Annotated in this window: 42 protein-coding genes, 1 tRNA gene and 1 pseudogene; 12 read left to right on the plus strand and 32 right to left on the minus strand. The window is 64.4% G+C overall.

Annotated elements, in window-relative coordinates:
* The first annotated feature begins 314 nt into the window (after positions 1–314).
* A tRNA-Leu gene (locus tag NDO48_RS27520) sits at positions 315–399 on the plus strand.
* Positions 400–670: 271 nt separating this feature from the next.
* Here NDO48_RS27520 and NDO48_RS27525 read toward each other — a convergent pair.
* The 3 genes from NDO48_RS27525 to NDO48_RS27535 form a co-directional block, all read right to left on the minus strand.
* Positions 671–1,042, minus strand: a complete 372-nt coding sequence (locus NDO48_RS27525) for an SPW repeat domain-containing protein (protein ID WP_157632829.1) — start codon at positions 1,040–1,042, stop codon at positions 671–673.
* 227 nt (positions 1,043–1,269) lie between these two features.
* Positions 1,270–2,166, minus strand: a complete 897-nt coding sequence (locus tag NDO48_RS27530; protein ID WP_267322775.1) for a glycosyltransferase family 2 protein — start codon at positions 2,164–2,166, stop codon at positions 1,270–1,272.
* Between the two features lie 30 nt (positions 2,167–2,196).
* Positions 2,197–2,376: a hypothetical protein gene (locus tag NDO48_RS27535; RefSeq protein WP_018430602.1), complete on the minus strand. Its 180-nt coding sequence runs from the start codon at positions 2,374–2,376 to the stop codon at positions 2,197–2,199.
* Between the two features lie 314 nt (positions 2,377–2,690).
* On the opposite strand from NDO48_RS27535, the gene NDO48_RS27540 reads away from it, so the two are divergent.
* On the plus strand, positions 2,691–3,047 hold the full coding sequence (locus NDO48_RS27540) for a septal ring lytic transglycosylase RlpA family protein (protein ID WP_018430601.1): 357 nt from the start codon (positions 2,691–2,693) through the stop codon (positions 3,045–3,047).
* 33 nt (positions 3,048–3,080) lie between these two features.
* Here the strand turns inward: NDO48_RS27540 and NDO48_RS27545 are convergent, their stop codons facing one another.
* The 6 genes from NDO48_RS27545 to NDO48_RS27570 form a co-directional block, all read right to left on the minus strand.
* The gene (locus tag NDO48_RS27545) at positions 3,081–4,136 is read right to left on the minus strand and encodes a D-alanine:D-lactate ligase-like protein (RefSeq protein ID WP_267322776.1); all 1,056 of its coding nucleotides are present in this window, start codon (positions 4,134–4,136) and stop codon (positions 3,081–3,083) included.
* Positions 4,137–4,356: 220 nt separating this feature from the next.
* Entirely contained in the window at positions 4,357–5,229 is an 873-nt protein-coding gene (locus tag NDO48_RS27550; RefSeq protein ID WP_267322777.1) for an SMP-30/gluconolactonase/LRE family protein, read from the minus strand.
* Position 5,230: 1 nt separating this feature from the next.
* Positions 5,231–5,866 (minus strand): 2-dehydro-3-deoxy-6-phosphogalactonate aldolase, encoded by a 636-nt coding sequence (locus NDO48_RS27555; protein WP_018430598.1) that lies wholly within the window; start codon positions 5,864–5,866, stop codon positions 5,231–5,233.
* Between the two features lie 4 nt (positions 5,867–5,870).
* Complete coding sequence (locus NDO48_RS27560; protein ID WP_267322778.1) at positions 5,871–6,809, minus strand: 2-dehydro-3-deoxygalactonokinase; 939 nt, start codon at positions 6,807–6,809, stop codon at positions 5,871–5,873.
* Positions 6,806–7,573 carry an SDR family NAD(P)-dependent oxidoreductase gene (locus NDO48_RS27565; RefSeq protein ID WP_026227722.1) on the minus strand — a complete coding sequence of 256 codons (768 nt, stop codon included), beginning with the start codon at positions 7,571–7,573 and terminating at the stop codon, positions 6,806–6,808. The genes NDO48_RS27560 and NDO48_RS27565 overlap by 4 nt, the downstream gene beginning before the upstream one ends.
* Positions 7,574–7,789: 216 nt before the next feature.
* Entirely contained in the window at positions 7,790–9,133 is a 1,344-nt protein-coding gene (locus NDO48_RS27570) for a putative bifunctional diguanylate cyclase/phosphodiesterase (RefSeq protein ID WP_018430595.1), read from the minus strand.
* Between the two features lie 332 nt (positions 9,134–9,465).
* Here NDO48_RS27570 and gshB point away from each other — a divergent pair, with 332 nt between their 5' ends.
* The gene (gene gshB, locus NDO48_RS27575) at positions 9,466–10,407 is read left to right on the plus strand and encodes a glutathione synthase (protein WP_267322779.1); all 942 of its coding nucleotides are present in this window, start codon (positions 9,466–9,468) and stop codon (positions 10,405–10,407) included.
* Positions 10,408–10,564: 157 nt separating this feature from the next.
* Here gshB and cml read toward each other — a convergent pair whose 3' ends face one another.
* The gene (gene cml, locus NDO48_RS27580) at positions 10,565–11,749 is read right to left on the minus strand and encodes a CmlA/FloR family chloramphenicol efflux MFS transporter (RefSeq protein WP_267322780.1); all 1,185 of its coding nucleotides are present in this window, start codon (positions 11,747–11,749) and stop codon (positions 10,565–10,567) included.
* A gap of 228 nt (positions 11,750–11,977) precedes the next feature.
* The gene (locus NDO48_RS27585; protein WP_267322781.1) at positions 11,978–13,012 is read right to left on the minus strand and encodes a sensor domain-containing diguanylate cyclase; all 1,035 of its coding nucleotides are present in this window, start codon (positions 13,010–13,012) and stop codon (positions 11,978–11,980) included.
* A 774-nt stretch (positions 13,013–13,786) separates the two neighbouring features.
* Between NDO48_RS27585 and NDO48_RS27590 the strand changes: the two genes are divergently transcribed.
* Positions 13,787–15,319 carry a YifB family Mg chelatase-like AAA ATPase gene (locus NDO48_RS27590; RefSeq protein ID WP_267322782.1) on the plus strand — a complete coding sequence of 511 codons (1,533 nt, stop codon included), beginning with the start codon at positions 13,787–13,789 and terminating at the stop codon, positions 15,317–15,319.
* A gap of 179 nt (positions 15,320–15,498) precedes the next feature.
* Here the strand turns inward: NDO48_RS27590 and NDO48_RS27595 are convergent, their stop codons facing one another.
* Together NDO48_RS27595 and NDO48_RS27600 are read right to left on the minus strand one after the other, a co-directional pair.
* Complete coding sequence (locus NDO48_RS27595; protein ID WP_026227718.1) at positions 15,499–16,128, minus strand: transglutaminase-like cysteine peptidase; 630 nt, start codon at positions 16,126–16,128, stop codon at positions 15,499–15,501.
* 561 nt (positions 16,129–16,689) lie between these two features.
* Positions 16,690–17,967, minus strand: a complete 1,278-nt coding sequence (locus NDO48_RS27600) for a polyhydroxyalkanoate depolymerase (RefSeq protein ID WP_267322783.1) — start codon at positions 17,965–17,967, stop codon at positions 16,690–16,692.
* A 288-nt stretch (positions 17,968–18,255) separates the two neighbouring features.
* Between NDO48_RS27600 and NDO48_RS27605 the strand changes: the two genes are divergently transcribed.
* The gene (locus NDO48_RS27605) at positions 18,256–18,996 is read left to right on the plus strand and encodes a metallophosphoesterase family protein (protein ID WP_267322784.1); all 741 of its coding nucleotides are present in this window, start codon (positions 18,256–18,258) and stop codon (positions 18,994–18,996) included.
* A gap of 13 nt (positions 18,997–19,009) precedes the next feature.
* Here the strand turns inward: NDO48_RS27605 and NDO48_RS27610 are convergent, their stop codons facing one another.
* The 6 genes from NDO48_RS27610 to dnaK form a co-directional block, all read right to left on the minus strand.
* Entirely contained in the window at positions 19,010–19,297 is a 288-nt protein-coding gene (locus tag NDO48_RS27610; protein WP_018430586.1) for a DUF1330 domain-containing protein, read from the minus strand.
* A 21-nt stretch (positions 19,298–19,318) separates the two neighbouring features.
* Positions 19,319–20,017, minus strand: coding sequence for an orotidine-5'-phosphate decarboxylase (pyrF, locus tag NDO48_RS27615; RefSeq protein ID WP_267322785.1), 699 nt, complete (start codon positions 20,015–20,017; stop codon positions 19,319–19,321).
* Positions 20,014–20,610: an NADPH-dependent FMN reductase gene (locus NDO48_RS27620; RefSeq protein WP_267322786.1), complete on the minus strand. Its 597-nt coding sequence runs from the start codon at positions 20,608–20,610 to the stop codon at positions 20,014–20,016. The genes pyrF and NDO48_RS27620 overlap by 4 nt, the downstream gene beginning before the upstream one ends.
* A gap of 118 nt (positions 20,611–20,728) precedes the next feature.
* Positions 20,729–21,334, minus strand: a complete 606-nt coding sequence (gene pmtA / locus NDO48_RS27625) for a phospholipid N-methyltransferase PmtA (protein ID WP_267322787.1) — start codon at positions 21,332–21,334, stop codon at positions 20,729–20,731.
* Positions 21,335–21,434: 100 nt separating this feature from the next.
* A complete protein-coding gene (gene dnaJ / locus NDO48_RS27630) occupies positions 21,435–22,568 on the minus strand; it encodes a molecular chaperone DnaJ (protein WP_018430582.1) in 1,134 nt (377 codons plus the stop codon).
* Between the two features lie 199 nt (positions 22,569–22,767).
* Positions 22,768–24,684, minus strand: a complete 1,917-nt coding sequence (gene dnaK / locus NDO48_RS27635) for a molecular chaperone DnaK (protein WP_267322788.1) — start codon at positions 24,682–24,684, stop codon at positions 22,768–22,770.
* A 266-nt stretch (positions 24,685–24,950) separates the two neighbouring features.
* On the opposite strand from dnaK, the gene NDO48_RS27640 reads away from it, so the two are divergent.
* On the plus strand, positions 24,951–26,009 hold the full coding sequence (locus NDO48_RS27640; protein WP_267322789.1) for a zinc metalloprotease HtpX: 1,059 nt from the start codon (positions 24,951–24,953) through the stop codon (positions 26,007–26,009).
* 171 nt (positions 26,010–26,180) lie between these two features.
* Here NDO48_RS27640 and NDO48_RS27645 read toward each other — a convergent pair whose 3' ends face one another.
* From NDO48_RS27645 to infC, 12 genes are all read right to left on the minus strand, one after another.
* Entirely contained in the window at positions 26,181–26,921 is a 741-nt protein-coding gene (locus NDO48_RS27645) for a spermidine synthase (protein ID WP_267322790.1), read from the minus strand.
* A gap of 168 nt (positions 26,922–27,089) precedes the next feature.
* Positions 27,090–28,076 (minus strand): Gfo/Idh/MocA family protein, encoded by a 987-nt coding sequence (locus NDO48_RS27650; RefSeq protein WP_267322791.1) that lies wholly within the window; start codon positions 28,074–28,076, stop codon positions 27,090–27,092.
* 90 nt (positions 28,077–28,166) lie between these two features.
* Positions 28,167–28,745, minus strand: coding sequence for a YceI family protein (locus NDO48_RS27655; RefSeq protein ID WP_018430577.1), 579 nt, complete (start codon positions 28,743–28,745; stop codon positions 28,167–28,169).
* A gap of 67 nt (positions 28,746–28,812) precedes the next feature.
* Entirely contained in the window at positions 28,813–29,391 is a 579-nt protein-coding gene (locus NDO48_RS27660) for a cytochrome b (RefSeq protein WP_040457143.1), read from the minus strand.
* A gap of 56 nt (positions 29,392–29,447) precedes the next feature.
* Positions 29,448–30,047: a nucleotidyltransferase family protein gene (locus NDO48_RS27665; RefSeq protein ID WP_267322792.1), complete on the minus strand. Its 600-nt coding sequence runs from the start codon at positions 30,045–30,047 to the stop codon at positions 29,448–29,450.
* 18 nt (positions 30,048–30,065) lie between these two features.
* Entirely contained in the window at positions 30,066–32,471 is a 2,406-nt protein-coding gene (pheT, locus tag NDO48_RS27670) for a phenylalanine--tRNA ligase subunit beta (protein ID WP_267322793.1), read from the minus strand.
* Complete coding sequence (locus NDO48_RS27675; protein ID WP_018430573.1) at positions 32,468–32,899, minus strand: ASCH domain-containing protein; 432 nt, start codon at positions 32,897–32,899, stop codon at positions 32,468–32,470. The genes pheT and NDO48_RS27675 overlap by 4 nt, the downstream gene beginning before the upstream one ends.
* Complete coding sequence (gene pheS, locus NDO48_RS27680; protein WP_018430572.1) at positions 32,896–33,981, minus strand: phenylalanine--tRNA ligase subunit alpha; 1,086 nt, start codon at positions 33,979–33,981, stop codon at positions 32,896–32,898. The genes NDO48_RS27675 and pheS overlap by 4 nt, the downstream gene beginning before the upstream one ends.
* 114 nt (positions 33,982–34,095) lie before the next feature.
* Complete coding sequence (gene rplT / locus NDO48_RS27685) at positions 34,096–34,497, minus strand: 50S ribosomal protein L20 (protein WP_018430571.1); 402 nt, start codon at positions 34,495–34,497, stop codon at positions 34,096–34,098.
* A 35-nt stretch (positions 34,498–34,532) separates the two neighbouring features.
* Entirely contained in the window at positions 34,533–34,736 is a 204-nt protein-coding gene (gene rpmI / locus NDO48_RS27690; protein ID WP_018430570.1) for a 50S ribosomal protein L35, read from the minus strand.
* 208 nt (positions 34,737–34,944) lie between these two features.
* The gene (locus tag NDO48_RS27695) at positions 34,945–35,571 is read right to left on the minus strand and encodes a methyltransferase family protein (protein ID WP_267322794.1); all 627 of its coding nucleotides are present in this window, start codon (positions 35,569–35,571) and stop codon (positions 34,945–34,947) included.
* A 205-nt stretch (positions 35,572–35,776) separates the two neighbouring features.
* The gene (infC, locus tag NDO48_RS27700) at positions 35,777–36,313 is read right to left on the minus strand and encodes a translation initiation factor IF-3 (protein WP_040457142.1); all 537 of its coding nucleotides are present in this window, start codon (positions 36,311–36,313) and stop codon (positions 35,777–35,779) included.
* Between the two features lie 201 nt (positions 36,314–36,514).
* Between infC and NDO48_RS27705 the strand changes: the two genes are divergently transcribed.
* The 4 genes from NDO48_RS27705 to NDO48_RS27720 all read left to right on the plus strand — a co-directional run bounded on the left by NDO48_RS27705 (position 36,515) and on the right by NDO48_RS27720 (position 39,842).
* A complete protein-coding gene (locus NDO48_RS27705; RefSeq protein WP_267322795.1) occupies positions 36,515–37,288 on the plus strand; it encodes an alpha/beta hydrolase in 774 nt (257 codons plus the stop codon).
* 4 nt (positions 37,289–37,292) lie between these two features.
* Positions 37,293–38,435, plus strand: a complete 1,143-nt coding sequence (locus tag NDO48_RS27710) for a benzoate/H(+) symporter BenE family transporter (RefSeq protein ID WP_267322796.1) — start codon at positions 37,293–37,295, stop codon at positions 38,433–38,435.
* A gap of 120 nt (positions 38,436–38,555) precedes the next feature.
* Positions 38,556–38,996 (plus strand): DUF2852 domain-containing protein, encoded by a 441-nt coding sequence (locus tag NDO48_RS27715; protein ID WP_018430565.1) that lies wholly within the window; start codon positions 38,556–38,558, stop codon positions 38,994–38,996.
* A 93-nt stretch (positions 38,997–39,089) separates the two neighbouring features.
* Entirely contained in the window at positions 39,090–39,842 is a 753-nt protein-coding gene (locus tag NDO48_RS27720) for a M48 family metallopeptidase (RefSeq protein ID WP_018430564.1), read from the plus strand.
* A gap of 98 nt (positions 39,843–39,940) precedes the next feature.
* Here the strand turns inward: NDO48_RS27720 and NDO48_RS27725 are convergent, their stop codons facing one another.
* Entirely contained in the window at positions 39,941–40,843 is a 903-nt protein-coding gene (locus NDO48_RS27725; protein ID WP_267322797.1) for a LysR family transcriptional regulator, read from the minus strand.
* Between the two features lie 295 nt (positions 40,844–41,138).
* Between NDO48_RS27725 and NDO48_RS27730 the strand changes: the two genes are divergently transcribed.
* Together NDO48_RS27730 and NDO48_RS27735 are read left to right on the plus strand one after the other, a co-directional pair.
* A complete protein-coding gene (locus NDO48_RS27730; RefSeq protein WP_267322798.1) occupies positions 41,139–41,798 on the plus strand; it encodes a phosphoribosylanthranilate isomerase in 660 nt (219 codons plus the stop codon).
* A gap of 29 nt (positions 41,799–41,827) precedes the next feature.
* Positions 41,828–42,143 (plus strand): annotated as a pseudogene (locus NDO48_RS27735) (tryptophan synthase subunit beta); the annotation flags it as partial.

The following is a 42,143-nucleotide window of genomic DNA, read 5'->3' on the forward strand; positions in this document are numbered from 1 at the left end:
CCCCCCCCCCCCCCCCCCCCCCCCCCCCCCCCCCCCCCCCCCCCCCCCCCCCCCCCCCCCCCCCCCCCCCCCCCCCTCCAGTCTGCTGATTCTGCGCATTGTGCTTTCCGATAGCCGATTCCGGCTTCCGGGCCGATGCGATGGAGCCGCCCGTTTCGCCGGCGGCTCCGGCTGCTTTAAGCTCAAGGGCTTGCCGCCCCTACGTCATGCAGCGGGCGGCAATGCGACAAATCCGGCCCGTTGCGACATTCGTCGGCAAAAGCTGAAAAAGCGCGTTGACACAGTCGCTTCGCCCGCTTACATCACCGCCACCAGCCCAGATGGCGGAATTGGTAGACGCGCACGGTTCAGGTCCGTGTGCCGCGAGGCGTGGAGGTTCGAGTCCTCTTCTGGGCACCAATTCTCAGGTCGGACGACTTGTCGTCGGGACCTTACAAAAGCCCGGTTCGCCGGGCTTTTTTGTTGCCTGAAATTCCGCACGGGAAACCAACCGCCAATCAGAGAGAAGCGCCCAGACGGCTGACCCTGCACAACCTGCTTTCCGAAGGTCGATCCCGATTTTCCGGCCGATCCACCGTCAGCACGACCACTCTCGGCCACGCGCCGAGCAGGAAAGAAAGCCCCCGCCCCAATAAACTCCGGGGGCTAGGTTCACTCGCGCAATGAAGCGTCAGGCTTCAAGGCTGCGGTTGCGGTCCTGCCAGAGTTCCAGCACGGCCAGCACGGCCACGGCGATGCCGAGGCCGATATGCCAGCTGCGCAGCGTTCCGCCATACTGGAAGAAGAATGGCGAGATAATCATCCAGGCACCGCACAGCAGCGACAGGAACTCCTCCCAGCGCCGCAGGAAGACCTGCTCCAGCCCAGCGAGAACGACCACGACGGCACCGACGATGGCTGTCGTCGCCACCATCTTGGGCATGCCGGCATTGCCGTAGACCATCGGTGAAATGATAATCGCGACGCCGAGGATCATCGATGCGATGTCTTCCCAGCGACGGTGTTGCATGAGCCCAGAGGGCATACGATCAAGTGTTGCCATGACAACGATCCTCACAAGCTACGTTCGAGTAAAGCTCAAACGCCCGTGAGGACTTGGCGTGCCTTGCGAACTCCTCGACGGGCGTTCTTCGCACTGGGAATATTATCTCAGAAGACGGCAAAAGATTCAATGAATCCGGCGACGCCGCCAACGTCGCAGCCCCACCGCACCCTTGCTGGGCATTGTGCGCCCAGGGCGGGTCGCTGGCGGTGACGGCAGGCCCCGGCTCAGAGTTCCGGCCTGACGCCGGCCCGACCGGCCAGGGAGGCTGCCCTGACAAGGAGAGCCAGCCATTCCGCCGGCGCAGCCCTGTGCCTGGCACGACGGTAGCGGAAATAGGCACGGACCGCCTTGAACCACCGGCTGAGAGACTTGCCCTTGTCGGGCGACCAAAGCCGCCCATCGGCATGATAATAGCGCCACAGCCACGCCTCGGTCTGGCGCTCCGGCCCGATGATGTGATCGACGACGGCATCAGGCACCCAGCGCCCCTGGTGCCCCGCCGCCAGCGCGCCTCGGATCGACATGGTTTCTTCGCCGCCCCACATGGGGTCCTCCGGTCGGCGGCCGAGACGTGGATCGAAAGTGAAGGCGCGCTGCACGTCGCTGCGCATCGCGTAGTTGGCGCCGAAGGGAACATTGCTGCCGGGATCGCCGAACGTGGTCGGGGCCTCCGGGCGATGGGCCGCATAGGCATTCTCGACAACATGCAGGCCGTCCAGCAACCAGGCCGGCGGATTGCCTTCGAGGACCGGAAGGATGGTGCCGCCGAAGATGGCGCATGACGGCGAGGTCGTTATCGCCCGCTCATAGGCCGTCAGCAGGTCGGACCGGGCCATGGCATCGTCGTCGATCCAGACGATCCATCGACCCCTCACGAGACCGAGCAGCCGATTACGCGCCAGGGAAACGCCGGGGATCGGCTCTTCCTCAACGACGATCTGCAACCGCCCGGCAAACCCTTTGGCAACCTCCAGCGTGTCGTCGCTGCAGGCATTGGCGACAACGACGACCTCGAAAGGGTTCGCAGGCTTGTCGGCGCGTGCCAGCGCCTCCAGGCAGCGCCCAAGCAGTGCTGCCCGGTTGCGCGTGCAGATCGCGACCGTGATGCCGATTTCGGTCATTGCCCCTCGTCGTTGCGATCGTTTCCCATGCTAGCCGCGTCGACGCGCGAACCGCGCACATCCGATACAACCTGCAGCGGCAGTTGCAAGTCCGATCCACAACCATTTTGGGTCGCCGGTCATGAAGCTGCCGCCGAGCCAACCGGCGCCCTGCAATATCCAGATGAAGCCGATCGCCATGGCCAGTCCGGAGATGGTCAAGCCAAGCATTCTCATCTCTGCCTCCATCCTGTTTCGAACATCCCGAGCATCTTTTTCCGCTACCCAGAATCGCCTCGGCAGCGGAAGTATTTCCTAGGAATATTTTGATCGGCAAGAATCAACTGATCTCCCGATGATCTCTCCGCAGAATCGGAAAGTGTGAAAATATTCCTCAAGATGACCTTAGCGTAAGCTGACAGACTGTTACTCTGGGATTCGAAACGTGTGCGCCCGCCACGGAACCGCCCGAAGGTTGCCCCATTCGCTGCCACATTTCGTTGGAAACCGCTCCGTGTGTCCATCAACGGAGCATTAACCAGAAGATGAAGAACGCCAAGCCCGCGATCGCGGCGGCCGCAGCAGCCGCCAGCATGATGTTTCTCGCCTCCACCGGAACTGCCTCGGCCCAATGCGGCGGCGCTTCCTGGTACGCCCTGACCTCGAAGACAGCGTCAGGCGAACGCATGAATCCATCGGCTTTGACCGCAGCCCACCGTTCGCTCCCCTTCGGCACCAAGCTCAGGGTGACCAACCAGAAGAACGGCAAAAGCGTCGTCGTGCGCATCAACGACCGCGGCCCGTTCGTGAAGGGACGTGTGCTCGACCTTTCCAAGGCCGCAGCGCAGCAGATCGGTTTCGTCAGCTCAGGCCACACCTCGGTCTGCATGGCGCGCACCTGAAGCTAACCCGCGCCTCCGGGCGCGGGTTGCATGCTAATCGAAACGCCGTGCAGCCGTCTCGGCCATCGCCTCCGCCAGACTCATGCCCCATTGCATCCGGCAATAAGCGCGGAAGTCGAAGCAGGGCAGTCCAGGACAGACCTCGAATTCGATGAGATGGACCGTGTCGTCAGCCTCGACGCGCAGGTCCATGGAAAAGACGTCACGCAGACCGAGCCCTGCCATCAGCCGCGCGGCCATACCTTCGATTGTCTTGGCCGCACGCGGCTGCAGCGATGCCACCGGCACCAGCTCCGGCTCGCGGTAGCTGCCCTCGTCGCGCGCGGCCGCGCCCGTATCGCCATAGAGCGCCATGCTGTCGGCCATGGTTTGGAAGTCGCCGCCCGACTCGACAAAGCTGATGCCCAGCACATTCACCCCCGCATTCGGATCGACCGCCAGGAAGCTGGCGCGCACATTGCGCCCGGCCACGTAGGGCTGCACCACCACTTCGTCACGATAGGCATCGAAGACGCGACGGCCGAGCCCAAGCGCGTCGCCTGCTCTGCCAATGCGCGAATCCTCCCAGATGCCGATCTTGGCGCCGAGCCGGTTCGGCTTGACGAAATAGCCTGAGACCGAGACAGGCGGTTCGACCAGCCATTCGCCTCCCCGCACCAGCCCCGCCTGCGGCACCGGAAGTCCGAGAGCCGAAAGCACCGCACCCGAGCGGAACTTGTCCTGGCAGAGTGCAAACAGGCTGTCGTCGGCGCCTATCGTGCGCAGGCCGTTCAGCCGGGCAAGTGCGGGCACCGCCCCGCCGCGGAAATAGGCGACGCCGTCGGTCAGGGTCCAGACGAGGCTTCGGTCGCGGTCGGCTGTTTCAAGCACCCCAGCGGCATCGTCGAGTTCCACGGCGCGGAAATCGAGGCCACGTGCCGCGCAGGCAGTGCCGATCGCATCGAACTCGTGGGCAAGATCGGTCGACTGGGCGAGGTAGGAACAGATCTCGAATGCCGCCTGCCGGGCAAAGCCATCGGCCAGCAGAGCCTCGAAACAGGCACGCTCGGGCTCGTGGACCAGATAGAGCGTCGGTTTCCCTGCGGCCATGGATTTGTCCCCGTGCGGCGATTGCAAAGCAACATTCGCATCCGCGCCCACGCGGACGTGCCGGAAAACCGACCTGTGGCGAACACGCCAGCGACATCGGGCCGCCGGCAATGCCTGGAGTGTTTCCGCCTTTCTTCGAAACGCGGCCCCCTCCCTCACTTTGTTTTTGCGCAATTCCGGACAGAAAAACGCTGCGCACTTTTCCTGGAATTGCCTCAGGTCAGATCAGCACGTTGGGCTCGTGGCGGCCGTTGACCTCGATGTCGAGCAGGAAGGTCTTGCCGGCATGGGGGTCCGCAGCACGGGCTGCCGCATCCATGTGCTCCCACGCCGAAGTCACGACCATGCGGTCGGCATTGGCACCGACAAAGGCCGGGCACGAGGGCTGCGAGACAGGCACCGCGACACTGCGGACCAAGGTGCCATCGGGCGCATAGGCATCGACCCGTGCGCCGCCCCAGACAGCGTTCCACAAGGTGCCGTTCAGGTCGACCACGGAACCGTCGATGCCGCCGCCCCTCGCCCTGCCGTCGACGAACAGCTTCGGCTCGCCCGTCGGCAGGCCGGTGTCGGCGTCGCAGTCGACACGGTAGAGCAGGTTCTGGGCGGTGTCGGCGTAGTAGCCAACGCTGCCATCGGCGCTGAAGCAGATCGAATTGGGAATGGTGATCGCCGGATAAAGCAGCCTCACCTCACCACGGAAATACCAGTAGATCGCACCGGCGCCGGCCTCTGCCTTCTTGCCCATGGTGCTGAACCACAGCGCACCGCATGGATGTACGCGTGCGTCGTTGGAACGGGTGCCCGCATTCGACGCCTCGACCGACATGTGCGGCGACAGCTTGCCGGTCCTTGCATCGCGCATGTGCAGGCCGGTCTCGGTCACCAAGAGTTGGCGCTCGGCGTCGATGGTGGCGATGGCACTCGCCATCTCCTGGAACTGGTGGAGCACCGTCTCGCCGCCCGACAGCTTCCTGGCCAGCATACGGCTTTCGAGGATGTCGAACCAGTAAAGCGTGTCGGTGGCCGCGTCATAGGTCGGGCCTTCGCCCAGGATGCAGGTTTCGTCGGAAAGGATCACGCCGCCGCTCATCTCACGCTCCCTTGCCGATGGCGTCCCAGCCGGCCACCGCGGCGCTGGCACGTGCTCCCACCTCTTCAGCCGTCATGCCCGGCTTGTAGAGGCTCGAGCCCAGCCCGAACAGTTGCACGCCGACCTTGGCATAGGCGTCGAAGTCGACCTCCGACACGCCGCCGACGACACCCACTTGCGTTTCCTTGGGCAGCACGGCGCGGATGGCCGCAATGCCGCCAGGCCCGAGCACGCTCGCGGGGAAAAATTTCAGCGCCGAGGCGCCCAGCTTGAGCGCCAGGAAGGCATCGGTCGGGGTGAAGACGCCGGGCATCGTCACCATCTTGTGCATCATCGCCCGGCCCATCACCTCAGCGTCGATGTTGGGGCTGACCAGCAGCCGCCCACCGGCATCGTTCAGCCGGTCGACATCTTCGCCGCGCACCACCGTGCCGCCGCCCACCAGTGCTGCCGGCAGCGCCTTGGCCAGCAGTTCGATCGAGCGGAACGGATCGGGTGAGTTGAGCGGCACCTCGATCGCCTCTATGCCGGCGTCGAAGACGGCGCGGCCGACATCGAGCGCTTCTTCCGGCTTGAGGCCGCGCAGGATGGCGACGAGACCGCGCCCAAGTGCGGGAAATGGAGCGGTAACCGTCATGTCGTCATCCCTCAACAAGCATTCCATTGCGCCGCGCCGCGGCCACCAGCCCTGATAGCACCGCCTTGTCGGCATCGGCGATGCGCACCGAGAGCCCGCCGAGCCTCAGCGCCTCGGCATAAAGAGCGCCGAGCGGCCCAGAGCCCACCAGCACCACAGGCGTGTCGCGCCTGCCGAAGCGGCGCGTCGCCGAAGCGATTTCGGCGCCGATGAGCAGGCCCGACAACGCTGCAGCCGCCTCGGCCTGGCCGAGGCCGGACAGCAGGCCTGCGGCACGGATGCCGAACAGGCGCGCGCCGATGTCGCCATCGGTCAGCGCTTCGCGGCACCAGTCGCGGAACACTGCGCTGTCGGGCGCAACTGACGCAGGCTTTTCGCCCAGCGAGTGCCTGAGGATCGAATGGCCGGCGAACACCGAAAACATCTCGCCGGTCGGCCAGGTGCCGAAGCCGCTGACGTCGCCCTCATCGACGCTGACCCATTTGCAATGGGTACCGGGCATGCAGACGAGATGGCTGCCCGAGCCGATCTCGGCGGCGACGCCGGCCAGCTGGGTTTCCTCGCCGCGCATCACGTCGGGCGCGCCGGCCTTGCGCTGGGCAAGACCCGGCACGATGCGGACGTCGCGCGAAATACCCGGCACCGGCACCGCCGCGCCCAATATGTCGGCCAAGGAGGCCGGCACATCGACATAAGGCGCCTCGACCCAGCCTTGGCGGGCGCCGGCCATACCACAGACGATAACGGGCAAGTCGGCGGCAGCGCCCATGCTGGCGAGATGATTGTCGAGGATCGGCGCAAAACCCTTGTGCTGGGCGGTCAAAAGCCCCTCGTCGCCGCGGCGCTCGTCGAGCACAGCACCTTTGCCATCCAGCAGCCAGACGCGCAGCCTTGTCGTGCCCCAGTCGACGGCGGCAATCGCCGGCTTGGAATTCTGGTTCACAACAGTCCTCCATCGACGATCAGCGTCTGCGCCGTCAGCATCTTCGCGGCATCCGACGCCAGAAACAGCACCGGCCCGACCATGTCGCCGGGCAGCATCATGTCGGGGATGCACTGCCTGGAGATATGCTCTTTCAGGTTTTCCTCGTTCACCCACAACGTGCGCTGGCGCTCGGTGATGACCCAGCCCGGCGCCACCGCGTTGACGCGGATGCGATCGGGGCCATAGCGGCCGGCCATGCCCTTGGTCAGACCAACGATGGCGGCTTTGGCTGCGGTGTAAGCCGGCATGGTGCCAATGTTGAGCATGTAGGCGGTGGAGCTGAAATTGATGATCGAGCCGCCACCAGCGGCCGCCATGCCTGGCGCTACCGCCTGGATGGCGAAGAACTGCGGCCTGAGATTGACCGCCAGATTGGCGTCCCAGCTTTCGGGCGTTACGTCAGCCACCTCGTGGCGTGTGTCGTTGGCGGCGTTGTTGACCAGCACCGTTACCGGGCCATGCGCCTCGACGGCGGCAGCGGCTGCGCTGCGCAATTCGTCGATGTCGGTCAGGTCGGCGCGCAGATAGAGCGGGCGGTTGCCGGTCTCGGCGGCCAGCCGGTCACGCAGTTCATGGCTTGGCCCTTCGGCGATGTCGATAAAGGCTACTTTTGCGCCCTGAAGGACGAAACCCTCGGTCAGAGCCGCACCGATACCCGATCCGCCCCCGGTGATCAGCACCGAGCGCCCTGCGAGATCCGGAAACCGCGCCGATGGCATCATGACCTGCTCCTCCGCATGGCCGTGCCTTAAGAAGCAGGCCGCAAGCGCGCCTGTCTTAGCCCATGGGCCAGCAAAGCGGAAACGCTTTTCCGCAGCGGAAGCCGTCTTTTTCAAACGATTGAAGGCTGGCGAATCAGCGCGACATCGAGTGGCAAATGAAGCGCCCTGCCCGCCGATCAGCTGCCGCGGCAGACTATCGAAGCCGGATCCGGACGATCACAGCGCCCGGGCGTAGGCCGCGCCGCGATGGGCCTCGCGCAGATAGCCCAGCGTTGCGTCCGCATCGGCCGGCTTGCCAAACAGGTACCCCTGGCCACCGGCGCAGCCGAACTGGATCAACCTTTCGGCCTGCGCTTCCTGTTCGATGCCTTCTGCCACCACATCCATGCCCAAGCCCTCGCACATCGCCAGGATGGCGCGGATGATATGTTCGGACGGACGGTCGTCGAGGATCGAGGCGACAAAGGCGCGATCGATCTTGAGCTTGTCGAAGCGGAATTCGCGCAGGCGGCCGAGCGACGACTGGCCGGTGCCGAAATCGTCGAGCGAGACGCGGATGCCGACGCGGCGCAGGTCCTCGACGATTTTCTCAGCCGAGATCGGATCGGTCATCAGGCCGGTTTCGGTAATCTCGATCTCGAGGCGGCGCGGATCGAAGCCGGTGCGCTCGAGGATCGACAATATGTGCAGGCCGGTGTTCTGGTCGACCAGCTGCGACGGCGACAGGTTGAACGACAGGAACATCTCCTGCGGCCAGCTGCGCGCCGCTTCCGCCGCCTTTCGCAGCACCAGCTGCGACAGCGGCCCGATGATGCCGCGCTCTTCGGCGATGGGGATGAACACGGCCGGCGACACGAAGCCGAGGTCCCGGTCGGTCCAACGGGCCAGGGCCTCGAAGCCGACGGTGCGACGGGTGTTGAGGTCGACGATTGGTTGGAAATGCGGTGCCACCTCGCCGGCGGCAACCGCACGGCGCAACGCCTGCTCGATGCGGGTGACGCGCTTGGCCGCTTCTTCCATCTCGCGGGTGTAGACAACGACGCGGCCGCGACCCGAACGCTTGGCGTGATAGAGCGCGGTCTCCGCCTTGCGCATCAGCGTTTCGGTGTTGTCCTCCGTCGATTGGAACAGCGAGCAGCCGACCGAGGCCGACAGGCGCGCCGTGCGCTCGCCGACATCATAAGGCGCCGACAGGATTTCGATCAGCATGCGCGCCTTTTCGGCGGCGGCTTCCTCGCTGAACACAAGCGGATAGAGAAAGGCGAATTCGTCGGGGCCGATGCGTGCGACCGACGAATAGCCGTCAGCGGCGGCGCGCAGCCGCATCGCCACCTGCACCAGAATCTCGTCGCCGGCGCGATGGCCGAACAGGTCGTTGATGGGCTTGAAGCCGTCGAGATCGAGAATGCCCACGGTAAACGGTGCCGGGTCTTCGGCGCGATCATCGATCAGCCGCCCGACCTTGTCCTGGAACCGGCGCTGGTTGCCAAGCCCGGTCAGCGCGTCGGTAAACGCCAGGTCGCCGGTTTCCCTGTCCGAATGGCTGACGCCAAGTGGCATGCGCACGTCTCTATTCCAGTGCTTATTGCAATCGTGTGCGGACACTGGCAGCAAAGCGTTTAGGAATTGTATTCAATCCGCGCCCTCGTCCGCTTTTCGACATCGCGTCGAAACCGGTTTCAGATCGGATCCCAAAGCTCCGAAATTCCGAGCGGCCCGAAACGCCGCTGCTTTCCCGCAAGTTAAGATAGGCCCGGCTATCGCCGGCCGAAAACACTTGCCCGTCCCGCCATTGCATAAGGCCGGCAAATCGCTACATCCTCGTGACCCAGGCGCGCCGCCGGCCATCGGCTGCCGCTTCATCATATCGACCAGCCGCGCCGGAGACCTCCATGCCGCTCAAGATCGCCGTCCAGATGGACCACATCTCCACCGTCAACATCGCCGGCGACACGTCGTTCGCGCTGTCGCTGGAGGCGCAGCGCCGCGGCCACGAGCTCTACCACTACACACCCGACCGGCTGTCGCTGCGCGACGGCAAGGTCTTCGCCCGCATCGAGAAGCTCGAAGTGCGCGACATCAAGGGCGACCACTTCACCCTCGGCGAGCCTGCCCGCACCGACCTGTCGGAGATGGACGTGATCCTTTTGCGCCAGGATCCGCCCTTCGACATGAACTACATCACCACCACCCACATGCTCGAGCGCATCCACCCCAGGACTCTCGTCGTCAACGACCCGGCCTGGGTGCGCAACAGCCCGGAAAAGATTTTCGTCACCGAATTCGCCGACCTGATGCCGGAGACGCTGATCACCAAGGACCCGCAAGAGGTGGCCGCCTTCCGCAAAGAGTTCGGCGACATCATCGTCAAGCCGCTCTACGGCAATGGCGGCGCCGGCATCTTCCACCTGCACGAGGCCGACCGGAACCTGTCGTCGCTGCTCGAAATGTTCGGCCAACTGTTCCGCGAGCCCTACATCGTCCAGCGCTACCTCAAGGACGTGCGCAAGGGCGACAAGCGCATCATCCTGATCGACGGCGAACCCGCCGGCGCCATCAACCGCGTGCCGGCCGAGCACGACGCCCGCTCCAACATGCATGCCGGCGGCCGCGCCGAGAAGACCGAGCTCACTGCCCGCGAGCTTGAAATCTGTGCCCGCATCGGCCCGTCGCTGCGTGAACGCGGCTTCATCCTCGTCGGCATCGACGTCATCGGCGACTATATGACCGAGATCAACGTGACCTCGCCGACCGGTATCCGCGAGGTCAAGAAATTCGGCGGCGCCGACATCGCAGCCCTGTTCTGGGATGCGGTGGAGAAGAAGCGGGCCTGAGCGGCCTGCTATCGCCTGACCATCGGAGCCGCGCCAAGGCCTCGCCTACAGCGCTAGCGCAATTCCTGGACGAGCGCGGATAGGATTCCGCAAGCGAAGAGCCTGCCGGTGTCGGCGCGAAACGGGAACCGGTATCGCCCGACACCTGCCGAGTGCGCTAGTGTCTCCCGAGCCACCTCAACCCGCACAGCGTCACGGCCGCCATGACCGCGCAATAGGCAGCGAGCGGCCAGGCCGTGTCGCCTCCGAGCGCGACCACGACAAGCGTGCCGACAATGCCGACGATCAGGCTCTCGACACAGAAGTAGAGCGCCACCGCCGTGCCTGCGGCATCGCCGAACGCCTCTAGCGCGCCGTTCGCCGTCACCGCGCCGGCGAAGACGATGCCGACCGAGATCACCCACATCGGCACGACGAAGGTCAGGAACGACGGTTCGGCGAACGACTGCCCAAGCCCCAGCAGCGCTGAGCCGAGGAAAAGCATGGCCATGCCCCTGGCGAGACTGCCTGATATGCCCCAGCGCGCCACGAACAGTTTGGCGAAGCGCGTTGTGGCGATCATCGCAACCGCCGCAGTGGCGAAGGCCAGGCTGAAGCCGAGCTGCGAATAGCCGGCCCTGTCGATAAGAACGCGCGGCGCCGTCGAGAAGAACACGAAAAACGCTCCCATCGCCGCGCTGAAGCCGAGCGTGTAGACCCAGAAGGCAGGGCTTTTCAGGATCGTCGAGAAAGCCGGCCGTGACTGGGCCGTCTCGGGTCGCGTCTCGTGCCAGTGCGGCAGCGCGTTCAGCACGGCCGCCACAGCAAGGATGCCGAGCACGGCGAAGATCGCCTGCCAGCCAAGACTTTCGGCAATCAGCGCGCCTGCGATCGGACCGAGTGCCGGCACGCAGGCCAGCATGGCGCTGAACAGGCTGTAGATGACCGCGCCCTCCGGTCGCTCGGCATAAACGTCGCGCACGGTGGCGAAGGTGGCGACAAGCGCCGCCGATGCGCCCAAAGCCTGGACGACACGCAGGGCAACGAACAGCTGCGCCGACGTGGTGACGGCAAGCAACAACGAAGCAACGGCGAACAGGACTGCGCCCGATATCAGCACCGGGCGGCGGCCGATACGATCGGAGACCGGGCCGAAAACGACCTGGCCCAGCCCGAGCACGATCATGTAGAGGCTCAGCGTCAGCTGGACCACGTCAGGCGTCGTGCTGAGGATTGCGGGCATCGCCGGCACGACCGGCAGATAGATGTCCATAGCCAGCGAGGCCAGGATGTCGAAAGGCGCCATCAACAGTAGCGCCGCGGGTAGGGAATGACCCCAGGTGGAAAAATTTCGATTGGGCATGACAAAGCATCCGCTCAAATGAATTTCATATGGCGGCGATCTGCCACGTCGCATGTCTGGATGAGGGGGCAGGGCGCCGCAACAACGTATCGGGTGTTGTTGCGGCCTATCTGTCTGCGGACTTGGTGGTGCCCATGTCGATGTCGCGATTGCTCGCGTGCCCTGCAAATACTCTGATGGCGAACTAGCAGGCCAGCGGGTCCAGAACAAGCCTTGGCATGGTGCTGCTCACGCAGCGCGCGGATTGGGCAGGCTTGCGAGGCTATCGGGCTTGAAGATGCGGAAGGTGTTCCGGCCCGCTGCCTTGGCGGCATAAAGCGCGGTGTCGGCGCTGACCAGCAATTCGGGCAGCGTCGCGCCCTCGATCAGGGCGATGCCGACCGAAGCTCCAAGCTTCAGGGAATTGCCGCGATAGTCGAGGGGCTTGCCAAGCCTGTCGATGATCTGGCGGGCGAGCTCGGAGATCGAGGCCAGATCGAGATCCGGACCTGTCAGCACGGCAAACTCGTCGCCGCCGATCCGGGCAACAAGTTCCATGCCGGCGCAAGCATCTTCGAGACGCCGGGACACCTGCCTGAGGCATTCGTCGCCCACGGCATGGCCAAAGCTGTCATTAACCTGCTTGAAGCCATCGAGATCGACAAGCAGCAGCGCCGCCGGGGCAGGGCAGTCGGGCTGGCTGGCGGTCAGCCCGGCCAGCCTCGACTGGAACTGGCTTCGGTTGGCGAGGCCGGTCATGACGTCGAACTCGGCGAGATAGCGTGTCTGGTCGCCGAGGATTTTCTCCTCGGTGATGTCCTGCTTCATGCCGAAGATGCGCACGGCGACCCCATCTTCGCATTCGACGGTTGCGGTGATCCGTATCCAGCGGCGATTGCCCTTCACCGTAACGATCTCGGCATCGAGGCTGAAGCCGGTGCGTTCGGCGATGGCCCTGCTGCGCCGGGCGTGCAGCTCCGCCACGGACTCGGCAGTGTAGCATTGAAGTGTCTGTCTGCGATCGACCGCCGAGCCGCGCGGCAGGTCAAAGATGTCGTAAACGACATCGGTCCAGTGCAGGGCCTCGTCGGCAAGGTTGCATTGCCACACGCCGATGCGGGCGGCGGCTGACGAGCGGTCGAAGATCTTCTGCGAATGCGCCAACGAGACTGCCTGTTCGCGGATCAGCGCCGCCTGCGCCTCAAGCTTCGCCTCGAGTTCAGCGATGCGGTCGGCCGAGCGCCTGCGCGCGCTGCCCAATCGTCCGATCTGTCGCCTGACCAAGATCGCCCCCATGAAGATCTACTGTCTTCCATCGATATATTCGCGCACGAGCACTTAACATTTTCTATCAAGGCATGGCGCCGAGGCCAGCCGCGCCTCGCCCTGCATCGAGCTAGATCGAATGGTCTAAGCAGACGCCCCAGCGGCAGAACTCTGTGGAAATCTCTCCCCCAATACATATCAGGTGATATAGACCAAAGCATCTACACCAGATTGCCGAGTGCAACACGTCGCAACTTTTGGTTATTGCCTGACGTGGGGTTAACTGGGCGTAAATGAAATGTCTGTTCTGCCAACTGAAGCGCTGCCGAGGGTACGTCCGGCGGCAATAGCGTCCCTTGTGTTCACCTGCCTTTGGTGGGGCACACTCTTTATCGTCGCCGAGCGGCCGATCTGGCTCTGGTAGCCAAAAGTACGCCGCGCTCTCCCGCTGGCTGGGAAGCGCAAGAGCCGACGCACCCAGACAGGATCGGCCAATTGGTTTCAGCGTGTGTCGAGCTACAACCTTCGGGTCCAATAAGCGCTTCAATAGCCTCCTGACCCGCCTCGCGATCCCACTGCGGAAACTCGCGCTCGCGCCAGAGGCAATAGATCGGCCTTGGAGGCCTGCCCCGTCACCTGAAGTGACCACCCGGCGCGGTGTCGAGTAGCCACGACGGCGCAGATGTTCCCTAATTGTTCTTGCGCACCCCCGCAATCTATGCTTGTCTCCGGCAAGGTCGATGACGACCTGACCGTGCCGGCTAGGGATGATGACCGGCGCAAGGGGGCGGCATGGTTTCGCATGTGCGTACTGTTGCATTCCAGGGCATCGAGGCGGTTCCCGTCGATGTGCAGGTGATGGTGGCGCCGGGCAAGGTCGGTATCTCGATCGTCGGCCTGCCCGACAAGGCTGTCGCTGAAAGCCGCGAGCGGGTGCAGGCAGCGCTTCACGCCTCGGGCCTGGCGATGCCGGCCAAGAAAGTGACTGTCAATCTCGCCCCGGCCGACCTCCCCAAGGAGGGCAGCCATTATGATCTGCCGATTGCTCTCGGGCTGATGGCGGCGCTGGGTGCCGTGCCCGGCGACGCGCTCGCCGCCTATGTCGTGCTCGGCGAATTGTCGCTCGACGGCACCATTGCCTCAGTGGCCGGAGCCCTGCCAGCCGCGATCGGGGCAAATGCCGAGGGCATGGGGCTGATCTGTCCCGCCGGCTGCGGACCCGAGGCCGCCTGGGCCGGTGCCGACATCGATATTCTTGCGCCGCGCAGCCTTATTGCCATCGCCAATCATTTCCGGGGCACGCAGGTTTTGTCGCGGCCCGAACCCGGCATCCGCGCACCTGGTGCCGGCCTGCCCGACCTCGCCGACATTAAGGGCCAGGAGAGCGCCAAGCGGGCGCTCGAGGTGGCTGCGGCCGGCGGGCACAACCTTCTGTTCGTCGGCCCGCCCGGCGCCGGCAAGTCGATGCTGGCGGCGCGCCTGCCCTCGATCCTGCCGCCTCTCGCCCCCAAGGAGCTGCTCGAGGTCTCGATGATCGCCTCCATTGGCGGCGAGCTGGCCGAGGGCCGGCTGACCGACCGGCGGCCGTTCCGCGCGCCGCATCATTCGGCCTCGATGGCAGCGATGGTCGGCGGCGGGCTCAAGGCCCGGCCCGGCGAGGTCTCGCTCGCCCACCATGGCGTGCTGTTCCTCGACGAGCTTCCCGAGTTTTCACCGCAGGTGCTCGATTCATTGCGGCAGCCGCTGGAAACCGGCGAATGCATGATCGCGCGCGTCAACCACCGCGTCACCTATCCGGCCCGCATTCAGCTCGTCGCCGCCATGAATCCGTGCCGGTGCGGCATGGCCGGCGAACCCGGTTACCGCTGCCTGCGTGGCCCGCGCTGCCAGTCGGACTATCAGGCGCGTATTTCGGGGCCGCTGCTCGACCGCATCGACCTGCGCATCGAGGTGCCGGCGGTGTCGGCTGCGGATTTGATCCGCACCGGCAAGTCCGAAGCGAGCGCCGATGTCGCAGCACGCGTCGCCCGCGCCCGCAAGATCCAGCGCGAGCGGCTCGAAGGTCTGGGCATCGCTGGCGCCACGACCAACGCCCAATGTTCGGCCGGGATCGTCGAGGACATCGCCGTGCCCGACGCGGGCGGGCTCGCGCTGCTGCGGGACGCCAGCGAAAAGCTCGGCTTTTCCGCCCGCGCCTACCACCGCGTGCTCAAGGTCGCGCGCACCCTCGCCGACCTCGACGCCAGCGAAACCGTTGGCCGCATCCATCTCGCCGAGGCGATTTCCTACCGCATCTCGTCCGAGCGCATGGCCCAGGCGGCGTAGGCATCGGTGGGCGGCACGTGAGGCGCCACCGTCTGTCTGCATGACCGATCCGGTCTGCGGCTGTGGGGCGTAAGGTTGATCTTGGCGCGTTGGGCGCATCGTCGCTGACACGCCAAGTTCCGAGCTGCGCCAGCGCGCAAGCGTGCCTACCGAAATCGTTCCGGTCTTCGAGACGATCTCTAGCGGACGGAGCCGACCAGCGTGGTCTGGCCTTCGCGGATCGAGACCCAGCGGCCGGTGTTTTCAGTCGACTGGCGCTTGAGGTAGTTGTAGCCGGTCTCGTCCCAGGGGCGCACGGCGTCAGTCAGGTTATCGAGGATGAACTCGCCCTGCGAGGTTCTGACGGTCAGCACCGCATGGCCTTCGCCGTCGGGCTTGCGCACCACGGTAATCAGCAGATTGGCCAGCGACACGCCTTCGCGGTTCAGCATGCGCCGCTTTTCCAGCACATAGTCCTCGCAGTCGCCGACGCCCTTGTCGGGATAGGCCCAGACCTCGTCACGACCGTAGATGTCGATGTCGTTCATCGGCTTGACCGCCGCATTGACCGACACGTTGATGGCGACGATCTTGCGCCACAGGGCACCGCTCAGCTGCTCGGGGCCGGGATCGCGCTGCTTGATCGAGCACTCGCTGGGGTTGAGGCGGCAGAAATCGTAGTGGCCGATCGGCTGTGAGGTCAGCCCGCCGGTGACCATCGGCTGCGAACCGGCGAAAGCGGCACCCGAAGACAGGACGACGCCTGCCATCAGCCCCAGAACCACACCGGCTCGCCCCGCCGCGTACCGTACGCCTGCTGCGGAAATCATCTGCCCCGCCCGCCCCTTTACATCGTTAATAAAACGTTAAGATCGGGAGGCCTGTCGAGTCAATGAAAGCCGGCGAGAGACTGGAGTTATGGTTACCGCCAGGCGGCTCGCCGCGACTATTGTGCAACAGCACCGGACCGACAGGTCGGCCAACACTCACGATGGCCGTCCGGAAAATTATACATATTCAGCTAGTTAGCTGATCGCTTGCCCTACACCCGCCGCCTGGGACGCCAAGGTCGTCGCGGACTGCCACACCCGGACGGTTCGCCGGGAGCACCGACCTTGTGGAAAAACCCGCGCTCACGAAGTACCCCCCTGGATCGGCACCGCTTCCCGCGCCTGTCCTGAAAAAGGGCTGTGTCCGCCGTTGCCGGTGGACAGGCTGGCGACGCCGAGGAGAGAGGCTGCTCGGCAACGTGAGCGCCAAGCACGCGTTCCCTGGCCGGCCGGCGAATCCGCCCCAAAGACCAACGCTGAAACGAAAAAGGGCTGCACGCAAAAGTGCAACCCTTTGAAAGCACTTTGGGCGCAACAGCCCATCGGGCAAGCCCCGACGGCTCAGCCCTTGGCTGAGCGCACCAGCCGCGGCTTGGCACCCTTGCGCGAAGCAGTACCGTGGCTCGCCATGAAGTCGGCGATGCGCGGCACGATCTCGGCGCGGAAGCGCGAGCCGTTGAAGACGCCGTAATGGCCGACGGCCGGCTGCATGTAATGCGCCTTCATCTCTTGCGGGATGTTGGTGCAGAGGTCGTGCGCTGCCTGCGTCTGGCCGAGGCCGGAGATGTCGTCATTCTCGCCTTCGACCGTGAACAGCGCCACGTTGCGGATGGCGGTGAGATCGACCGGCTGGCCGCGGTGGGTCATCTCGCCCTTGGGCAGCGCATGGCGAATGAACACGGTGTCCACGGTCTGAAGGTAGAACTCGGCGGTCAGGTCCATCACCGCCAGATATTCGTCGTAGAAGTCGCGATGCTTCTCGGCGCCGTCGCCGTCGTTCTTCACCAGATGCATGAAGAAGTCCTTGTGGGCGATGATATGCCGGTCGAGGTTCATGCTCATGAAACCCGACAGCTGCAGGAAGCCCGGATAGACATCGCGGCCAAAGCCGGGCGCCGGCCACGGCACCTGCATGACGACATTGTCGCGGAACCAGTCGAGCGACTTCTGCTCGGCAAGCTGGTTGACGGCGGTGGGGTTGCGGCGCGTGTCGATCGGCCCGCCCATCAGCGTCATGCTTGCGGGTGCAAAGCGGTCGCCGCGCGCCTCCATGATGGCAACCGCCGCCAGCACCGGCACCGAAGGCTGGCACACGCCCATCACATGGGTGTCCGGCCCCAGCGCATGCAGCATGTCGATGACGTAGTCGATGTAGTCGTCGAGGTCGAACTTGCCCTCGGCCAGCGGCACCATGCGGGCGTCGGTCCAATCGGTGATGTAGACGTCGGCATGAGGCAGCATCGCCTCTACCGTGCCGCGCAGCAGCGTCGCATAGTGGCCCGACATCGGCGCCACGATCAAAAGCCGGGGGCTCGGGCGCCTGCCCTCGGGCATGGCGCGCTCGAAACGGATCAGGTTGCAGAAGGGGCGGGACCAGACAACACGCTCGGTCACCGCAACCTGCTTGAAGTCTACCACCGTCTTGTCGAGGCCGAAGGCGGGCTTGCCGTAACGCCTGGTCGTGCGCTCGAACAGCTCGGCCATGGCCGCCACGGAGCGGCCCAGCGGCATGTGCGAGAAGGGGTTCAGCGGGTTGGAATAGAACAACTTCACTGCATCGGCATAGGCTCGCGCCGGCTGGAGGGCCGCGTGGGTCGATTCATAGAGCTGGTAAAACATGCTGTCCCCTAGCGGGCCATTCGGGAGGCGAGCCGGCAGTGTGGCTCGTCATGCAATGCAACGAAGTTAACAAACATCTGCTGCGATGCAACATCTCATTCGGCGCGAAACAGGCTCATTCTTTGGTCCAAGCCGTTGAAAAAGCGTTTCCAACGTGTCCGCCGGCTTACAAATGCCATGCCTTGACATTGTGCAACGCCGAAATCTGGCGCACGAACAAGCAGGAGAGATGTTTGCGGCCGACGCAGGCTTGCACCAGCGTCTTGGCCAGCGCAACAGGGGGCTCCGATGCGGATTGCGGCAATCGCAGATGTTCATGGAAACGCGCTGGCGCTCGAAGCGGTGGTGGCCCACATCCGCGCTTCCGCCCCCGACCTCATCGTCAATCTCGGCGATCTCGTGTCAGGGCCTTTCGACCCGGCCCGCAGCGCGGACATGCAGATCGCGCTCGACTGCCCCACGATTGCTGGCAACCACGAGCGGCAATTGCTCGCAGGAGACACTGGCTTTTCGGATGCCTTCGCGAGGCCGCACCTGACCAGCGCGCACCTGGACTGGATCGCCAGCCTGCCGGGGACGCTGGAACTCGCCGGTGGAGAAGTGTTCGCCTGCCATGGCAGCCCGGCAGGCGGCGACCTCGAATATCTTCTCGAGGATGTCAGCTCCGGCCGCCCGACGCTGGACACGGCGGACGCCATCGGCACCCGGCTTGCGGGCATCGGCAAGGCGAGCCTGGTGCTGTGCGCCCACACCCACATTCCGCGCATTGCCACGTCAGGGGGCGTGCTGGTCGTCAATCCCGGCAGCGTCGGCATGCCGGGATATCGCGACACGACGCCCGTCGCGCATGTGATGGAGGCGGGCAGCCCGCACGCGCGTTACGCGATCATCGACAGGCTTGCCCGCGGATGGGCGGTGGGACTGCACGCCGTGCCCTACGACTTCGAGGCTGCCGCGCGTCAGGCCGAACAGGCGGGCCGTGATGCGGTCGCCTATTCCGTCCGCACCGGGCGGATGCCTCCAGCCTAGCGGCAGAGGCTCGTCAGACGCCCTCGACCAGTATGATCTCGCCATCGGCGAATTGCTGGCGGATCGACTTGGCGTGCTGGTATTCGGGCGAGAGGTAACAGTTGCGCGCATCTTCCATCGAGGCGAACTCGATAATGACATTGCGGGCCCGACCTGGCCCCTCCACCGCCTCATGGGCGCCGCCACGGGCGATGAATTTCGCGCCGAAGCGCTCGAAGGCAGGCTTCGCCGCGGCGACATAGCCCTTGTAGCCCTCGGGGTCGCGCACGTCGACGCGTGCGATCCAGTAAGCCTTGGTCATCAATTCCTCCCGAGATATGCGTCAGGCTTTCGCCATTTCTTCCAGGATAGCCTGGGCGGCAGCCCGCCTGTCAACCGCGCCGACGATCGGCCGGGCGACGACGAGGTGGCTGGAGCCATTGCGGATCGCGTCCGCTGGCGTCACCACGCGCTTCTGGTCGCCATGGTCGGCCCCTGCGGGGCGGATACCGGGGGTGACGACCGCCATGTTGGGTCCGACGATGCCGCGCACGGCAGACGCTTCGCTGGCCGAGCAGACGATGCCGCCCATGCCGGCATTGAGCGCCTGTTCGGCGCGGTGCAGCACCAGCGTGTGCGGGTCAAACTCGTAGCCGGCGTCGATCATGTCCTGCTCGTCCATCGAGGTCAGCACCGTGACTGCGAGCAGGCAGAGGTCGCTGCCCGCAGCCGCCTTCACCGCAGCCCGCATCGCCTTGGGATAAGCATGCAGCGTCAGCATGGTCATGCCCATCTTGGCGATGTTTTCGACGCCATTGGCCACCGTGTTGTCGATGTCCAGCAGCTTCATGTCGAGGAACACCTTCTTGCCGCCGCCGGCGAGCTCTCGGGCAAAGTCGAGGCCGCCGGCAAAGGCCAGCTGGTAGCCGATCTTGAAGAAGGTCGCGGTTCCCTCGAGGTCGCGCACCACCTGTTCGGCGTCCTTCACCGTGGGCACGTCGAGCCCGACGATCAGCCTGTCGCGCATTGCTTCGATGTTCATAGCTCGGTCCTCGTTGACAGCAGGATCGCCCGCTGGATCAGTTCGCGGCACAGCCGCTCCATGCCCTTGCGCAGGCGTTCTTCACGGAAATCGCCGTTCTCGTCGAAAGCGGCGCTCGCGTTCGGCACCGAAACCTGCGGCGAGATCACCTCCATCTGGATGTGCGACAGCACGGCGCGCAGATGATTGGCGCTGCGGATGCCGGCGAAATGGCCGTCCGACGACGAGCAGATCGCCACCAGCCGGCCGGGAAAAGCGTGCAGCGGCTTGCCGCCGTCGCTGCGGACACGGCTGATCCAGTCGATGGTGTTTTTCACCAGCGGCGGGATCGAGCCGTTGTATTCGGGCGTGGCGATCAGGATTGCGTCATGGGCGACGAACAGCCGGGCAAGCGCCAAAGCGTGCGCGGGAACGCCCTCATGCTGCTCGAGATCCTGGTTCATCAGCGGCATCGGATAGTCGGCCAGCGAGATGCGGGTCACGTCCGCACCCTGCAGCGCCAGCTCCTTGTGGGCGCAGTCGGCGGTCAGGCCGCTATAGGCGCCGGTCCTGATCGAACCGGCGAAAACAAGGATTTTCGGGATTATCGGCATCAACCATCCTGCTGCGCGCGGCTCGGCGCGCGCTCAGTCTCGTTGCTGCGGGTATAGAGCAATTCCAGGAAGGCTGTGAAGCGGTTTTCGGCCCGAAACCGCGCCGAAAAGCAGGGGATCAGTGCTTGCCGCGGCGATAGACCCAGAGCTGGGTCGGCGGAATGTTGCGGATGACGAAGTCGAAATGCTCGACCGTGTAGTTGCCCAGTCCTGGCGGGATCGGCGACTTCGGCCCGTAGGTCAGCTGGATCACCGGGCGGCCGGCGGGGATGCGCTTGAGCAGGCCCTCGAGATAGGCGACGCGGCTGGCGACGGGAAAGTTGAGCAGCGGCACGCCAGAGACGACGCTGTCGAAAACCAGCCTGGCCTTGTCGCCGAGCGTGGTGTCGAGCGCGAAGGCATCGCCCTCGATGACATTCACGCCGGGATAGTTGCGGCGCAGGTGCTGGACGAAATCGGCTGAATATTCAACCGTGTAGAGGTTCTCCGGCTTCACGCCACGCGCCAGGATCGCCTTGGTGATGACGCCGGTGCCGGGACCGACCTCAAGCACCGGCAGGCCCGATTTGGTGTCGATGACGGAGGCCATGCGCTTGGCGGTGATGGAACTCGTCGGCACGATCGAACCGACGGCCTTGGGCTTGTCGATCCAGCCTTTGAAGAATTTCAGTTCGTCGTCGAACTTGGCTGCAAGGGTCTTACGCAATCCGGAACCGCGTGACATCGATATCGTCTCCTACCCCTGCCGCCTCGGATCAATATCAAGAATGAGGTCCAAGGCAAGTCGAAAGCTGGCTCAACTTACCTTACGACATGTCGCAAGGTCATTTCTCCCCAAAGGATTCGAAAAAGTCCTTCATGCGCGAGAAGAAGCCGCTCGATTGCGGCGAATTCTCGGTCGAGGACAGCTTCTCGAATTCCTCCAGCAGCTCGCGCTGGCGGCGCGTCAGGTTCTGCGGCGTCTCCACGGCGGTCTGAATGTACAGGTCGCCGACCTGCGGCTGGCGCAGCACCGGCATGCCCTTGCCCTTGAGGCGGAACTGGCGGCCGTTCTGGGTGCCTTCGGGCACCTTCACGCGCGTCTGCGTGCCGTCGAGCGTCGCCACCTCGAAGGAGCCGCCGAGTGCGGCCGTGGTCATCGAGATCGGCACCTTGCAATAGAGGTCGGCGCCATCGCGCTGGAAGAACTCATGCGGCTTGACCGACAGGAAGATGTAGAGGTCGCCAGACGGGCCGCCGCGCGCGCCGGCCTCGCCCTCGTTGGCGAGACGGATGCGGGTGCCGTCCTCGATGCCTGAGGGAATGTTGACCGAAAGCGAGCGCTCCTCGACGGTGCGGCCCTGGCCGGCGCACTTGCCGCAAGGGTCCTTGATCGTCTGGCCGCGGCCCTGGCACTGCGGGCAGGTGCGCTCGATCGAGAAGAAGCCCTGGCTGGCGCGCACCTTGCCGTGGCCCTGGCACATCGAGCAGGTGACCGGCTGGGTGCCGGGCTTGGCGCCCGAACCGGAGCATTCGGTGCACGACACCGAGGTCGGCACGCGGATCTGCGCGGTCTTGCCGGCAAAGGCCTCCTCGAGGGTGATTTCCATGTTGTAGCGCAGGTCGGCGCCGCGCTCGCGGCCGTTCGAGGAGCGGCGCCTGCCGCCACCCATCATGTCGCCGAAGATGTCCTCGAAGATGTCGGCGAAACCGCCGGCGCCAAAGCCGCCACCGCCGCCATTGCCCATGCCGCCATTCTCGAAAGCAGCATGGCCGAAGCGGTCATAGGCGGCGCGCTTCTGGGGGTCCTTCAGAGTCTCGTAGGCTTCGTTGATTTCCTTGAACTTGTGCTCGCAGGCGTCATCGCCCGGATTGCGGTCCGGGTGGAACTGCATGGCGAGCTTGCGGAAAGCCGACTTCAGCTCCTTCTCGTCAGCGCCCTTCTGGACGCCCAGCGTTTCGTAGAAATCAGCTTTCATATCTTCCCGCTGCCGGATGCCCAATGTCTTGCGTGGCATTGGTTTGCCGGTTCATTGCCTGGCGACAGGCTTTCGATTTAGTGAGCCAGAGGCCGCGATGCCAGAGTTTGCGAGGCCTGCGCCGCATTTTTTCGGCTCAGGTTGCAAAAAAGCCCGGCCAAACCGCCGGGCTTTCTTGTCAGAGCCTCGAAATGGGCACTTAGGCCGACTTCTTCTTGTCGTCGTTGTCGTCGATTTCTTCGAAATCGGCGTCGACAACGTCGCTGTCCTTGGCCGCGTGAGCCGCGGCGTCGGATTCAGCCGCTTCCTTCTGCGAAGCCTCATACATCGCCTGGCCAAGCTTCATCGAAGCTTCGGCAAGCGCCTGCGACTTGGCATTGATGGCCTCGACGTCGTCGCCCTCGGTGGCGGTCTTCAGGGCCGCGATCGCATCCGAAATTGCGGTGCGGTCGGCTTCGGTGACCTTGTCGCCATACTCCTTCAGCGACTTCTCAGACGAGTTCAGCAGGCTTTCGGCCTGGTTGCGTGCCTCGACCAGCGCCTTGCGCTTCTTGTCGGCCTCGGCATTCACCTCGGCATCCTTGACCATCTTCTCGATGTCGGCGTCCGACAGACCGCCAGAAGCCTGGATGCGGATCTGGTGCTCCTTGCCGGTGCCCTTGTCCTTGGCCGAGACGTTGACGATGCCGTTGGCGTCGATGTCGAAGGTCACTTCGATCTGCGGCACGCCGCGCGGTGCAGGCGGAATGCCGACGAGGTCGAACTGGCCGAGCATCTTGTTGTCGGCAGCCATTTCACGCTCGCCCTGGAAGACGCGGATGGTCACTGCCGACTGAGAATCCTCAGCCGTCGAGAAGACCTGGCTCTTCTTGGTCGGGATCGTGGTGTTGCGCTCGATCAGGCGGGTGAACACGCCGCCCAGCGTCTCGATGCCCAGCGACAGCGGGGTCACATCGAGCAGCAGCACGTCCTTGACGTCGCCCTGCAGAACGCCAGCCTGGATGGCGGCACCGAGAGCAACCACCTCATCGGGGTTGACGCCCTTGTGCGGCTCCTTGCCGAAGAACTGTTTCACGATCTCCTGGATCTTGGGCATGCGGGTCATGCCGCCGACCAGGACCACTTCGTCGATCTCGCCAGCCTTCAGGCCGGCATCCTTGAGCGCTGCCTTGCACGGCTCGATCGTGCGCTGGACGAGATCGTCGACCAGCTGCTCGAACTTGGCGCGCGACAGCTTCAGCGTCAGGTGCTTGGGGCCGGTGGCGTCGGCCGTGATGAAGGGCAGGTTGATTTCGGTCTGGGTCGTCGACGACAGCTCGATCTTGGCCTTTTCCGCAGCTTCCTTGAGGCGCTGCAGGGCAAGCTTGTCGTTCTTCAGGTCGATGCCCTGTTCCTTCTTGAACTCGGCCGCCAGGTACTCGACCAGGCGCATGTCGAAGTCTTCGCCGCCGAGGAAGGTGTCGCCGTTGGTCGACTTCACCTCGAACACGCCGTCGCCGATCTCGAGCACCGAGATATCGAAGGTGCCGCCGCCAAGGTCATAGACGGCAATCGTCTTGCCTTCGGTCTTGTCGAGGCCGTAGGCGAGGGCCGCAGCCGTCGGCTCGTTGATGATGCGCAGCACTTCGAGGCCGGCGATCTTGCCGGCATCCTTGGTCGCCTGGCGCTGGGCGTCGTTGAAATAGGCCGGAACGGTGATGACCGCCTTCTCGACCTTCTCGCCGAGATAGGCTTCCGCCGTTTCCTTCATCTTCTGCAGGATCATCGCCGAGATCTGGCTGGGCGACTGCTTCTTGCCGCCGGCATCCACCCAGGCGTCGCCGTTATCACCCTTCACGATGTGATAGGGGACCAGCTTCTTGTCCTTTTCGGTGACCGGATCGTCATAGCGGCGGCCGATCAGGCGCTTGACCGCGAAGACGGTGTTTTCAGGATTGGTGACCGCCTGGCGCTTGGCCGGTTGGCCGACGAGGCGCTCGCCGTCGCCGCTGAACGCGACGATGGAAGGGGTCGTGCGCGCGCCTTCCGCATTCTCGATAACCTTCGCGTCCTTGCCGTCCATGACGGCTACGCAGGAATTGGTCGTTCCCAGGTCGATGCCGATAACTTTTGCCATTTTGCTACTTCTCTCCGCTTAGCAGGCTCTCTGGACCCATTGAGGCGTTCCGTCGAGAGCCCCTTGTCACAAGAAATTCCGCTCCGGATGCCGGATTTCCGGGCCGAAGCGGTGTTGCGGCGTATATAAGAACAGGCTTCAGACAGCGCAAGCGTCCCGAAACTTTCCAATTGCCAGGACTCGGCAAAAGCCTGTCGAACCCACATATTCTGCCTATGAGCGAGCTGCGTTCAATCAACTTATTCGAGCATCGCCGCAACCGGGCGGTGAATACGCTGCAAACCTGGCTTCTCGGCGCCGGCAGCCTGCTCCTGCTCGGCATCACCGCCTGGGCCTTCGCCGGCAGCACCGGAATCCTCTATGCCCTTGTCTTTGGTGCGCTTTCCATGTGGGCGGTGCGGCGGATCAGTCCGCAGATGGTGCTGTCCATGTACAAGGCCCGGCAGGTCAGCGCGGCCGATTTTCCGGCCGGTTTCCGCATCGTCGAGGAACTCGCCCGCCGCGCCGAGCTGCCGGCCGTGCCGAAACTCTACGTCATCCCCTCCAAGATGATGAACGCCTTTGCCGTCGGACGGCGCGAAAACGCGGCCATCGCCGTCACCGACGCGCTCGCCCGCAGCCTCACCCCGCGCGAACTGGCCGGCGTTCTCGCCCATGAAATCAGCCACATCGCCCATGAGGACGTGAAGGTGATGGCCTTTGCCGACATGGTGTCGCGCTTCACTTCGTTCATGTCGACCGTCGGTCTGTTTTCGCTGCTGCTCAATCTGTTCGGCTTTGCCGGCGGTTTCGAGCCCAAGGTGCCATGGCTCGCCGTCGTCGTCCTGCTCGCCGCGCCCACCGTCGGCGGCCTGCTGCAGATGGCGCTGTCGCGAACCCGCGAATTCGACGCCGACCTGGGTGCCGCCACGCTGACCGGCGACCCCGATGGCCTGGCTTCGGCGCTGACCAAGCTCGAACGCGCCCAGGGCAAGCTGTGGGAAAACATCCTCTTGCCCAGCGGCCGCATCCCCGATCCCTCGGTCCTGCGCACCCATCCGCTCACCGCCACCCGCATTGCCCGGCTGAGGGCGCTGAAGGCCGAGGAGGCGGCCGACGAGTTCGGCGCCACACCCAGTGCAGCGATGCCACATGTCACGCGCCCGTCGCTGGTCCCCAAGATTCGCGCCCATCCCGGAACCTACCTGCCACATGGCGCCCGCGGCTTCATCAACGCCGCCAACACCGATTTCGCCGACGATACCCGCCCCGCCAGCGACGCCCCGCTCAATCCACCCAGCAGCCGCCCCCGCATCCGCGTCACCCGAGGTGGGGTGTGGTGGTGATTTTTCACCCCAGGAGTGGGGGAGACGATTTCCATGGTCTGAGGAATTTCTGCGGCTGACATCAGGCGCATGCCGATGTTGTGCCATCGGGCCAATCTTCGTCGTCTCGCACCCCTAATCCGCCGCTTCGGGCACCTTCTCCCATAAGGGGAGAAGGGCAAGAGAGCGCGCCTAGCGCCGCCCCTTCGCGCCAGTCGGACGCCGCTTCGCGGCATCAGAGCCACCCTTCGTCGCAGCCGGTGCGCTGTTCGCCGCTACCCAGATGACGTGGCGGGCGCCGCCGCCCTTGGTGCTGGCGCGGACCTTGACCTCGTCGGTGACAAAACCGCTCTCATGCAGCCGACGCGAAAACGATTTGTCGGGGCCTTGTGACCAGACGGTCAGCACGCCGCCCGGCTTGAGCGCGGTCTTTGCCGCATAGAGGCCGGTGTAGTTGTAGAGGCTGTCATTGGCGTCACGCGACAGGCCCTCGGGGCCGTTGTCGACGTCGAGCAGGATCGCGTCGTAGCTGCCCGCGCCGTCCCGGATAAGCTTGCCGACATCGCCGACCACGACCTCAACGCGCGGATCGTCGAGGCCGCCGGCGGACAGCTCGGCCATCGGTCCGCGCGCCCAGTCAACGACCTCGGCCACCAGTTCGGCGACGACGATGCGGGCGTCCTTGCCGAACAAGGCAAGGGTGGCGCGCAGCGTGAATCCCATGCCGAGACCGCCAATCAGGATTTTCGGCTTCGAACGGCCGCCAATGCGCTCATGGGCAAGCCGCGCCAGGGCCTCTTCGGAGCCGCTCAGCCGGCTGTTCATCAATTCGTTGGTGCCGAGCATGATCGAAAACTCGGTACCGCGCTGCTTGAGGCGCAGTTCGCCGCCGCCGGGGATCTTCGCGGTGTCGAGTACGGTCCAGGGAATCATCGCCGCGTGCCTTGGTAGTCGAACGTCATGGGCCGCTCCCTAGAGCATTTTGCCGCCAGACGAAATCGCCTGGCGTCGCTCAATGCTCGCAACAGGGTACCAGAGCGGCCGAACGACACTCGTGGCGCCCCCGGGAGTGCCAGACGGCCTGCCAAAGACGCTGGGTCGTCAGACCTTCTCCCAGCTATCATGGTCGCCAGCGCGGAAAATGGCGTCGATGGCCTTCTGGTTGAGCACCGACTCCTCGAGCGAGAAGACGTGCTCCCCGCTGCCCTGCGCGGCGCGCGCAAAAACCTCGGCCTGGAGCCGGTATTGCTGGATACCGGGGAAGCGGAACACGGTCGCCTCGGTGTGACCGGCATTGTGAAGCTCGATGCGGTGATGTTCGTAGAGCCCGGCATTGAAGGGCGAGCGCACCTCGATGAAGCCCTTGTCGCCGTGGAAGACCATCAGCTGGCGGTTGGCGAGCTGAGTCGACAGGTAGAAGGACAGTTCGAAATCACCGAAGTCGGCGCGGACGCTGGAATAGATGTCGGTGCCGAATTTCGGATCGCGCTCGATCGTCGCCTGGACCCGCAGCGGCTCCCTGCCGGTGGTGAAGCGCGTGGTAACAGTCGGATAAACACCGATGTCGGGCAGGGCGCCGCCGCCGAGATCGAGCTGGTTGCGCATGTTGTTAGGGTCGACGTTGAAATAGGAGAACGCGCCCTGGACGTGCTTGAGCTTGCCGATCGCGCCCGAAGCGATCAGGTCGCGCACCTTCAGCCATTGCGGATGATAGGTGACCATGAACGCTTCGGAGACGATGACCTTTTTGCGGTCGCGGATCTCGATCAGCGGCGCGATGTCCCCGGCCTTCAGCGCCAACGGCTTTTCGACCAGCACATGCTTGCCGGCCTCTGCCGCCTTCGCCGCCCATTCAAGATGCTGCGAGGTCGGCAGGGGGATGTAGACGCCGTCGACCGTATCGGAGGCGAGAAGCTCCTCATAGGAGCCGAAGGCATGGGGCGCGGAAAAACGGTCGGCCAGCGCCCGGGCCTTGCCGAGATCGCGGCTGGCGATCGCCGCGATCACGCCATTGTCGGAATCGGCGATGGCCGGCAGCACATGGTCGCGGCCAATCTTGGCTGTCGAAAGAATACCCCAACGAAACATCTGGCCTCCGGACGCAATGGGAAAGCCGGCCCTCCCGGCCGCTTCAGGAGATTGGCGGAAGCGGCGGCCAAATGCCAGAGCCTATCTGGTTCAGCCGCGATGACCGGTGAACTCCATGTCGAAGGCGACGATGTTGGAGTAGAGCGGCGTGCCGACATCCATCTGGTAACGCGAGCGGAACACCTTGCCGCTGACATGGAAGCGGATCTGGCCACCGCTCATACTCTGCAGTTCGGCCTCGAACTTCTCGCTGTTGGTGCGGCCGCGCGCCGTCAGCTGGCCTGTTATCATGGCCGAGTTGTCGCCGGTACGCTGCACCGAGGTCGAGCGGAAGCTGATCTCGCGCGAATTGGCGACGTCGAACACGGCATCTGACTTGAGGAACGCATCGACGCGACCCTCGCCGGTGCCGACGCTGGCGGGGAAGATGGTGATATCGACCTTGGAATGGGCGATATCGCCGCCGTCGATCCGGATCGTTCCCTTGAAACTGCCAAAGGCGCCGTTCAGCCCGCCGCCGCCGATCTTACCGATGGCAAAGCGAATGGTCGAGCCGCTGGGCGAGATGGCATAGCGCCCGGCGGCATCCGACAGCACCACCGCCTGGGCGGAGCCGGCAATCGAACCGAGGGCAAGGAGGGTGGCAACGCCAAAAACGCGCAAGGACATCTCATCATACTCCCTGATGGCGCAGCAGACTGGCCACGCATCGAGACGAACGAATTGGCCGTTGCCACTATTCCTGCCGGCGCGGGCGGCGATCGAGAAAAGGCGCGATCATCCTGACCAGCACGACGTCGCGCAGCCAGAAATGGTGCCTGAACGCCGCCAGGATATGGAGCACAACCAGGGCTATGCCGGCATAGGCGAGCCAGCGGTGGCCGAAGATCCAGAAATTCTCGGCCTGCTCGGAAACGCCAATCGGCAGATGCGGCATGAGGAAGAGGTTGAACGGCATGGAAGGGATTTCGAGCACCGAGACCGACACCAGCACCCAACCGGACAGCGGCACCGCCAGCTGCGTGACGTAGAGCGCCAGATGCACCGACGGAGCCACACGACGCTCCATCGGCCCGACCTCGTCGGGCAATTCCGGGCTCTTGTTGCCGAGCCGCCAGCCGATGCGGACCAGCACCAGCCCGAGCAGCAGGAAGCCGAAGGATTTGTGCAGCTGGATCAACTCGAAGGAGGTACGCTGACTGGCGACGCGGATCATGACCAGCCCGAGCGCGAACTGGCCAATGAAGAGAGCGGCGATCAGCCAGTGAAGGACGATCGCGGTCCAGCCGTAGCGGGTCTTGGTGTTGCGCAACATCGACGGCACCTCCGTCGCACAACGAATCTGGAGCGGATTTCGTCCCCGAACAGGGCCTACCAGTCGATGACCGTGACCTCGGGCCACATCTCCCTGGCGCGCCGACCCTTGGCCAGGTGAGTGGCGCGGTTGTCGTTGCGATGGTTGGGCGTCAGCCGGAAGGCGAAGATGTCGTCGAGGCCGAACGGCGCCCAGACCTGGGGCATGCCGCCAACAATGGCGAGACCGACGGCGTGGGTGCGGGAGGCGAAGTGCTCGAGCGACTCGGCAGAAGACGCCAGGGGCGCGCGCGGCGAGCCGAAATGGTCCTCGAACCAGAGATGGACGCGGGCCTGGTTGCGGATCTCGACCGGCAGCGGCAGATGCGCGAAGGCATCGTTGCCGCGGCGGATGACCACGTCCTCGGCCTCCCAGGAGAGGTCCGAGCCGTCGAAGTAAAACAGGTCGATGTCGCGGATGCCGTAGCCGGCCGGACGACCGGTCAGTTGATTCCAGACGCTGTTGTAGAGAGCGCCCGAAACCAGCATCCACTGCGGCAGGTCGAGCTTCTCGGCCAATGCGAGCGCGGGGCGGACGATCGGGTCGGCGAGAAGGATGTCGAGCAGGACCTGCCGCTGGTCTTCAAACGGCAGGCCCTTGTAGCGAAGATGCTCCATGCTCCTCCCCGAGCGTGATCAGCTCCGGAGCGAGCCGCCGGTCTGCTTCTTGACGTTCTCCACGATCTTGGCAGCCAGTGCCTCGAAATCCTGGTCGGTCAGCGTCTTTTCGACCGGCTGGATGGTGACCTCGATGGCGACCGACTTCTTGCCCTCGCCGAGTGATGCGCCTTCGAAGATGTCGAAGACGGAAACGCCAGTGACCAGCTTCTTGTCGGCAGAAAGAGCGGCGCGGGTCAGCGTGCCGGCCTCGACGGCCTTGTCGACGACAAAGGCGAAGTCGCGCTTGACCGCCTGGAACGGCGACAGCTCGAGCTTCGGCTTGGTCTTGGTCGGCTTGGCCTTGGGCTCGGGGATGGCGTCGACATAGACTTCGAAGCCGCAGAGCGGACCCGACACATCGAGACCTTCGAGCGTCCTCGGATGGAACTCGCCGAAGGTGCCGAGCACGACCTTGGGGCCGAGCTTGATCACGCCCGAACGGCCCGGGTGGTACCACTCCGGAGCTCCCGTCTCGATCTGCAGCCGGTCAACGGGCGCGCCGCAGGCTTCGAGTGCCGCGATGGCATCGGCCTTGGCGTCGAACACACCGACATTGCCGGCATTGCCCGACCAGTTGCGGCCCGAACCTTCGAGCTTGGCGGTGCCACGACGCACGCCGGCGGCGACACGGCGCTGACCTTCGGCCGTGTCGTTTTCATAGGTGCCGGAGACCTCGAACAAAGCGACGTCGCCGAGGCCACGGTCGGCGTTGCGCTGGGCCGCGGCAAGCAGGCCGGGCAGCAGGGACGGGCGCATGTCGGACATGTCTGCCGCGATCGGGTTAGACAGCTTGAGGCTGTCCTGGCCGCCGCCGAACAACTCGGCGTGCCTGGCCGGAATGAACGACCAGGTGACGGCCTCCATCATGCCACGCACGGCCAGCGCGCGCCGAGCCGAGCGCGTGCGAATCTGCAGCGTCGTCAGGATCTTGCCGTTGACCGCGTCATGCGCGCCGAGCGGCTGCGGCGCGATGTTGTCCACGCCGTGGATGCGCATGACCTCTTCGACAAGGTCGGCCTTGCCGTCGACATCGGGACGCCAGGACGGCACGGACACCTCGACGACGTCGCCATTGCCGTTCACGCCGAAGCCGAGGCGGGTCAGGATATCGAGGCTCTCTATCTTGGCGACCTCGATGCCGGTCAGGCGCCTGACCTCGGACAGCGGGAAGGAGACGACCTTGGCCGTGTGGCCGGCATAGCCGACGACATCGGTCTTCGTCGGCTGTCCACCGCAGAGTTCCAGCACCAGCTTGGTCGCCAGCTCGACGCCCCGAACCATGAATTCGGGGTCGACGCCGCGCTCGAAGCGATAGCGCGCATCGGTGATGATGCCGAGCGTGCGGCCGGTGCGGGCGACGTTCAGCGGTGCCCACAGAGCCGACTCGATCAGCACATCAGTCGTGTTTTCGTCGCAGCCCGAGTGCTCGCCGCCCATGACGCCGGCAATGGATTCGACGCCGTTGTCGTCGGCAATGACACACATCTCTGATGTCAGCGCATATTCGCGCCCGTCGAGTGCCAGCACCTTGTCGCCCTCGCGGCCGCGGCGGACCACTAGGTTGCCGGCGACCTTCCTGGCGTCGAAGACGTGCAGCGGGCGGCCGCGGTCGAAGGTGACATAATTGGTGATGTCGACCAGCGCGTTGATGGGCCTGAGGCCGATGGCCAGCAGGCGCTGCTGCATCCACTTGGGCGAGGGGCCGTTCTTGACGCCGCGCACGAGACGCAGCGCGAAACCGGGGCACAGCTCCGGCGCTTCGATCGAAACCTTGATCGGGCAGTCGCCTTCACCGTTGATCGCTTCGACCGAACCGCCCTTGAGCGTGCCCAGGCCGGACGCTGCGAGATCGCGGGCGATGCCGTAGACGCTGGTGGCGTCGGGACGGTTCGGCGTCAGGTTAATCTCGATCATCGGGTCGTCAAGATGGGCGTAGGCGGCAAACGACGTGCCGACGGGCGCATCGGCCGGCAGGTCGATGATGCCGTTGTGTTCGTCCGACAGCTGCAGCTCGCGCTCGGAGCACATCATGCCGTGGCTTTCGACACCGCGGATCTTGCCGACTGACAACGTGACGTCGATGCCGGGAACATAGGCGCCGGGAGCGGCGAAGGCGCCAACCAAGCCGGCGCGGGCGTTGGGCGCACCGCAAACGACCTGAACCGGCGTGCCGGTGCCAGTGTCAACGGTCAGCACCTGCAGCTTGTCAGCGTCGGGGTGACGGCTTGCCGTCAGTACCTTGGCGATGACGAAGGGCTTGAGGGCCGCCTTGTCATCGACGCTTTCGACTTCGAGGCCGATCGACGTCAACCGCTCGACGATCTCGTCCAGCGTCGCCTCGGTGTCGAGATGATCCTTGAGCCAGGAGAGGGTGAATTTCATGGGTTCACTCGTTTCGTGTCGTTGCGGTCGAGCACTTCCACCAGCCGGAACCGCTCACAAACCAAAATCATCTCAGGCGAAAAGCCGCCGTTGCGGGCGAAATAGGCCTCGTGGGCCTGACGCCAGTATTCATAGGACAGGTCGCCCTCACCTTCCGCAGCAGCAAACTCGGCGTCGACCTCGTCGAAGCGGCGATGGATCGCTTCGACCGTTTCGATGACAGCGGCGCGCCGGCCCTGACCGTCGAGCACCACATCGCGACGCCCGACCTGAGGCACCGGCTCGTCGCCGCCGAAATCGCGCAAGGCGCCGCATGTCGCGGTCTTGCGGCCAGACAGCACCAGCGCCAGCAACTCGTCGGCCAGCTCGGGGCTGTCGCCGAAGGCGAAGGTCACCGCATCGGCATATGGATCGGCAGCTACGCTCATGCGCTCAGACCACCGAACAGCGTCGGCATGTCGAGAGGACGAAAGCCGTAGTGCTGCAGCCAGCGGACATCGGCATCGAAGAAGGCGCGGAGGTCGGGCATGCCGTATTTCAGCATGGCGATGCGATCGATGCCCATGCCCCAGGCAAAGCCCTGATATTCGTCGGGATCGAGACCGCCATGGCGCAGCACGTTGGGGTGAACCATGCCGCAGCCGAGGATCTCCATCCAGTCGCTGCCTTCGCCGAAGCGCACTTCGCCCGGACGCGAGCGATCGCACTGGATGTCGACTTCGAGGCTCGGCTCGGTGAACGGGAAGAAGGACGGGCGGAAGCGCATCTTGACGCTGGGCACCTCGAAGAACGCCTTGCAGAACTCCTCCAGCACCCACTTCATGTTGGCGATGTTGGCGGTCTTGTCGATGACCAGGCCCTCGACCTGATGGAACATCGGCGAGTGCGTGGCGTCCGAATCCTGGCGATAGGTCTTGCCCGGGATGACGATGCGGATCGGCGGCTTCTGCGTCTCCATGGTGCGGATCTGCACCGGCGACGTATGGGTGCGCAGCAGCTTGCGCTCGCCATTGGCGTCGGGCGGGAAGAAGAAGGTGTCGTGCATCTCACGCGCCGGGTGGCCGACGGGGAAGTTCAGCGCCGTGAAATTGTAGTGGTCGGTCTCGACATCGGGACCTTCGGCAATGGCGAAGCCGAGATCGCCGAAGATCGCCGCGATTTCGTCGATGACCTGGCTGATCGGATGGATACGGCCGCGCTCGGCCGGCGACTGCCGCACCGGCAAGGTGACGTCGACCTTCTCGGCGACGAGGCGGGCGGTGATGGCGACATCACGCAGCTCGGTCTTGCGGGCGGACAGCGCATCGGTGACGCGGTTCTTCAGGCCGTTGATCGCAGGGCCCTTGGTCTGGCGCTCTTCGGCGCTCATCGCGCCAAGCGTCTTCAGCATCTCCGAGACGGAGCCCTTCTTGCCCAGCGCCGATACGCGCACCGCCTCGATGGCCTGCTCGTCGGAGGCGGAAGCGATGTCGCTCAGCAGCGATTGTTCGAGAGTTTCAAGATCGCTCATGGTCCAGTTCCGTTGCGGCCCTAACGGCCCTTCGTTGCTGCAAAGAAAAACCCGCGCCAGCCGTGCCAGCGCGGGTTTCCCAAATCAAGTCTGTGATGCTTGGGAAGGCGCTGGTTAAGCAACAGCGCTTTCAAAAGCATTCGGGGTGGTGTTCTTGAGGTACTCAAGAGCAACCTTGGCCTTGGCCACGAGCGCGGCGAAAGCCTGCGGCTCATGGATAGCCATGTCGGAGAGGATCTTGCGATCGATCTCGATGCTGGCCTTGTTCAGGCCGTCAATGAAGCGGCCATAGGTCAGGCCGTGCTCGCGGGCTGCGGCGTTGATACGCTGGACCCACAGGGCGCGGAAGTTGCGCTTGCGGTTCTTGCGGTCGCGGTAAGCGTACTGCAGCGACTTCTCGACTGCCTGCTTGGCGATGCGGATGGTGTTCTTGCGACGACCGCGGAAACCCTTGGCCTGCTCGAGAACCTTCTTGTGCTTGGCGTGGGCGGTTACGCCCCTTTTGACGCGTGCCATGTCATGATCTCCTTAAAACGTTGTCCAGGCCGGGCTCAGAGGCCGTTCGGCAGAAAATTCTTGATGACCTTCTTGGCATCGGGTTCAGCCAGAACCATCGTGCCACGGGCATCGCGAATGAACTTGTTGGAACGCTTGATCATGCCATGGCGCTTGCCTGCGGCAGCCGCCAGGACCTTGCCAGTTGCGGTAACCTTGAACCGCTTCTTAGCAGCCGATTTGGTCTTCATCTTGGGCATTTTGCTACTCCGTTCTTCAGAATTCCGAAGCCCCCGAAAGTGCTCGAAATCCCTTCATGTTGTTGTTTTCAGGCCGACCAAAGCCCGAAAAGCAAATGAAACCGCCACGGCATGCCCTGCCGGGCGGTTCTGGGACGCGGCTATATACGCGGAAGTTTGGCGCAGTGCAACACCCTGAAAGGGCAGCAACCGCGATGCTTCAGCGGCCTCAGGGCAAACGGAACAGCACCGGCAGCACGCCGGTGGTCTGGGCCTTGTCGATGATCTCGAACACCGGCAAGGCAACGAGGAAAACCAGCCCGTCGAGCAGCGTCGTCAGCAGGATCTTCGGCTTGAAGCTGCCGGTGTTGCCTTCTTCATAAAGCGAGATGTTCGGCACGAAGCGCGGAACGCGCGCGACGTAGGCAGCATATTCGGGGCCGAAGAGGTGACTGAGGTGTTTTTCCTCGCGCAGGATGACGATGTGGAAGGCAAATGCGCACAGCAACGCGAAGCCGAGAGTGATGACGACCGAGCCCATCTGCGCGCCAACGCCGGCCGCGGCAAGCGTCGAGAAGACATAGAGCGGGTTGCGGGTCATCGAGTAGGGGCCGCCGGTGACGATCTCGCCCGACTTGCGCCCGCCAATATAGAGCGTGCACCATAGCCTTCCGATGATGCCCAGGAAGATCATCACGATGCCGGCCATCTCCAGCATCTCGTGGATCGAAGTCTCGGGCGGAAAGGACGACTGGCCGAACAGCAGAGCTGCGAACAGCGCCACGATCAAAGCGCCCAGCACCATGCGGCGCCTGTGCTGGTAATGGCCCAGACCTTTGTATTCCGGCTCGCTCATCGCTTTCCACTCGCCGGCCGCTCGCTTGTGGCGAGTTTCACTGCACGGCGCCTATCAGGAGAAAAGAATCCATCCCGGCAGTCCGCCGGGGCCCACGGAGCGCCCCGCGTCCTTTCGGACGCGCAGTGGCGCTCCAGCAGTCTTCAGTCGCGTGCCGTGAATTCCGAAAATCTGAGTCGATTTTCGGGCGGCTCGCACCAAGGCATCAGCGCGGTGCGAGCACCATCATCATCTGGCGGCCTTCGAGCTTGGGCTCGGCTTCGACCTTGGCGATGGTGGCGACTTCTTCGCGGACCTTGTTCAGGAGCTGCATGCCGAGCTCCATATGAGCCATCTCGCGGCCGCGGAACCTAAGCGTCAGCTTGACCTTGTCGCCTTCCTCGAAGAAGCGGCGAACCGCCTTCATCTTGGTCTCGTAGTCATGGCTGTCGATGTTCGGGCGCATCTTGATCTCCTTGATCTCGATGACCTTCTGGTTCTTGCGTGCCTCGGCCGCCTTCTTCTGGTTGGCGTATTTCAGCTTGCCGAGGTCAAGGATCTTGACGACGGGCGGCGTGGCATTGGGGGAAATTTCTACGAGATCGAGGCCAGCCTCTTCGGCGGCCAGGAGTGCGTCGTTGATGGAAACATCGCCACGGTTGGAACCGTCGACGTCGATCAGCTGGACCCGGGGAACCCGGATGTCACGGTTGGAGCGCGGGCCGTCCTTGGTGGGCGCGGCTGCTTTAAAAGGTCTGCGAATGGTCGTGGTCTCCTCGAGCCATTGACGTTGTGGTATCTGCGGAACGCGCCAATGTGGGGAGCGCGCGGGCGAAGTCAATAGCACAGCGATCTCAAGAAATCACCTGCATCTGAGCATCCAAACTGCCCCAAAATAACGATTCTTGAGGCACTTTCCGCATCATGCCGGCTGTGCCACAAGTCCGTACCAAGGGGATTTGACATGACCGCAGGCGCGCCGGACCTCATCGAGGTGGACAACATCAGCATTGCCTTGCGGCATATCGAGGGGATAGCACCCGGCATCGTGTGGCTCGGCGGTTACAAGTCGGACATGCTGGGCACCAAGGCCGAGACGCTGGCCGGCTGGGCTGCTGGCGAAGGCCGCGCCTTCCTGCGCCACGACTATTCCGGCCATGGCGAATCTGGCGGCGCGTTTGCCGACGGCACGATCTCCAGATGGCTGGCCGAGAGCCTCGCAGTGTTCCGCCAGTTCACGACAGGGCCGCAGGTTCTTGTCGGCTCGTCGATGGGTGGGTGGATCGCGCTCAGGATGAATGCCGAGCTCAACAAGTCGGGCGAGGGTGACCGGATCGCCGGGCTGGTGCTGCTTGCGCCGGCGCCGGATTTTACCGCCGAGCTGGTCGAGCCGGAACTGACCGAGGCGCAGCGCCGGGACCTGGCCGAGAAGGGCTATTTCGAGGAGCCATCGGAGTATTCGCCCGAGCCCTACATCTACACCCGCGCGCTGATCGAGGACGGGCGCAAGAACCTCGTCATGTCCGGGCCGATCCACACGCATTGTCCTGTCCATATCATCCAGGGCCTGGCCGACCCCGACGTGCCGTCCAGCCACGCGCTGAAGCTCATGAGCCTCCTGCCCGCCGACGATGCGACGCTGTCGCTGGTGCCGAACGGCGACCATCGGTTGTCGCGGCCGGAGGACCTCGAGCTGATGACCCGCGCCGTCGGTGAAATGATCGGGCGGGCAGGCTGAGCCGATGCGCATCTCGATCCCGATCTCGGCCTTCGTCGCGGCCATCGTCGGCTTCGGCAGCACACTCGCGATCATCGTCGCAGCCGCAAACGCGGTGGGCGCTACCCAGATTCAGACCGCTAGCTGGGTCACCGCCATCTGCCTTGCCATGGCCTTCGAGACGGCCTGGCTATCGTGGCGGACCAGGATGCCCGTCATCTCGGCATGGTCGACGCCGGGAGCGGCGCTGATTGCCGCCAGCAGTGGCTTCACCATCAACGAGGCCGTCGGCGCCTTCCTGATCGCCGGTGTGCTTCTGGTGCTGACCGGGCTGATCAAGCCGCTGACGCAGCTGATCTCGCGCATCCCGGCTTCCGTCGCCTCAGGCATGCTCGCCGGCATCGTCGTCACCTTCGCCATCAACGCGGCCAAGGCCGTGCCAACCGATCCGTGGCTGATCCTGCCGTTGATCGGCGCGTTCTTCCTGGTCCGGCTCTACAATCCGGTGCTGTCGGTGCTGGTGGTGCTGGTCGGCGGCGGATTGGCCGCCTTCCTCACCGGACGCGTCGGCACCCTGCCCGTGCCGGAGCTTTCGACGCTGACGCTGATTGCGCCCGAATTCACGCTGACCGCAACGATCGGCCTGGCGCTGCCGCTCTATCTCGTCACCATGGCCTCGCAGAACCTGTCGGGTCTGGCCGTGCTGCGCGCTGCCGGCTACCATCCTGAGCCCGGCCCGCTGATTGGCGTCACGGGGCTCTTTTCCGTGTTGTCGGCGCCCTTCGGTGCTTCGACCACCAACCTTGCCGCGATCTCCGCGGCGATCTGCACCGGCCCCGACGTGCATCCCGACATGAAGGAGCGCTGGAAGACGGGGCCGTTCTACGCGCTCGCCTATCTGGTGTTCGCCGCGTTCGGCGCATCGCTGGTGGCAGTGTTCGCCGTGCTCCCGCCGAGCCTGATCGTGCTGGTGGCGGGCCTCGGGCTGGTGTCGTCGCTTGCAAATGCACTGGCGATTGCGCTCAAGGACGACCATCACCGCATGGCAGCCACGATCGCGTTTGTGGTCACCGCCTCCGGGCTGACGCTGGTCGGTGTCGGCTCTGCCTTCTGGGGGCTGGTTGCAGGCCTTGTCGTGCTCGTGCTCGAGAACTTCAAAAAAGGCTAGGATTCGCAGGGCCTTGTCCGGTTTTGGCGGGCGCCGTCTTGAATCGCCATTTTTGCTTTCCCATGTCGATAAGAGCAGCTTTTTCTCCGGCTGCCTCGAACAAAGGAACGGCAATTTACTATGAACACGACTGCACTGATCCGCCCGGCCTGGACGCCGGCAACCATCGCGCTGATGGTGATCGGCTTCATGGTGTTCTGGCCGCTCGGCCTCGCCATGCTTGCCTACATCATCTGGGGCGACCGGCTTGACGGTTTCAAGCGCGACGTCAACCGTGCGACGGACGGCATCTTCGCCGGCTGCCGCAAGGCTTCCTACCGGGCCAGCGCCCAGACCGGCAACGTCGCCTTCGACGACTGGCGCGAGAAGGAACTCGAGCGCCTCAATGAAGAGCGCCGCAAGCTCGACGAGATGCGCGACGAGTTCGACGCCTATGCCCGCGAACTGCGCCGGGCCAAGGACCAGGACGACTTCGACCGCTTCATGGCCAACCGCCACAAGCCGACCGCGCCCACGGTCACGCCCAAGAAGGGCGGCAAGTCCGGCCTGCTTGACGACTGAGGCCAGAACCTCGCCTGCACGACACGGCGCCGCAACGAGCGGCGCCGTTTTTGTTTCCTCAAATTCCGCCCCGAATCACCTATTGTCCCGCCCATGCCCTTCGGTTTCCTGAGAAAGCTCCGCGAGCCGGCTCCCGTGCAGGAGCGCGAGCACGTCGTGGCCGGCCGGACGCTGCCGCTGCGCATCGTCGAGAACGACCGGGCGCGGCGGCTGACGCTGCGCATCGATGCCGGCGGCCGCGGCCTGCGCATCACCGTGCCACCCGGCCTGCGCCAGGGCGAAGTCGACCGTTTCCTCGACCGTCACCAGGGCTGGCTCGAACAGCGGCTCGCCAAGGTGCCGGACCGACCACAGGTGCGCCCAGGCATCAAGATCCCGGTCCGCGGGGTGCCGCATCTCATCGTCCATGAGGGCGGGACACGCGGCACGGTGCGGCTGGGCGAGGACGAAAGCGGCCCGACACTTGTCGTCCATGGCGACCGGGCGCACCTGCCGCGCCGCGTCGCCGATTTCCTCAAGCGCGAGGCCAAGCGCGACATCGAAGCGATGGTGGCCAGGCATTGCGAGGCAGCCGGCCGCCGCGCCAAGGCGATCCGCTTCCGCGACACGACCAGCCGCTGGGGCTCCTGCACCTCTGACGGGGTGCTGTCATTCTCGTGGCGCATCATGATGGCGCCGACACCCGTCATCAACTACCTCGTCGCCCACGAGGTCGCGCATCTGCGCGAGATGAACCATGGCCCGAAATTCTGGAAGCTGTGCGAAGAACTCTGCCCCGACACCGAGCGCTGTAAGGCCTGGCTCAAGCGCAATGGCGGAGCGCTGCAGGCGATCGTGTTTGAATAAGCGAATAGGGAATGGCAAATAGTGAGTAGTGGGGCCGTGCCCGCCGCGCGGTTTCGCCCACTGAGGCACTGTTCCCTAACTCGGCTTTTTTCTACTCACTACTCACTATCCCTATTCGCTCCCAACCACTCCTCCATGAAATCCAGAAACGCCTGCACCCGCGGCACGCGGAAGCGCCCCTTGGGCATGAGCGCCCAGAGCGAGATCGGGTCGGAGCGGTTGATGTCGGCAAGGATCTCGACCAGCCGCCCCTCGCGCACCGCCTGGCCAACGACGAAGTCGGCGAGACGCACGATGCCGTGGCCTTCGACGGCGACGTCGAACAGCATGCCGACATTGTCACAAGTGAAGTTGCCTGACGGCTGGAAGCGGACGACGCCATCGTCGCTCGCCAGAGGCCAGGTGGTCGCCGCCGACTGGCCCGAGAGTCGAATGCAATTGTGTCCGGCGAGTTCGGCCGCGGAGCGCGGCGTACCGGCGCGGGTCAAATAGGAGGGTGCCGCACAGATCAGGCGGCGTCCTTCGGCCAGATGCCGCGACACCATCTCCGAGCCTGACGTCGGACTGCCGCGGATAACCACATCGACCTGTTCGGTGACAGGATCGATGAGGCGGTCGGTCAGGGTCAGGTCGACCGAAACCTCGGGATAGTGGCTGAGGAACTCGGGCACCGCATGCAGCAGGGTTTGCCTGGCGAAGCCGGTGCTGGAATTGACGCGCAGCAGGCCTTTGGGCTTCGCCCGCGCCGATGAAACGTCGGCCTCGGCCAGATCGATGAGTTCGAGCACCTCGCGGGCCCGCTCCAAAAACAAAGACCCTTCCGAAGTCAGCGCCAGCCGGCGCGTCGTGCGCGTCAACAGCCGGACGCCTAGCCGATCCTCAAGCCGCGACATCAGCCTTGACAAAGCCGATGGTGTGAGGCGCAGGTCCTCGGCTGCCCTGGCGAAGGAGCCGAGATCGACGACTCGCACAAAGGCCTTCATGTCCTCAGATGACGCCATATTCGTGATTCCAGATCATGAATGCATCGCCAAACTAGCTAATTATGTCAGCCATAGTAACTGATAATCCCTTGGCATGGCTTCACCGAGGACCTGCCATGTCTTCAGACCACGACCTGCCGACGGCCAGTCCGTCATCTTCCGGCCCGATCGACTACGATCGTTTCCGGGCGATTGCCGTGAATGAGCGTCGGAAGGCCATTTCCGGATTTCCCGGTGCCGTACGCCGCTGGCTGGCGCTTGCGTTTCGCAAGCTTTTCTCGACTCCGCCGCCGTTTCGTGCCAATCCCGGCCCATGGCACTCGACATCAAGATCTGCGGCCTCAGCACCGCTGAAACGTTCGACGCCGCGCTAGACAATGGCGCGAGCCATGTCGGCTTCATCTTCTTTGCCAAGAGCCCGCGCAACGTTTCGCCCGAACTCGCCGGCCAGCTGCGCCAGGCAGGCAAAGGCCGTGCCATGGCGGTTGCGGTCACAGTCGACGCCGACGATGCCTTCCTCGACGAGATCGTGGCGGCAGTGGCGCCCGACATGCTGCAGCTGCACGGCAAGGAGACGCCGGCGCGCGTCGCCGAAGTCAAGGCGCGCTACGGCCTGCCCGTGATGAAGGCCTTTTCCATTCGCGAGGCCGGGGATTTCGAGGCGATCCTGCCTTATGCCGGCGTCGCCGACCGTCTGCTTTTCGACGCCAAGCCGCCCGCCGGCTCCGAATTGCCCGGCGGCAATGGCGTTTCGTTCGACTGGCGGCTGCTTGCGGGCCTTGACGCCTCCGTCGATTACATGCTTTCCGGTGGCTTGAACGCCGCCAATATCGGCGACGCCCTCAGGCTTGCGAACCCGCCCGGCATCGACATTTCCTCGGGCGTGGAAAGCGCGCCCGGCGTCAAGGATGCGGCGCTGATCGACAATTTCTTCAGGGCCGTCCGGGCCGCGCGCGAAGACAGCGCCGCTTGAGTGAGCCTCCAGCCGCAAGGAGATCGGCCTTGAACCAGCCGGCAGAGCCCAATTCCTTCCGCACCGGCCCCGACGAGCAGGGCATGTTCGGCATTTTCGGCGGCCGCTTCGTCGCCGAGACCTTGATGCCGCTGATCCTCGACCTGCAGCGCCACTGGGACGAAGCCAAGAACGATCCGGCCTTCAAGGCGGAGCTGAGTGAGCTGTCGACCCATTATGCCGGCCGGCCGTCCAAGCTCTATTACGCCGAAGGCCTGACCCGGCATCTCGGCGGCGCCAAGATCTACTTCAAGCGCGAGGACCTGAACCACACGGGCTCGCACAAGATCAACAACTGCCTGGGCC

It is taken from the genome of Aminobacter sp. MET-1 (genome assembly GCF_026521175.1).
In the GTDB taxonomy this organism is placed as follows: Bacteria; Pseudomonadota; Alphaproteobacteria; order Rhizobiales; family Rhizobiaceae; genus Aminobacter.

Excerpts from the sequence above, each read along its gene's own strand:
- pheT (WP_267322793.1), bottom strand. The coding sequence starts at position 32,471 with ATGAAATTCACCCTCTCCTGGCTCAAGGATCATCTCGACACCGAGGCG.
- NDO48_RS27540 (WP_018430601.1), top strand. The coding sequence starts at position 2,691 with ATGAAGAACGCCAAGCCCGCGATCGCGGCGGCCGCAGCAGCCGCCAGC.
- dnaK (WP_267322788.1), bottom strand. The coding sequence starts at position 24,684 with ATGGCAAAAGTTATCGGCATCGACCTGGGAACGACCAATTCCTGCGTA.
- NDO48_RS27665 (WP_267322792.1), bottom strand. The coding sequence starts at position 30,047 with ATGGAGCATCTTCGCTACAAGGGCCTGCCGTTTGAAGACCAGCGGCAG.
- NDO48_RS27715 (WP_018430565.1), top strand. The coding sequence starts at position 38,556 with ATGAACACGACTGCACTGATCCGCCCGGCCTGGACGCCGGCAACCATC.
- NDO48_RS27710 (WP_267322796.1), top strand. The coding sequence starts at position 37,293 with ATGCGCATCTCGATCCCGATCTCGGCCTTCGTCGCGGCCATCGTCGGC.
- NDO48_RS27610 (WP_018430586.1), bottom strand. The coding sequence starts at position 19,297 with ATGACCAAGGCTTACTGGATCGCACGCGTCGACGTGCGCGACCCCGAG.
- NDO48_RS27695 (WP_267322794.1), bottom strand. The coding sequence starts at position 35,571 with ATGAGCGAGCCGGAATACAAAGGTCTGGGCCATTACCAGCACAGGCGC.
- gshB (WP_267322779.1), top strand. The coding sequence starts at position 9,466 with ATGCCGCTCAAGATCGCCGTCCAGATGGACCACATCTCCACCGTCAAC.
- rpmI (WP_018430570.1), bottom strand. The coding sequence starts at position 34,736 with ATGCCCAAGATGAAGACCAAATCGGCTGCTAAGAAGCGGTTCAAGGTT.
- NDO48_RS27725 (WP_267322797.1), bottom strand. The coding sequence starts at position 40,843 with ATGGCGTCATCTGAGGACATGAAGGCCTTTGTGCGAGTCGTCGATCTC.
- NDO48_RS27675 (WP_018430573.1), bottom strand. The coding sequence starts at position 32,899 with ATGAGCGTAGCTGCCGATCCATATGCCGATGCGGTGACCTTCGCCTTC.
- NDO48_RS27720 (WP_018430564.1), top strand. The coding sequence starts at position 39,090 with ATGCCCTTCGGTTTCCTGAGAAAGCTCCGCGAGCCGGCTCCCGTGCAG.
- NDO48_RS27655 (WP_018430577.1), bottom strand. The coding sequence starts at position 28,745 with ATGTCCTTGCGCGTTTTTGGCGTTGCCACCCTCCTTGCCCTCGGTTCG.
- NDO48_RS27555 (WP_018430598.1), bottom strand. The coding sequence starts at position 5,866 with ATGACGGTTACCGCTCCATTTCCCGCACTTGGGCGCGGTCTCGTCGCC.
- NDO48_RS27525 (WP_157632829.1), bottom strand. The coding sequence starts at position 1,042 with ATGGCAACACTTGATCGTATGCCCTCTGGGCTCATGCAACACCGTCGC.
- NDO48_RS27645 (WP_267322790.1), bottom strand. The coding sequence starts at position 26,921 with ATGATTCCCTGGACCGTACTCGACACCGCGAAGATCCCCGGCGGCGGC.
- NDO48_RS27545 (WP_267322776.1), bottom strand. The coding sequence starts at position 4,136 with ATGGCCGCAGGGAAACCGACGCTCTATCTGGTCCACGAGCCCGAGCGT.
- NDO48_RS27590 (WP_267322782.1), top strand. The coding sequence starts at position 13,787 with ATGGTTTCGCATGTGCGTACTGTTGCATTCCAGGGCATCGAGGCGGTT.
- NDO48_RS27550 (WP_267322777.1), bottom strand. The coding sequence starts at position 5,229 with ATGAGCGGCGGCGTGATCCTTTCCGACGAAACCTGCATCCTGGGCGAA.
- NDO48_RS27535 (WP_018430602.1), bottom strand. The coding sequence starts at position 2,376 with ATGCTTGGCTTGACCATCTCCGGACTGGCCATGGCGATCGGCTTCATC.
- NDO48_RS27660 (WP_040457143.1), bottom strand. The coding sequence starts at position 29,391 with ATGTTGCGCAACACCAAGACCCGCTACGGCTGGACCGCGATCGTCCTT.
- NDO48_RS27705 (WP_267322795.1), top strand. The coding sequence starts at position 36,515 with ATGACCGCAGGCGCGCCGGACCTCATCGAGGTGGACAACATCAGCATT.
- pyrF (WP_267322785.1), bottom strand. The coding sequence starts at position 20,017 with ATGAACATCGAAGCAATGCGCGACAGGCTGATCGTCGGGCTCGACGTG.
- NDO48_RS27600 (WP_267322783.1), bottom strand. The coding sequence starts at position 17,967 with ATGTTTTACCAGCTCTATGAATCGACCCACGCGGCCCTCCAGCCGGCG.
- pheS (WP_018430572.1), bottom strand. The coding sequence starts at position 33,981 with ATGAGCGATCTTGAAACTCTCGAACAATCGCTGCTGAGCGACATCGCT.
- NDO48_RS27565 (WP_026227722.1), bottom strand. The coding sequence starts at position 7,573 with ATGATGCCATCGGCGCGGTTTCCGGATCTCGCAGGGCGCTCGGTGCTG.
- NDO48_RS27570 (WP_018430595.1), bottom strand. The coding sequence starts at position 9,133 with ATGCCACTTGGCGTCAGCCATTCGGACAGGGAAACCGGCGACCTGGCG.
- NDO48_RS27595 (WP_026227718.1), bottom strand. The coding sequence starts at position 16,128 with ATGATTTCCGCAGCAGGCGTACGGTACGCGGCGGGGCGAGCCGGTGTG.
- pmtA (WP_267322787.1), bottom strand. The coding sequence starts at position 21,334 with ATGTCACGCGGTTCCGGATTGCGTAAGACCCTTGCAGCCAAGTTCGAC.
- NDO48_RS27530 (WP_267322775.1), bottom strand. The coding sequence starts at position 2,166 with ATGACCGAAATCGGCATCACGGTCGCGATCTGCACGCGCAACCGGGCA.
- NDO48_RS27605 (WP_267322784.1), top strand. The coding sequence starts at position 18,256 with ATGCGGATTGCGGCAATCGCAGATGTTCATGGAAACGCGCTGGCGCTC.
- dnaJ (WP_018430582.1), bottom strand. The coding sequence starts at position 22,568 with ATGAAAGCTGATTTCTACGAAACGCTGGGCGTCCAGAAGGGCGCTGAC.
- rplT (WP_018430571.1), bottom strand. The coding sequence starts at position 34,497 with ATGGCACGCGTCAAAAGGGGCGTAACCGCCCACGCCAAGCACAAGAAG.
- NDO48_RS27650 (WP_267322791.1), bottom strand. The coding sequence starts at position 28,076 with ATGTTTCGTTGGGGTATTCTTTCGACAGCCAAGATTGGCCGCGACCAT.
- NDO48_RS27620 (WP_267322786.1), bottom strand. The coding sequence starts at position 20,610 with ATGCCGATAATCCCGAAAATCCTTGTTTTCGCCGGTTCGATCAGGACC.
- cml (WP_267322780.1), bottom strand. The coding sequence starts at position 11,749 with ATGCCCAATCGAAATTTTTCCACCTGGGGTCATTCCCTACCCGCGGCG.
- NDO48_RS27730 (WP_267322798.1), top strand. The coding sequence starts at position 41,139 with ATGGCACTCGACATCAAGATCTGCGGCCTCAGCACCGCTGAAACGTTC.